We start from the raw sequence: 53,967 nt of genomic DNA, 5'->3' as shown, positions 1-53,967 counted from the left end.
CACGTCACCATCCTGTTCGCCTGCGAATCCGGCAGCCGCGGCTGGGGCTTTGCCTCGCCGGACAGCGACTACGACGTGCGCTTCCTCTACGTCCCGCGCCTGCCGTGGTACCTGACGGTGGAGCCGCAGCGCGACGTGATCGAGGTGCCGATCAGCGGGGATCTGGACATCAACGGCTGGGAATTGCGCAAGGCGCTGCAGTTGCTCAAGGCGTCGAACCCCACGCTGCTGGAGTGGCTGCGCTCGCCCATCGTCTACCGCGAAGAGACCGAGGTGATGGCAGGATTCCGGGCGCTGGCCGAACGCGGTTTCTCCACCGTGCGCGGCTACCACCACTACGTGTCGATGGCGAAGAAGAACCTGCGTGAGCACCTGCTCGGCGAGGTGGTCCGCTACAAGAAATACCTCTACGTGCTGCGCCCGCTGCTGGCCGCACGCTGGATCCGCGCCGGGCGCGGGGCGCCGCCGATGCGCTTCGCCGACCTGGCGCTGGCCACGCTGGACGACCCCGTGCTGATCGCCGAGATCAACCGGTTGCTGGCGGTGAAGATGCGCGCGGGCGAGGCCGCCACCTCGCCGCGCTGGCCGGCGATCCACGATTTCCTGGTGAGCGAGCTGGAGGAGGCCCACGCCCAAGGCCCGGCCGATGACGGCCGGCCCGATGTGAGCGGGCTCGACGAGTTCCTGCTGAGCACCGTGCGCCGGTTCGACCCCGGCCCCTGATCCACTGAACCCCACGACGACCACAAGAACACCCGCCATGATCCACATCGACGCTTCTCAGGGAGAAGGCGGCGGTCAGGTGCTGCGCACCTCGCTCGCGCTGTCCATGGTGACCGGCCAGCCGGTCCTGCTCGAAAAAATCCGCGCGCGCCGACCGCGCCCCGGTCTGATGCGCCAGCACCTGACCTGCGTGACCGCCGCACAGGCACTCAGCGGCGCACAGGTCGAAGGCGCCACGCCCGGCTCGCAGACGCTGCGCTTCACCCCCGGCCCGGTGCGCGGCGGCGAGCACCACTTCAGCGTCGGCACGGCCGGCAGCGTGATGCTGGTGCTGCAGTCGGTCTGGCCGGCGCTGATGCTGGCCGAGTCGCCGGTGCGCCTGACGCTGCAGGGCGGCACGCACAACCCAATGGCGCCGAGCTTCCATTTCGTCGAGCGCGCCTACGCGCCGCTGCTGCGACGCTTGGGTGCGCCAGCCGAACTGCGGCTGCGTCGCTGTGGCTTCTACCCCGGCGGAGGCGGCGAGATCGAGGTGGACCTGCACCCGGTCGGCCCCGAGGGACTGCAACCATTCGACCTGACCGAGCGCGGCGCGCTGCTCGATCAGCAGGCCGAGTGCCTGGTCCCCGGCCTCAAGCGCAGCATCGCCGAGCGCGAGCTGGAGGTGCTGCGCGGGCAGCTCGGCTGGACATTCGACCACTCCACCATCCCAGTCACGCGCCAGAACGAGGGCCCCGGCAACGCCCTGCTGGCCACGCTGCGCCACGAGCACGTCACCGAGGTGTTCTGTGCCATCGGCGAGAAGTCGCGCAGCGCCGAAAACGTGGCGGGCGACGTGGCCCGCCAGGTCAAACGCTATGCCAGCAGCGCGGGCGCGCTCGGACAGTACCTCGCCGACCAGTGGGTGTTGCCGCTGGCGTTGGCCGTGTGGCGCAGCGGGCGGGCCGCGCGGTACACCTGCACCGACGTGAGCCTGCACGCGGCAACCAACTTCAGCGTGATCGGGCAGTTTCTGCCTGTGCGGATCGACACGCGGCCTTTGCCCAAGGGACAAGGTGTGCAAGTGGAGGTCAAGCCACCGGGTGACAATGCGCCATGAGCACGTTCACCCAAATCATCCTGTTCACCGACACCGACGGCCGCGCCCGCTTCCGCGAGGCGTCGATTGCCCTGACCGAAGGCAAGCCCGCGGCGCGCCTGTCGCCGCTGATGCCCAGCGGCGGCTACCAGTTGCGGCACAGCCCCGTGGGGTTCCGCAGCGAATTCCATTGCACCGAGAACCCGCAGTGGGTGTTCATCCTGGGCGGCCAGATGGAGATCGGCCTGCAGGACGGCACGTCGCGCGTTTTCTCGCCCGGGGAGCACTTCTACTCGGCTGATATCCTGCCCGCCGGCAGCACCTTCGACGCCACAGTGCATGGTCACTGGAGTCGACAGGTAGGCCCGGAGCCGCTGGTCACGGTGTTCATCAGGGGCTGACAAAAGCAAAAAGCCAACTCGGTGAGTTGGCTTTTTGTTTGTTTGGTTGCGGGGACAGGATTTGAACCTGCGACCTTTGGGTTATGAGCCCAACGAGCTACCAGACTGCTCCACCCCGCGACTGAAACCTTGGCTGAACCGCTCTGGACAGCGGATCCACCCTGAAACAAAACAGCCAGCGAATTGCCGGCTGTCGGTGCACACAGCTGAAGCTGCCTGCGAAATCTGTGGTTGCGGGGACAGGATTTGAACCTGCGACCTTTGGGTTATGAGCCCAACGAGCTACCAGACTGCTCCACCCCGCGACTGAGGATTAGATTCTATGCTGAAAACTTGGTCATCAGCAAGCGATTCCGGTGAGATTTTCAACCGGAACCACAATCCGATCACTCGGCAGCGTCGACCGGGGCAACAGTGTCCGCATCAGGACGGTCCACCAGTTCGACGAAGGCCATCGGTGCATTGTCACCAACGCGGAAGCCCATCTTCAGGATGCGGCTGTAGCCACCCGGACGTGCGGCATAACGCGGGCCGAGCACAGCGAACAGCTTGACCACGTTGTCGCGGTCACGCAGGCGGTCGAATGCCAGACGCTTGTTGGCCAGGGTCGGGGTCTTGCCCAGGGTGATCAGGGGCTCGACCACACGGCGCAGTTCCTTGGCCTTCGGGACCGTGGTCTTGATGGCTTCGTGCTGGATCAGCGAGTTGGCCATGTTGCGCAGCATCGCCAGACGGTGCGACGAGGTGCGGTTCAGTTTGCGGAGGCCGTTACGGTGGCGCATGAGAATTCCTTCTGGTTCAATTGCCGGCGGCCGGATCAGGTACCGCCGGTTGCACGTTCAAAGCGTGCGGGATGTTGCGTTCAGTTCAACGCTTGTCGAGACCTTGCGGCGGCCAGTTCTCGAGACGAGCACCCAAGGTCAGGCCACGCGAAGCGAGGACTTCCTTGATCTCGTTGAGCGACTTGCGGCCCAGGTTCGGGGTCTTCAGCAGTTCGGTCTCGGTGCGCTGGATCAGGTCGCCGATGTAGTAGATGTTCTCGGCCTTCAGGCAGTTGGCCGAACGCACCGTCAGTTCCAGCTCATCGACCGGACGCAGCAGGATCGGATCAAAGTGCTGCGCACGCGGTGCGGGCTCGACGATGCCGGCCAGGTCGTTGCCTTCCAGCTGTGCGAACACGGCCAGCTGCTCCACCAGGATCTTGGCCGAGGCACGGATCGCTTCCTCCGGCGAGATCGCGCCGTTGGTCTCGATTTCCATGACCAGCTTGTCCAGGTCGGTGCGCTGCTCGACGCGGGCACTCTCGACCGTGTAGCTCACGCGGCGGACCGGCGAGAACGACGCATCCAGCACGATGCGGCCAATGCTCTTGGTCGGCTCGTCAGCGTAGCGGCGCATCGTGCCCGGCACGTAGCCGCGGCCCTTCTCGACCTTGATCTGCATGTCGAGCTTGCCACCCTGGGCCAGGTGCGCGATGACCAGATCTGGGTTGATGATCTCGACATCGTGCGGCGTCTGGATGTCACGCGCGGTGACCGGGCCTTCGCCCTCCTTGCGCAGCACCAGCGTCACTTCGTCGCGGTTGTGCAGACGGAACACCACGCCCTTGAGATTGAGCATGATGTGGACGACGTCTTCCTGAACGCCATCCACCGTCGAGTATTCGTGCAGCACGCCCGCGATCGTCACTTCGGTCGGCGCGTAGCCCACCATCGACGACAGCAGCACGCGGCGCAGCGCATTGCCCAGCGTGTGACCATAGCCACGCTCGAACGGCTCCAGCGTCACCTTGGCGCGGTGTCCGCCCAGCGGCTCGACGTTGATGGCTTTGGGCTTCAGCAGATTGGTTTGCATTCAAAGTTCCTGTCAATACCCTCGGCTCGTTACACCGATAAGGCTGATGGACCCACCGGGCGATGCGAGACCCCAGCGCACCCGGGATGCGATGGGGTCTGAGGCACACACGCTCCGGTGCGTGCCATCTCACGAATCAGCGCGAGTACAGTTCGACGATCAGCGATTCGTTGATCTCGGCACCAAATTCGTCGCGGTCAGGCGCCTTCTTGAAGGTGCCTTCCATCTTCGCCAGATCCACCGACACCCAGGCCGGCAGACCGATCGAATCGGCCAGCTTCAGCGCATCGATGATGCGCAGTTGCTTCTTGGCCTTTTCGCGCACCGCCACCACGTCGCCGGCCTTGACCGTGAACGACGGGATGTTGACGACCTGGCCGTTGACCGTGATCGACTTGTGCGACACCATCTGACGCGCTTCGGCACGGGTCGAACCGTAGCCCATGCGGTAGACGACGTTGTCCAGACGCGATTCCAGCAGCTGCAGCAGCGTGGCGCCGGTGTTGCCCTTGCGGCGCTCGGCTTCGGCGAAGTAGCGGCGGAATTGCTTTTCCAGCACGCCGTACATGCGCTTGACCTTCTGCTTTTCACGCAGCTGCAGACCGTAGTCCGAAGTGCGCGAGCCCGAGGTGCGGCCATGCTGGCCCGGCTTGGTTTCGAACTTCGACTTGTCGCTGATCGAACGGCGGGCGCTCTTCAGGAACAGGTCGGTGCCTTCACGGCGGGAAAGTTTGGCCTTGGGGCCGAGGTAACGTGCCACGGACGTAGTCCTTGTGTTTCAATCTGGCGTACGCATTCCGTACGCGAGTCCCGCGGGAATCCGCGAAACGGTGGTCTTAATATGGTGCGGCAGCTCTAGAGCCTAGAGACACACCTCACCCTGACATTCGCAACGACGACTAATCCGGCGAAAGCACGAAGCATTCGCCGGAAAGCCTGCGATTGTAGCGCAACTCTTGATGCATTTTCCTGTCTGCTCCGCAGACAGGATACTGGCATCAGATGCGACGGCGCTTTTGCGGACGGCAGCCGTTGTGCGGGACCGGCGTCACGTCAGAGATCGACGCGATGCGGATGCCCAGGGAAGCCAGCGCACGAACCGACGACTCGCGACCCGGGCCTGGGCCCTTGATGCGAACGTCCAGGTTCTTGATGCCTTGTTCCTGAGCGGCACGACCTGCGACTTCCGCCGCCACCTGGGCTGCGAAGGGCGTCGACTTGCGCGAACCCTTGAAACCCTGGCCACCGCTCGAAGCCCAGGACAGCGAATTGCCCTGACGGTCGGTGATCGTGATGATCGTGTTGTTGAACGAAGCGTGCACGTGAGCGATGCCGTCCGCAACGTTCTTGCGGACCTTCTTGCTCACGCGGCGTGCGGCGTTGTTGACAGGTGCTTTTGCCATGACTCGAATCTTTCCTGGGCGACGATGCGCTTACTTCTTCAGCGCAGCAGCGCCCTTCTTCGGACCCTTGCGGGTACGGGCATTGGTGCGGGTGCGCTGACCACGCATGGGCAGGCCACGGCGATGGCGGAAGCCACGGTAGCAGCCCAGGTCCATCAGACGCTTGATGTTGATCGAGATTTCGCGGCGCAGGTCACCTTCGATGGTGATCGTGCCCACGGCCTCACGGATCTTTTCCAGGTCGCCGTCAGTCAGGTCCTTGACCTTCTTGTTGTACGGAATGCCGCAGGTGTCGCAGATCTGCTGAGCGGTCGTGCGGCCGATGCCGTAGATCGCAGTCAGACCAATCTCGGCGTGCTTGTGCGGCGGAATGTTGATACCAGCAATACGTGCCATGGTGACTCTCTAAAGGGGTTCAGCGGCGGGGTCGATCAACCCTGACGCTGCTTGTGGCGCGGATCGGTGCAGATCACACGGACCACACCCTTGCGACGGATGATCTTGCAATTGCGGCAGATCTTCTTGACGGATGCCGAGACTTTCATGGTCTTCTCCTTGATCGGCTTGCGCTTCTCGAGCTTCTCTTCCGGACAATGTTGGGAGGTTCGCTCACTTCGCCCGGAACACGATGCGAGCACGACTCAGGTCGTAGGGGGTCAATTCAACGGTCACTTTGTCCCCCGGCAGGATGCGGATGTAATGCATCCTCATCTTGCCGGAGATATGCCCGAGCACTACATGGCCGTTTTCCAGTTTGACCCGGAAGGTGGCGTTGGGGAGGTTTTCGATGACCTCCCCCTGCATCTGAATAACGTCGTCTTTCGCCATACGAAATCGGCTCGATACGCTTACTCGGTCTTGCTTGTTCAGCGCGTCCTGACGCTCAGTTTCAGTTCGCCTTGAAGCTGGACTTCTTCAACAGCGTTTCGTATTGCTGCGACATCACGTACGACTGGACCTGCGCCCAGAAGTCCATCGTCACGACCACGATGATCAGCAGAGACGTTCCACCGAAATAGAACGGCACGTTGTACTTCAACACCAGGAATTCCGGCAGCAGACAGACCAGCGTGATGTACACCGCACCGCCCAGCGTCAACCGCCCGAGGATCTTGTCGATGTACTTCGCCGTCTGATCGCCTGGACGAATCCCGGGAATGAACGCTCCACTCTTCTTCAGGTTGTCTGCAGTCTCGCGGCTGTTGAACACCAGAGCCGTGTAGAAGAAGCAGAAGAACACGATCATCGCCGCGTAGAGCAGCACATAGATCGGCTGCCCCGGCGACAACGCTGCCGAAATGTCCTTCAACCAGCGCAGATTCTCCCCCGTCGCAAACCACCCCACCACCGTTGCCGGCAACAGGATGATCGACGACGCAAAGATCGGGGGAATCACGCCCGCCATGTTGACCTTCAGCGGCAGGTGCGACGACTGGCCACCGTAGACCTTGTTGCCCACTTGCCGCTTGGCATAGTTGACCAGGATCTTGCGTTGCGCACGCTCGACGAACACCACCACGAACGTCACCGCGATCACGATCAACACGATCAGCAGCGCCACGATCACGCTCATCGCACCGGTGTTGATGAGATTGGCCAGACCGCCGATGGCGCCAGGCAGTCCTGCAGCGATACCAGCAAAGATCAGGATCGAAATCCCGTTGCCCAGACCACGCTCCGTGATCTGCTCGCCCAGCCACATCAGGAACATCGTGCCCGCAGTCAGGCTGACCACAGCCGTGACCCGGAACAGCGGACCCGGATCAATCACCAGCCCCGGCGAACCTTCCAGCGCCACGGCAATGCCGATCGACTGGAACAACGCCAGACCCAGCGCACCGTAGCGGGTGTACTGCGTGATCTTGCGACGACCGGCTTCGCCTTCCTTCTTCAGCGCCTCCAGCGTCGGGACCACGTAGCCCATCAGCTGCACGATGATCGACGCCGAGATGTACGGCATGATCCCCAGCGCGAACACAGTGAACCGCGAGAGCGCACCACCCGAGAACATGTTGAACAAGCTCAGGATCCCGCCTTCCTGGCCCTTGAACAACTGGGCCAGTTGCTCAGGGTTGATGCCGGGAACAGGGATGTGCGCACCGATGCGGTAAACCACCAAGGCCAGCAGCAGAAACACGAGTCGGCGACGCAGATCGCCGAACTTGCCGTTCTTCGCCAGTTGTGTCGGGTTCGTTGCCACGGGTGACCTGTGACTCAGGCAGCGACCGAGCCGCCAGCGGCTTCGATGACAACCAGTGCGCCAGCGCTTGCGCCAACGCCCTTCAGGACGACCTTCTTGGTCAGTTCGCCGGACTTGATGACCTTGACGTTCTTCACGATGTCAGCCACCAGACCCGCCTGCTTCAGCACCAGCACATCGACTTCATCGACGGCCAGGTTCTGCAGTTGGGACAGCGTCACTTCGGCGTTGTACTTCAGCAGCGCGGACTTGAAGCCACGCTTGGGCAGGCGACGCTGCAGCGGCATCTGACCGCCTTCGAAGCCCACCTTGTGGTAGCCACCAGCGCGCGACTTCTGACCCTTGTGACCACGACCCGCAGTCTTGCCGAGGCCGGAACCGATGCCGCGACCGACACGGCGCTTGGAGTGCTTTGCACCCGATGCCGGCTTGATCGAATTGAGTTCCATGATTACAGCACCTTCACCAGGTACGAGACCTTGTTGATCATGCCGCGCACCGCAGGGGTGTCTTCCAGCACGGATTCGGTGTTCATGCCACGCAGGCCCAGGCCACGCACCGTGGCACGGTGCGATTCGCGGGTGCCGATCGGGCTCTTGACCAGCTTGACCTTGACGGTCTTCTTGTCGGTGTTCTCAGACATGTTGTCCTCCAGCCCGCTCAGTTGAAGATTTCTTCAAGCGTCTTGCCACGCTTGGCGGCCACCGCAGCGGGGGTCGTCATGCGGGACAGGGCGTCGAACGTGGCGCGAACCATGTTGTACGGGTTCGAGGATCCGAGGCTCTTCGCGACGATGTCGGTGATGCCCATGACTTCGAACACGGCACGCATCGGGCCGCCGGCGATGATGCCGGTACCAGCCGGCGCGGGCGCCAGCAGCACCTTGGCAGCACCGTGCTCACCCGTGGCGTTGTGCGGCACGGTGCCGTTGCGCAGCGGGATCTTGACCATGCCGCGACGAGCGGATTCCATTGCCTTCTGGACCGACACCGGCACTTCGCGGGACTTGCCCTTGCCCATGCCGATGCGACCGTCGCCATCACCGACCACGGTGAGAGCAGCAAACGCCATGATCCGGCCGCCCTTGACCACCTTGGTCACGCGGTTGACCTGGATCATCTTCTCGCGCATGCCGTCGTCGCGACCTTCGTCAGCAACCTTCGGTTGAAACTTAGCCATTTTGTATTCCTTCGTTTCGAGCGAGGCGGATCAGAACTGCAGACCGGCTTCGCGCGCTGCATCGGCCAGCGCCTTGATGCGGCCGTGGTACGCGAAACCAGAGCGATCGAACGCCACCTTCTCGACGCCGGCGGCCTTGGCCTTCTCGGCGATGCGCTTGCCGATCAGCGTCGCGGCATCGACGTTGCCGCCCTTGCCGGCAGCGCCAAGTTGCTCGCGAACTTCCTTTTCGGCGGTCGAAGCGCTGGCGAGCACCTTCGAGCCGTCGCCGGAAATCACGCTGGCGTAGATGTGCAGGTTCGAGCGGAAGACGCTCAGACGAACCGCGCCCTGCAATGCAATGCGGGCACGGGTCTGACGGGAGCGGCGCAGGCGCTGTTCTTTCTTGTTCAACATGGTGCGGCTCCTTACTTCTTCTTGGTCTCTTTGATCGTGACCTTCTCATCCGAATAACGGATGCCCTTGCCCTTGTAAGGCTCGGGGGGACGGAAGGCACGAACCTCTGCAGCCAGCTGGCCGACGACCTGGCGATCAGCGCCCTTGATCACGACTTCGGTCTGAGTGGGGCACTCGACCTTGATGCCTTCCGGCATGTCCTTGACCACGGGGTGCGAGAACCCGATCTGCAGATTGAGCTTCTGACCAGCAGCTTGGGCACGGAAGCCCACGCCAACCAGGTTCAGCTTGCGCTCGAAACCCTTGCTCACGCCATTGACCATGTTGTTGACCAGCGCACGCACGGTGCCGGACATGGCATTGGCTGCGGCCGAATCATCGGTCGGAGCAAAAGACAGCTTGCCAGATTCGTTGCTCACCTTGACCAGGCGAGACATCGGACGCACCAGCGTGCCCTTGGCACCCTTGACGCTGATCTGGTCTTCGGTGACCGACACGTCCACGCCTTGCGGGACGGTGATCGACATTTTTCCAACGCGGGACATTTGTCGTTCCTCCTGCTTAGGCGACGTAGCAGAGGACTTCGCCACCGATACCGGAAGCGCGCGCCTTGCGGTCGGTCATCACACCCTTGGGGGTGGTGACGATGGCGACACCCAGGCCGTTCTGGACCTGGGGAATGTCATGGCGGCCCTTGTAGATGCGCAGACCGGGGCGACTGACGCGCTCGATGCGCTCAATCACCGGGCGGCCGGCGTAATACTTCAGACCGATCTGGAGTTCGGACTTGCCGTCCGTCGTCTTGACTGCGAAACCGTCGATGTAACCCTCGTCCTTGAGGACTTGCGCAATGGCAGTCTTCAACTTGGACGCAGGCATCGCAACGCTGGCCTTCTCGACCATCTGCGCGTTGCGGATGCGGGTCAGCATGTCGGCGATAGGATCACTCATGCTCATGGAATAACTCCTGTTCGTGCCCTGGGGCCGGCTTACCAGCTCGCCTTGACGACACCGGGGATGTCGCCTCGGAAGGCCAGTTCACGAATCTTGTTGCGCGCCAGACCGAACTTGCGGAACGTGCCGCGCGGACGACCGGTGATCCCGCAGCGGCTACGCAGACGGGTCGGATTGGCATTGCGGGGCAGCTTCTGCAGAGCCAGACGCGCCATGTAGCGCTCTTCTTCCGACTTGCTGCTGTCGTCGATGATGGCTTTCAGTTCCGCAAACTTCTTGGCGTACTTGGCCACCAGCTTCTCGCGCTTTTCTTCGCGCTGGATGAGAGAGACTTTTGCCATGGTGGCCTCAGTTCTTGAACGGGAAACGGAAGGCCGTGAGCAGCGCCTTGCACTCGTCATCGGTACCGGCCGTCGTCGTGATGCTGATGTTCAGACCACGCAGAGCATCCACCTTGTCGTATTCGATTTCGGGGAAGATGATCTGTTCTTTGACGCCGATGTTGTAGTTGCCGCGACCGTCGAACGAACGACCCGAGATGCCGCGGAAGTCACGAACGCGCGGCAGCGCGATCGTCACGAAACGGTCCAGGAATTCGAACATGCGCACACCGCGCAGGGTCACCATGCAGCCGATGGGCACGTTCTCGCGGATCTTGAAACCGGCGATGGCCTTGCGGGACTTGGTGACGACCGGCTTCTGGCCAGCGATCTTGGTCAGGTCGCCGACGGCGTGGTCCATGACCTTCTTGTCGGACACCGCTTCGGAGACACCCATGTTCAGGGTGATCTTCTCGAAACGCGGCACTTCCATCACGGAGGTGTAGCCGAATTTCTGCATCAGGTCAGGAACGACCTTCTCGCGATAGAACGCTTGCAGACGAGCTTGTTGTTGAGCCATCTCGAATTCCCGCCTCAGGCCTTGATCTCTTCGCCACTGGACTTGAAGACGCGCACTTTCTTGCCGTCAGCCAGGAGCTTGATGCCCACGCGGTCGGCCTTGCCGGTCGCGGGGTTGAAGATCGCCACATTCGATTGGTGAATCGGCATGGTCTTGTCGACGATGCCACCGGTCGTGCCCTTCAGGGGATTCGGACGCACATGCTTCTTGACGACATTGATGCCATCCACCACCACATGGTCTTCATCGACGCGCAGCGAAATCGCACCACGCTTGCCCTTGTCGCGACCGGTCAGCACGATGACCTCGTCGCCTTTGCGAATCTTGTTCATGGCCTGTCCTTGCAGTCGGCTTAGAGCACTTCCGGAGCCAGGGACACGATCTTCATGAAGCGCTCGGTACGCAGTTCACGCGTCACCGGGCCGAAGATGCGGGTGCCGATCGGCTCCAACTTGGCATTGAGCAGCACGGCTGCATTGCCATCGAACTTGACGAGCGAGCCGTCCTGACGGCGAACGCCCTTGGCGGTACGCACCACCACGGCGTTATAGACCTCGCCCTTTTTCACGCGACCACGGGGCGCAGCTTCTTTGATGCTGACCTTGATCACGTCGCCAATAGCGGCGTAACGACGCTTAGAACCGCCAAGCACCTTGATGCACATGACGGACTTCGCACCGGTGTTGTCCGCGACGTCGAGTCGCGATTGCATTTGGATCATGTCGAATCCCCAACTTGTCCCGCACTGATAGCCCCACTCGGCCACCGCTTGCGGTCAGTCTTGGGCCCGTCACAACAACCTGACGATCACTCATCAAGCCATTGCGTTTGGGGCGGAGCCAGATTGCGCCACATGCGGCTAGGCACGTGCGCAAGCCAGAAAGAGCCTTCGACTATGTCAGCATTTTCAGACGCTGTCAATGACTACTTGCCGATGTTGCGCAAGGGCCGGCGCACTCCGTTGCGTCCACCGGTCAGTCGTACACCTCCGCATCCGGATCCGTGGCCTCCAGCTCGTAACTTGCCGCCAGCATCGCCAGCCGCGCCACCACCCCGTACATGTAGAACCGGTTCGGCGCGCTCGCCCCGGGCTTGGCACCCTGGCGCGGCAGGTGATTGCTCTCGGCAAAGGCCAGCGGCACGAAGCTCGCCCCTGGCGCGTTCAGGTTCTCGTCGATGCCACGGTCGGCATGCACCCGGTAGAAGCCCCCCACCACATAGCGGTCCAGCATGTAGACCACCGGCTCGGCCACCGCCTCGTTGATGCGCTCGTAGGTCGGCACACCCTCCTGGATGATCACCTCGGTGACCTCCTGGCCGTCCTTGATGACGCTCATCTTGTTGCGGGTGCGGCGATTGATCTCGTCGAGCTGCTTGGCATCGCGCACGGTCATGATGCCCATGCCGTAGGTGCCGTTGTCGGCCTTGACGATCACGAACGGCTTCTCGTTGATGCCGTATTCCTTGTACTTGCGGCGGATCTTGCCCAGCAGCGCATCGACATTCGTCTGCACGCACTCGATGCCCGCCCCTTCCGCAAAGTTCACCTCACCGCACTGGCTGAACATCGGATTGATGAGCCACGGGTCCATGCCCATCAGCTTGGAGAACTTCTTCGCGACCTCTTCATAGGCCTGGAAATGGTTCGTCTTGCGCCGCACCGCCCAGCCCGCGTGCAGCGGCGGCAGCAGGTACTGCTCGTGCAAACCTTCCAGCACCGGTGGAATGCCGGCCGAGAGGTCGTTGTTGAGCAGGATGGTGCAAGGATCGAAGTGCTTGAGCCCGAGCCGGCGCTGTGTGCGGATCAGCGGCTCGACGGTCAGCGTCTCGCCATCGGGCAGCGTCAGCTCGACCGGCGTCTTCACCTCCGGGTCCAGCGAACCCAGCCGCACGTTCAGCCCGGCCTGCGTGAACACCTGCACCAGCCGCGCCACATTCGTCAGGTAGAAGGAATTGCGGGTGTGCTTCTCGGGAATCAGCAGCAGGTTCTTGGCCTCGGGACAGATCTTCTCGATCGCCGCCATCGCCGCCTGCACCGCCAGCGGCAGCATCTCGGGCGTCAGGTTGTTCCAGCCGCCGGGGAAGAGGTTGGTGTCGACCGGGGCCAGCTTGAAGCCGGCGTTGCGCACATCGACCGAGGTGTAGAACGGCGGCGTGTGCTCCATCCACTCCAGGCGGAACCAGCGCTCGATGGCGGGCATGGAGTCGAGGATGCGGGCTTCGAGCTCGTTGATCGGGCCGGTCAGTGCGGTGACGAGATGGGGAACCATGGTGGGCGACCTGCGCGGTGAAGGGGAATGAGGGCCATTCTAGGAAGGTCTTCAGATGCGGGTGCAGCGACAAAACAAAAGGGGCCGCCCGAAGGCGGCCCCTTTCAGGGAGATCAGCGTCAAGCGATCACTTGGCGTAGGCGGTTTCACCGTGCGAGGTGATGTCCAGACCTTCGCGCTCGTCGTCTTCCGGCACACGCAGGCCGATGACCATGTCCACGATCTTGTAGGCGATCACCGAGACCACACCCGACCACACGATGGTGATCAGCACGCCCTTGGCTTGGATCCAGACCTGCGAGGCGATCGAGTAGGCATCCGGTGCAACCATGCCGACCGTGACCCAGTCGGCCACCAGGCTCGGGCCACCCAGGTTCGGCGAATTGAACACGCCCGTCAGCAGCGCACCCAGGATGCCACCGACACCGTGCACGCCGAACACGTCCAGCGAGTCATCGGCCTTGAGCAGGCGCTTGAGGCCATGCACGCCCCACAGGCAGACGAAGCCGGCGATGACCCCGATGATCAGCGCGCCGATGATGCCGACGTTGCCCGCGGCCGGCGTGACCGCCACCAGACCGGCCACGGCACCCGAAGCAGCACCCAGCATCGACGCCTTGCCCTTCATCAGCGCTTCACCCATGCACCAGGCCAGCACGGCACCGGCCGTGGCGATGAAGGTGTTGATGAACGCCAGCGCGGCGAAGCTGTTGGCTTCCAGGGCAGAGCCGGCGTTGAAGCCGAACCAGCCCACCCACAGCAGCGAGGCACCGACCATGGTCAGCGTCAGCGAGTGCGGGGTGAAGGCTTCGCGGCCGTAGCCGACACGCTTGCCCACCATGTAGGAGCCCACCAGACCGGCCACCGCAGCGTTGATGTGCACGACGGTGCCACCAGCGAAGTCCAGCGCACCGTGCTGCCAGATCAGACCCGCCTTGGCGGTCATCGCGTCGGCGACTTCCGGCGAGGCGTAGGCGTCCGGGCCCATCCAGAACCAGACCATGTGCGCGATCGGCGCATAGCTGAAGGTGAACCACAGCACCATGAACATCAGCACAGCCGAGAACTTGATGCGCTCGGCGAAGGCACCGACGATCAGGCAGCAGGTGATGCCGGCAAACGTCGCCTGGAAGGCCGCGAACACGATTTCCGGGATGTAGACACCCTTGCTGAACGTGGCGGCCGGCGCGAAGGTACCCGCGACGTTGTCCCAGACACCGTTCATGAACAGGCGATCGAAGCCGCCGATGAACGCATTGCCTTCGGTGAACGCCAGGCTGTAGCCGTAGACGAACCACAGCACGACGATCAGCGAGAACGTGACCATCACCTGCATCAGCACCGACAGCATGTTCTTCGAGCGGACCAGACCACCGTAGAACAGCGCCAGACCGGGCAGCGTCATCAGGATGACCAGCAGCGTCGACAGCATCATCCAGGCGGTGTCGCCCTTGTCGAACGTTGGGGCCGGTGCGGCAGCGGGCGCGGCCTCGGAGGCAGCCGCTTCCGGTGCGGCAGCCGCCGCCACGGCGACCGGCGCATCCGCCTTGGCCAGCGTGATCTCGACACGGCGGGCCGCATCGCCTTCACCCGCGGTGATGTCCTCCGGCTTCTGCATCACGATGCGGGCCTCGTCGACACCCGCAGCCTTCAGGGCCTCGCGCACCGCAAGGGCGCGCTGCTTGGCCAGTTCCTTGTTGACGTCCAGCGAGCCAGAGTTGTCGGCAAAACCGGACAACTGCACCTTGGCATCCGCATTGGCAGCCAGGAAGTCGGCGACGGCCTTCATGGACGCGGCCGCATCGGCCGCGACATCCGCCTTGCCGGACTCGAACATCACCTTCGCGTCCGGGAAATCAGCGGCCAGTGCTGCCGGCGCGAAGCCCAGCATCCCGACCACCGTCATCAGCGCGGCGAACCACGCGATCAGCTTCTTCATGGGGAGTTCTCCTCGTTACTGTGCGTTCTGTGGCACACGCTCAAAGAGCGTCCTTGCCGGTTTCACCGGTGCGGATGCGCAGCACCTGCTCCAGCGAGGTCACGAAGATCTTGCCATCACCGATCTTGCCGGTGCGGGCGGCGCCTTCGATGGCCTCGATCACGCGGTCCACGACCGCGTCGTCCACAGCGGCCTCGACCTTGACCTTGGGCAGGAAGTCGACAACGTACTCGGCACCGCGGTACAGCTCGGTATGGCCCTTCTGGCGGCCGAAGCCCTTGACCTCGGTGACGGTGATGCCCTGCACGCCGATGTTGCTGAGGGCTTCGCGGACCTCATCAAGCTTGAAAGGCTTGATGATGGCAGTGACCATCTTCATGGCAGCTCCTGGTTGCTCTGACTGGTTGGCAGAGTGATTGGCAGATTGACTGGTGTCGAAACAACTACCTCCACCCCTCTGCATCTTTCATGCCACACCCGGAATCCCGCGGCGGGGATGCCCCGGATGGTTACTTGTCGTTGCTACACCACCCGCAGGATTGGCGACACACCGGATTGGTGCCTCTCAAATGCACTCACATGGTGCATCACCCCCATCAGGGTGAGATCCGAACTGTGCGGACCTGCGCACAATGGACAGGGCCACCTCACTGCCGCACCGTTCCGACACGGGCCACGCACCACCATGTCACTCGCGATCGTCCACAGCCGCGCCCTGCTCGGCCTGCAAGCCCCGGCGGTGACCGTCGAGGTCCACCTGGCCAACGGCCTGCCCAGCTTCACCCTGGTCGGTCTGGCCGACACCGAAGTCAAGGAGTCGCGCGAACGGGTGCGCGCCGCGCTGCACAACAGCGGGCTGGAATTCCCGCACAACAAGCGCATCACCGTGAACCTCGCTCCGGCGGATCTGCCCAAGGAAGGCGGTCGCTTCGACCTGCCGATCGCACTGGGCATCCTCGCTGCGGCAGGCCACATCGACCCGGCGGCACTGGAAACGCTGGAGCTGGCGGGCGAGCTGTCGCTGGCCGGGGATCTGCGCCCCGTGCGCGGCGCGCTGGCGATGGCGCTCGCGCTGCAGCGCGGCGGAGCGCGTCGCACGCTGGTGCTGCCACGCGCCAGCGCCGAGGAGGCCGCACGCGTACCGGGTCTCCCGCTGCGCTGCGCCGACCACCTGATGGATGTCGTCCACGCGCTGCAGCCCGGTGACGACTGCGTGCCGCTGCGCGCACCACAGCCACCGCCAGGCCGGCCACAGGCACCGCTGCCGGACCTGCGCGACGTGCGCGGCCAGGCCGTCGCCAAGCGGGCGCTGGAAATCGCCGCTGCCGGCCAGCACAGCCTGCTGCTGGTCGGCCCGCCCGGCACCGGCAAGTCGATGCTGGCCCAGCGCCTCATCGGCCTGTTGCCGCCGCTGGAGGAAACACAGGCGCTGGAGTCGGCCGCGGTCCTCAGCCTGGCCGGGCGATTCGATCCCGGCACCTGGTCACAGCGGGTGCTGCGATCGCCACACCATTCCGCTTCCTCGGTGGCCCTCGTGGGTGGCGGATCACCTCCGCGACCGGGCGAGATCTCGCTGGCGCACCACGGCGTGCTCTTCCTCGACGAGTTGCCGGAGTTCCCGCGCGCCGCGCTCGAAGCGCTGCGCGAGCCGCTGGAGAACGGCCGCATCACCATCTCGCGGGCCGCCCAGCAGGCCGAATTCCCGGCGCGCTGCCAGCTTGTCGCAGCCATGAACCCGTGTCCGTGCGGCATGCTCGGCTCGACCATGCGCGCCTGCCGCTGCACACCCGAGGCCGTCGCGCGCTACCAGGGCCGGCTGTCGGGGCCGCTGCTGGACCGGATCGACCTGCGGGTCGAGGTGCTGGCGATCGCGCCGGAAGAGCTGTCCTCGGCGCCCGATGGCGAGCCGAGCGCCGCCATCGCCGCGCGGGTCGTGGCCGCTCGGCAACGCCAGCATGCGCGCCAGGGCGTGTGCAATGCGGAACTGGAGGCCGGCGTGCTGGCGGAACACTGCCGCGCGCAGCCGGCGGCAACCCATTTCCTCAACACTGCTGCCGCCCGGCTGGGCTGGTCCGGCCGCAGCCTGCACCGCGTGATGCGCGTCGCGCGCACCGTGGCCGATCTGGCTGGCGCCGCCGACACCGAGATCGGCCACATCGCCGAAGCCATCCAGCTGCGGCGCGCGCTGCCCGGGCGGTGAGCGCCGCGTCAGGCCGGTGCGTTGCCCAGCGCGGCCAGCTGCGCGGCGCGCTGCTGGTCGGCCTTGCGGTCGGCGGCCACCTTCTGTGCGGTCGGGCGTTGTTCGATCAGCTTGACATAGCCCTTCCAGTCCACGCCCTGTGCCGCCAGCAGATCTTCGCCACAGACCAGCTTGGTCGACATCGCCACCAGCGGCAGATGCGCCACGGCCGTGCAGTCGGCCAGCGTGAAGGTGTCGCCGGCCACATACGGCGCAAAGCGCGCCAGGCGCTTGAACGCCGCGATGTTCTTCTCCAGCTGCCCGCGTGCCTTGGCGATCACGCCGTCCGACACCTTGCCGCCAAAGAACGCCTGCGCATAGAGCATGCGCGCCACCAGCTCCAGGTGGATGTCCATGAACAGCGACAGCTCGCGCACCTTGGCCGCGGCGAAGGGATCCGCCGGCAGCAGCGGCACTGCGGGATAGGCCGCCTCCAGATAGTCGACGATCACGGCGCTCTCGCACAACGGGCCATGCTCGGTCACCAGATAGGGCAGCTTGCCGAGCGGAGAGTTCACCAGCACGTCCTCGCCGCCACGCGGCAGCACCACCACTTCCTCGAAGGGCAACCCCTTCTCCAGCAGGACCAGCTTGACCTTGTTGTAGTAGTTGGACAGGGCGAAGCCGTGCAGGCGCAGGACAGGGGCGGTGGTGGCGGTGGTCATGGTGGTCTCCGTGGCGGTGTGGGGCGGTCTCCGGACACTCTAGCCGCCACCCGCGCCCTCGACAGTAACTGCGGCGACAATCCCGCCCCATGAACACTGCCGCCCCTGCCCTGCCCGCCGTGCCCACCTTCCTTGACAAGCTGTGCCGGCGCGAGGATCTGCCCGCACGGCTGGCGGCACTGCCCCGGCCCGTGGTGTTCACCAATGGCGTGTTCGACATCCTGCACCGCGGCCATGTCACCTATCTCGCACAGGCACGTGCGCTGGGTGGCTGCCTGGTGCTCGGGCTCAACAGCGACGCCTCGGCACGCCAGCTCGGCAAAGGCCCGGACCGCCCGCTCAACACCGAGGCCGACCGCGCCTGCGTGCTGGCCGCGCTGGAGAGCATCCACCTGGTCGTGCTGTTCGACGAGCCGACCCCCTGCGCGCTGCTGCAGGAGATCCGGCCAGACGTCTACGTCAAGGGTGGCGACTACGACATCGAGGCGCTCGAAGAAACCCGCCTCATGCGCAGCTGGGGCGGTCGGGCACAGGCGCTGTCCTTCGTCGACGGCTACTCGACCACCCAGCTCGTCCGCCGCATCCGCGCCTGAACGCTCCCACCCGCACCCGCACCCGCACCTGCAACCCGCACACCCCCCACATGCCCGCCCGTCTCTACCTGGAGGCGCCCCTGAGCGCCGACGCCGAACTCGCCCTCCCCGCTGGCGCGGCCCGCCATGTGCAGGTGCTGCGCCTGCAGCCGGGCGAGTTCGTCACGCTGTTCAATGGCCAGGGCGGTGAATGGCAGGCCGAGATTCTGCGCATGGGTCGCCAGTCGGTCGAGGTGCGGGTGGTGGCCCACGACCCGGTCGAGCGCGAACTGCCGATCGCCGTGACGCTGGTGGCCGGCATGCCGGCCAATGACCGCTTCGACTGGCTGATCGAGAAGGCGACCGAGCTGGGTGCCATGGCCATCGAGCCGGTGGTGTGCGAACGCTCGGTGCTGCGGCTGTCGGGCGAACGCGCCGAACGCAAGCGGGAGCACTGGCAGGCGGTGGCGGTGGCCGCCGCGGAGCAGAGTGGCCGCACGCGGGTGCCGACCATCGCGCCCGTGCGGACCTTGCCGCAGGCCGCAGCGCTGGCCGCCCAGCAGGCCGAGGGGCCGCAATGGCTGCTGAGTCTGGCCGAGGCTGTGCCGATGGCCGAACGGCTGGCGCAGGACCTTCGGGCGAGCGGGGGCGCAGGGCCAGACAGGCTGAGGGTCTACAGCGGCCCGGAAGGCGGATTCAGCGCGGCGGAAGAAGCGCTGGTGCGCGGCCTGGGCGCACGCGCTGTCGGTCTGGGCGCGCGGGTGCTGCGCTCGGAGACGGCGCCGCTGGCAGTCCTGGCGGCGCTGGGGCTCGTGGTCAGACCACCCAGCGGCCAGGTGAGCTGAAGCGCGAACGCTCCAGCGGCGACTCGGGCAGCCCCAGAGGGGCAGCGCCGCTGTCACGCGCCTCGGCCAGTTCGGCCCGCTCGACCAGTTCGCGCACGAAGGTCCAGATCACCGGGTCCAGCTCGACCGAGCCTGGCTCTCCCGTGCGCTTGAGCCAGTCGTCCAGGCGGCGGCGCGAAGCCCCCAGCCGGCGGGCGAACTGGTCAGGGTCCATGTCCATGCGCTGCATGGCTTCCAGCAGAAACGCTTGTTGGCTTTTGGGTTTTCTGTGTAGTGACATGGGAAGTATCCAGAACTGCAAATTCAGTCTAACGTCCGCGACCACTGACACGTGCGATTTGACCGGAGTTGTTGCAACGCAAAGCAACAGCCTTGCTGCCTACATTACAACTTGGTGCTCGCCACCCAAAGCCTCGATCAGCGCCGTCAAGCCGTGCGTCAACTCCGTGGTGATGATGGCCACGTCGGCGTCGAAGCGCTCTTCGGCGCTGCCTTGCGCGTCCAGCACGCCGTCCAGGAACTCGATCTTGCGCAGTTGCATCCCTTCGGTCAGCACGAAGGAGACACGGCCATTCCAGGTCATGGCCAGCCGGGTCGGCATCTTGCCCTGCGTGATGTGCAGGCGCACCTCGTCGATGTCGAGCGGATGGCGGGCATAGCGCACCACGGACTTCATCTCGTCACTCGACTTGAGTTCACATTCGCGGTCCACCGTGAAGTCGGCGGCCGGCTCGCCGGTCAGCAGCCAGTCGGCCATCACGGCCGCGGGGGATTCCTCGGTGTGCAGTGCCTGCACGGACAGGCCTTCGAGCGCCTTCACCAGCAGCGTCACCACCTCGTCGGCCCGGCCCGGGCTGCTGGTGTCGAGCACCAGGAAGCCGCTGTCCGGCGACAGCCAGACATTGACCGCCGAACGCTTGGTGAACGCCATCGGCAGCAGTTCCAGCGTGGCCTGCTCCTTCAGCTCCTTGGCCTGCTTGCGCCCCGGCTTGCGACCGGTCTCGTGCTCGATCCGGGCCGCCAGTTCGTCGATGCGGCGCTTGACCACGGACCCGGGCAACACCCGCTGCTCGACCATCAGCCGCATCAGCCACTGCCCGCGCACGGTCTCGGCCAGCGGCCCGTCGGCCGGTCCGCGCGGAGGCACCCAGCCCGCCGACTGCTCCTGCGTGGAGCCGCACTCGACGAAGCGGCCCTTGTCCAGACCCGCCTCGATCTGGTCGAACGCAGCCGACCAGCCTGGCGCGAGGCGAAACACCGTCAGATTCTTGAACGTGAACACGCAGATTCCTTCTCCAAAAGCCCCGATTGTCCGCGCCCCCGCAGCCGCAGGTCCACCGAACCGCCAGCCGATGCATGTGTCACGGATGTGCGGGATTCGGCTACCGCTAGGTCGAACACAGCGTCAGGTCATGCAAAAAACGCATGTAACCACTGTGTAATGCCAAGATACCCCCACCTACACTGGACGCGGGGGCATCCCGAAAGCCGTGCAGGGCGCGGTTTTCGAGATGCCTTTTTTAACCTAGGAGTCTCTCGATGAACCAACCCATGATGGCCGGCGTGCACGTCAATGCCCCCACCTTCGTCAAGAACGCCCGGCTGATTGCCTGGGTGGCCGAGATCGCCGCGCTGACGCAACCCGCTGCCATCTACTGGTGCGACGGCAGCGTCGAAGAGTACGACCGCCTGTGCCAGCAGCTGGTCGATGCGGGCACCTTCAAGAAGCTCGACGCCGCCAAACGCCCGAACAGCTACCTCGCCTGGTCCGATCCGAGCGATGTCGCCCGCGTCGAAGACCGCACCTACATCTGCTCGGCCACCCGTGAAGACGCCGGCCCGACCAACAACTGGATGGCCCCGGCCGAGATGCGCACCCTGCTGCAGACCGGCGACACCCCGCTGTTCAAGGGCAGCATGAAGGGCCGCACGATGTATGTCGTGCCCTTCTCGATGGGCCCGCTGGGCTCGCCGATCGCCCACATCGGCATCGAGCTGTCGGACAGCCCGTATGTGGCCGTCAACATGCGCATCATGACCCGCATGGGCAAGGCCGTGTACGACGTGCTCGGCACCGACGGCGACTTCGTGCCCTGCGTCCACACCGTCGGCGCGCCGCTGGAAGCCGGTCAGGCCGACGTGAGCTGGCCCTGCAACAAGACCAAGTACATCGTCCACTATCCCGAGACGCGCGAGATCTGGTCCTACGGCTCGGGCTACGGCGGCAACGCGCTGCTGGGCAAGAAGTGCTTCGCGCTGCGCATCGCCTCGACGATGGGCCGCGACCAGGGCTGGCTGGCCGAGCACATGCTGATCCTGGGCGTGACCTCGCCGGAAGGCAAGAAGAGCCACGTCGCCGCCGCGTTCCCCTCGGCCTGCGGCAAGACCAACTTCGCGATGCTGATCCCGCCGGCGGCGCTGGGCGACTGGAAGGTCACCACCATCGGCGACGACATCGCCTGGATCAAGCCGGTCGACGGCCAGCTGCGCGCGATCAACCCGGAAGCCGGCTACTTCGGCGTCGCCCCGGGCACGAACTTCAAGACCAACCCGAACTGCATGGCGTCGCTGGACAAGGACGTCATCTTCACCAACGTCGCGCTGACCGACGACGGTGACGTGTGGTGGGAAGGCATGACGGACGAGCTGCCGAGCCACCTGATCGACTGGCAGGGCAAGGACTGGACGCCGGAAACCGCCCGTGGCGCCGACGGCAAGCTGCGCCCCGCCGCGCACCCGAACGCCCGCTTCACCGTGGCCGCCGGCAACAACCCGGCGCTCGACCCCGAGTGGGACAACCCGGCCGGCGTGGCGATCGACGCCTTCATCTTCGGCGGCCGCCGCTCGACCACCGTGCCGCTGGCCACCGAAGCCCGCAACTGGGTCGAAGGCGTCTACATGGCCGCGACGATGGGCTCGGAGACGACCGCCGCCGCCGCCGGCCAGATGGGCGTCGTGCGCCGCGACCCGTTCGCGATGCTGCCGTTCATGGGCTACAACATGAGCGACTACTTCCAGCACTGGCTGAACGTGGGCGCCAAGCTCGAAGCCTCCGGGGGCAAGCTACCGGCGATCTACTGCGTCAACTGGTTCCGCAAGGGCGCCGACGGCAAGTTCGTCTGGCCGGGCTACGGCGACAACGCCCGCGTCATGCAGTGGATGCTGGGCCGCATCGAAGGCACCGCTGGCGGCTCGGAGAACATCTTCGGCGTCAGCCCGAACTACGGCGACCTGAACTGGTCCGGCCTGGACTTCAGCGAAGCGCAGTTCCAGAGCGTCATCGGCATCGACCGCGACGCCTGGGTGCAGGAAATGAAGCTGCACGGCGAGCTGTTCGAGCAGCTGGCGTACCACCTGCCGGCCGAGCTGATCGCCACCAAGGCAGCGATCGAAGCCAAGCTGAACGCCTGAGCTGGCTGAGCGGATCCGCATGTCGGATCTGCACAAGAAACCCGCCGATCACTCGGCGGGTTTTTTCATGGGCGTTGCGCCACCTTGGCCGACCGCGCCGCGATGTACGTCAGGATCTCCGCCACCTCGTCCGGCTTGAGCCCGAGGTTGGGCATGCGCACTCCCTTGTAGCGCTGCAACAGCGCCTGGGCGAGCGGGTCACCCCCGTCGATCAGCACATCCGGCTCGCGCACGAACCGCTCCAGCCACACCGGATCACGCCGCTGGGCAACATCCTTCAGATCGGGGCCGATGCGGTCCCCTTCGCCGATCGAGTGGCAGGCTGCGCAGCCGTTGCGGAACAGGAACTCGCCGCTGGTGATCTGCAGCGCGGCCGCCTGGCGGTAGTCGGGCGCGTCGGCCTCGGCCTTCCAGCCGAAGAAGGTGCCCATCATCGCGGCGACGAACTGCGGGTTGTCGGTCGAGGAGTGTTTCATCCACTGGCCGGACGGCTCGTGGCCGACCATCAGCGTCGTGCTGTGGGCATCGCGTGGCGACTCGGCCTGCAGCATGCCCAGGCCCATGCGGCGGCTGATCAGTTGGATGTCCTCCGGCTTGCCGGTCAGGAACAGCCAGCCCGGGCCGACACCGTAGCGCTGGGCGTAGTCCTTCATTGAGGCGGGCGTGTCGTGCTCGGGATCGACGCTCAGCGAGTAGAAGAAGACGTCGCGCCCGACCCGGTCACCGAGCCGGCGCTGCAGTTCCAGCATCTTGGCGGTGCTGAGCGGGCAGACGTCGGTGCAGACCGAGAAGAAGGTGTTGATCGCGACCGTCTTGCCCTTGATGAGGTCGTCGTAGAAGCGCACACGGGTGCCGTCCTGGGTGGTCAGCACCGGGTTGGGGAAATACGCCGCGTCCCACGGATGCTGCGGGTTGATCGCCGCATCCGGTGCAGCGACCACACCCGCGCCTGCGCCACCCCCAGATCCAGCCAACCACGCCGACCAGAGCCGGGCCGGCGTCATCCCCTCGGCAGCCAGCAGCGCCGCCGCCACCCCCAGCATGCCCAGCGCGCTCAGCCCGGCGCGGCGCAGCGTCGCCGCCTGCACCCCGGCCCTCACAGCAGACTCACCGTGCCGCTGCCGATCTGGAGCACCAGCCCGGTGACCATCTCGACGAAGAAGGTCAGGTTGACGGTGCCCGACCGCAGCTCCGTGCGCTTCGACCCGGCCATCGGCTCCATCGGAAAACTGAGCTGCACGGTCTGGATGAAGGCATGGGGGAGCACCATCTGTTCGCTGCTGTTCAGCACGTACTTGGTCTGGCTCGGAAAGCCGGTGCCGACGATGCCGGTGGTGTCGAACGTGGCGATCAGCGAGGTCGTGCCGGTTTCTGTGTCACGGCTCACACGGCTGGTGATCTTGCCGGTGCCGGTGAACCTCACGGCCTCGCCAGTGGCGGTGGCCGGTGCGTAGTAGGACAGGAAGACGGGGGTGGTGTAGACACGCGGCGCCGTCTGGGCGGACACCGGCGTCGAGGTCAGCCCGAGCGCGGCGCCCATCATCCACAGGGCACACAGCGCAGAAAGGGCACGCCGGCGCGCAAGCCGGGCCAGCAGGGCAGGCAGGTTCAGCATGGTCAGGGTCTCCGGAAGCAGTGAGAAAGTCAGCGCAGGGTTTCGGCGATCGGCGCGAAGCTCACGCCCTGGGGCCGCGGCAGCGGTGTCGGCAGCGGCTGCAGGGACGGCGCCCCCGTGCCGCTGATGTCCCAGCGCATCAGCATCGCGTGGTCCTCGTGTGTCGTGGTGTGGCAGTGCGAGACGAACATGCCACCCCAGTCGCGGAACTGCATCGAGATCTGCATCTCGCCACCCGGGTGCAGCCGGTAGACGTCCTTGCGCCCTTTCTCCCAAGGTGGCACCTGCCCCGCACTGCCGTTGCGCGACAGGATCTGGCCTTCCTCGAAATGCACATGCACCGGGTGGTCCCAGCCGCCGCCGGTGCGCAGCGTCCAGACCTCGCGGGTGCCGAAGGCTGGCAATGCGCTGACGCGGCTGAAGGCGGCGGCCAGCATCGAGCCACCGTCCGTCTTGATGCCCCATGGCCCCTGGGATGCGGTCACCGGCTCGCCCGTGGTCGGCAGGTTCTGCGACGCACCGCGGCCGAACTCGAACACCCGCGTGCGCGCCACCGGCAAGGTCAGCGCCGGGTTCTCGATGAGGTTGAGCGGCACCTGGCTGGTGTCCGGCCGGGCCGGATTGCGCACCACCCGAAACTCCAGAAATCTCCCCACGCCCGGATCCTTTTTCGACCCCTTGAGCGACTCGGCCCGCGACAGCGTCTTGCTGACCTGCCGACCGTCGTTGTGCTCGGCCATGTTGACCAGATGCACCTTGCTGCCCACCGACCACTGCGTGAAGTCGATGACGATGTCCACGCGCTCGGCCACGCTGATCAGATCGGTGGCGGCCATCGTCAGCCGCCGGGGCAGCAGGTTGCCATCGTTGCCGATCAGGTAGAACGGCTTGCCGTCGCTCAGGCAGAGCTTGTACATGCGCGCCACCCCGCCGTTGAGGATGCGGAAGCGGTACTTGCGGCGCTCGACCTCGAAGTACGGCTTGTAGGCCAGGTTCACCGTGATCACGTCGCCGAGAAAACCGTCGGTGTCGAAGATGTCGAAGGCGAGCTGGCCCTGGCTGTTGAACGCCTTGTCGGCGATCAGCAGGTTCACGTCGTAGTCGAGGTTGCCCCAATCCTTGGCCGTGCCGCTGGGCAGGCGCAGGTTCACGCCGTCGTTGATCGTCTCGTTGCCGCGGTCGATCGCGCTGTAGAGGTTGAACAGCGCCGCGTTGCCCTTGTAGACGTTCTGCGCGGTGAACTCGAACATGTGGTCGTGGAACCAGTGCGAACTCATCGTCTCGCGCCAGTCACCGGGCAGCTTGGTGATGCCGCCGCTGCCATTGGGCGTGCCGCAGCGCGGGTCGGTCGCGGCGGTGTTGATCGTGGTGAAGCCGGCGTGGACGATCGGCCAGTGGTAGTCGTAGTACTGGCCTGGAAAGAAGAAAGCGCCAGGGAAGCCGTCGTTCTCGGCGCCGTGGTGGCCGTTGTGTTCGTGCGTGGAAATGGTGTGGCGCCCGAAGCCGTTGTTCTGGCGCGGGTCGGCGGGCAGCCGGTTGTGGTGGCGCAACAGGATCGGCTCACCGTAGCGGCCCAGCAGCAGCTTCGGGGGCACGCTGCCATTGAAGGTCCACACCGCGTTCGGCTGCTGGATGGGCATCAGCGGGTGAAAGCGCAGCGGGATCGACGCCGCCGGGTTGATGCCCGAGTTCAGGCTCGACGGCACGCCGGGGTTGTAGGTGGTGTTGGCCTTGGCACCTTCCTGGGTGACCTGCACGCCCACCTGGGGCAGAAACTGGTTCCAGCGCTGGTGCGCCCAGATCGGGCCGGGCGGGCGGCCTTCGATCGGGCCCTGGTTGCCGCCGGGGTAGGCGGCCACGAGCGCGGGGTCGAGCGTGCGCAGCGTCTGGTTGGATTCAGGCATCGGCGCCGGCACCATCGAGGTCAGCGGATTGGCCTGGCGTGTCAGCAGGTCGGCACGCGGCATCGGCTGCGTGAACGGCAACGCGCCGAACAGCGGGCTGGACGGAATGCCGGTGGGCACGGCCGCATAGGCGCTGCTGACAAACGGGTTCAGCCCGTGCTTCAGGGCCAGACCGCCCACCGTGGTGAACAGGCCCCACTTGAACAGCTCGCGGCGGTCGACCTGACCATGCGACAGGGCCTTGACGATCTCGAACCGGTTGTGGCGCGCGCGCTCCGCTTCATCTCGCCGCTGCTTGGGGGCGTTTTCAGGAAGATACATGGCAGGTTGTCCGTGTTGTAGACGGACCCTCCGCCATGGAGTGGTCACGCCTTTGCTTGCTGGGAACTCAACATTGATTTTGTATCTAGATGTTAAATGTTATCGATATCGTGAGAAGTTAGTCACGGATTAACTTGATCGCCAGCTCGCGCCACCCGCGCGGATGCGGCACCGCCTCGTACGGCGGCGCCGGCCAATGCCAGCGATCGGCCGGCAGCAGCGCCCGCAGCAGGTGGATGTCGAGGTGGTACGGCGGCCCCTCGATGCGCCCCACCGCTGCCCCAGGTCGCAACACCTGCATGCCCATCAGGCACAGCCGCCCGCCCGGCCGCAGCCAGCGGTGCAACTGCGCGGCGTAGTCCGCCCAGTGGTCGGGGTGGATCGCGCACCAGCAGGTCTGCTCGAACACCACGTCCAGCGGCTCGGCGGGCTGCCACTGCAGGACATCCGCCTGCACCAGCGTGCAGGCGTCCTCGCCCAGACCTGCGTCACGCAGGCGCTGCGCGGTCCTCGCCACAGCGGCCGGGGCGTAGTCGATCGCGGTGACCTGGCAGCCGGCCTGCACCAGCGCCAGCACCTCGTGCCCGCTGCCACAGCCGGGCACGGCCACGCGCTGACCGGCCGCGAGCGTGCCGTCCGCCAGCCACGGCGCCAGTTGCGGGCTGACGGCGCCGCGGTCCCAGGGGATGTCGTTCGCCTCGAAACGCTGCTGCCAGAAATCGACACTCGGGCCGGCCATGGCGGGCTCCTCAGCGCGGCTCGGCCGACTTGGCCAGCAGCGTGAAGTGTTCGACCTGCGGCGGCTGGGCGAAGAACGGGCCGACGATGGCGCGCCACTCGGCAAACGCAGGCGATTCGCGGAAATCGACGGTGTGGTTCTCCAGCGTCTCCCACCAGATCATCAGCAGGTAACGCTCGGGCGACTCGACCCCCTTGTTGACCTTGTAGCCAAAGAAGCCCTTGGCCTGGCTGATGACGGTTTCCACGCCGCGCTGGATGGCGGCATCGAAGTCGGCCTGGCGGCCAGGCTGGATGCGGATGTCGGCAAGTTCGAGGATCATCGATCGGTCTCCGGAAAAGGAGACAGGATGCTATCCGCAGCGCACCGCACCTGAGTGGCACGCGGCCTGCACCCGCGGGATGGGCACATGGCGTGCAGGATTTCACACTGGCCAGCATGCGCCAGACCCTGCTCTCCTCCGTGCTTCCTGTGGTGGCCGTGCTACTGGCCGTCGCGCTGGCGGGCACCGCACAGGCGCAAACGCCCCAGCAGCCGACGCAGGACGCGCCTGGCTGGGAGCAGGTCGCTGCCGAGATGGTCCAGCGCCCCGAGTTCCAGGGCCTGCCGCTGCAGATCCGCTCGCCGCGCGGCCAGTCGCCCGGCGGCTCGCCGGTCGAGATGCAGATCCAGGCCGGGCAGTGCCAGCTGCTGCTGCGCACGCGGGGCAATCCGGTCGCCGAGCTGCTGCTGGCGCACGCCGCGCCGCAGGACCGCACGCTGTGGATGCAGACCGTGATCGTCCACGAGATCGCCCACTGCTGGCGCTGGCAGGACAACGCCCCCGCCCTGCACCAGCTCGCCGCGCTCACCAGCAGCGCCAGCACCGATGCCCGCGCCGCCAGCCAGGTGACGCGCCAGATGCAGACGGAGGAATCGTTCGCCGATGTCGCGGCGCTGGCCTGGGTGGCGCGCGTGGCGCCGGAGCGGCTCGACCGGATGCTGCAGGCCTTCCAGCGCCTGCGCGGCAACCTGCGCCTGTCCAACGGGCCGCACGACACCCGCGCGGCGCTGGCCCGTGTGCAGCGCGAAGGCTTCGTGCCGGGGCTGACGCCGTTCCAGGCGGCCACGGCGCTGCTGGAGAAAACCGCCCCGTGAGCCGCAGAGGGGTCACCTAGAATCCCCCGATGGCCATCCGTTCCACCGTCCACAAAGCCGAGCTGTCGATCGCCGACATCGACCGCTACTACTACGCCGACCACGCCCTCACGCTGGCCCGGCACCCTTCCGAAACCGAAGAACGCCTGATGGTGCGCATCGTCGCCTTCGCGATGCACGCGCACGAGCGGCTGCTGCCCGCCGGCGGGCTCTCCACCGAGGACGAACCCGACTTCTGGCGCACGGACGACACCGGCGTCATCCAGCAATGGATCGAGGTCGGCCTGCCCGACGAGCGGATGCTGCGCAAGGCCAGCGGGCGCTCGGACGAGGTGGTCCTGATCGCCTACGGTGGCCGCAAGGCCGAGGTCTGGCGCACCGAAAACGCCGCCGCGCTGGCCAAGCTGCGCAAGCTGACGCTGTGGTTCATCACCGAGGCCGATTGCGAGGCGCTGCAGACGCTGGTCGAGCGGACGATGCGCATCGGCGTGACGATCCAGGAAGGGCACCTGCTGTTCGCGGGGGACAAGGGCAGCGTCGAGATCGCGCCGGTGCTGTGGCAGGGCGACCAGCCCACGTGATCCGGCCGGACGGGTCTACCATGTCGGTCCATGGGCCTGCCACGCTTCATCCTCGACCGCCAAGGTGACATCGCCGCGCTGTGCCAGCGGCACCATGCGCGCAGGCTCGATCTGTTCGGGTCGGCGGTGCGGGCGGATTTTTCGCCGGAGCGCAGTGACCTGGATTTTGTCGTGGACCTGTCCGAAGACCAGCCGCCGGGAAAATACGCCGAGGACTTCTTCGCCTTGAAAGACGGCCTGGAGACAATGTTCAGCCGTCCGGTTGACCTGCTGACCGATGCCTCGGTGGTCAATCCCTATCTGCGTCAGCGGATCAACGCCGAGCGGATGACGGTGTATGGCACCTGAAGCGGTCACCCTGCTGTGGGATGCGCTCAAGGCGGCGCGGCTCGCCATGGAGTTTGTTCGAGCACGGCTGGGGCCATTCCTGAACTGGCCCAAGCGGTCGGGATGCGCAACATCCTGATTCATGGCTATGCCGCTGTGAACAACCGGCTGGTGTGGGATGTGAGCACGGCACACCTGCCGGTGCTGGCCCGCAGGCTGGAGCAGATGCTGAACGTCGGCACGCCCTGACGCCGGCTTGCGGTGCGGCCGATGACACGCCACAGGCGACAATGCCGGCTTCGCGCGTCGCCTCCCGACGCCGCCGCTCTTGCCCACTGCCCACCATGTCCGACCTCACCCCCGAGATCCGCCGCCGCCGCACCTTCGCGATCATTTCCCACCCTGACGCCGGCAAGACCACGCTGACGGAAAAGCTGCTGCTGTTCTCCGGCGCGATCCAGATCGCCGGCTCGGTCAAGGCGCGCAAAGCCAGCCGCCACGCCACCTCCGACTGGATGGAAATCGAGAAGCAGCGTGGCATCTCGGTGGCGTCCTCCGTCATGCAGATGGAGTACGGCGACTGCGTCATCAACCTGCTCGACACCCCCGGTCACCAGGACTTCTCGGAAGACACCTACCGCGTGCTGACCGCCGTGGACGCGGCGCTGATGGTGATCGACGCGGCCAACGGCGTGGAGCCGCAGACCCGCCGCCTGCTGCAGGTCTGCCGCGCCCGCAACACGCCGATCCTCACGTTCATCAACAAGATGGACCGCGAGGTCAAAGACCCGCTGGCGCTGATGGACGAGATCGAGCAGGAGCTGGGCATGACCGTCGTGCCCTTCACCTGGCCGGTCGGCATGGCCAAGTTCTTCCACGGCGTGATGGACCTGCGCGAAGACCAGATGCGCCTGTTCGCGCCGGGCGAGGACCGCGCCGGTGGTGACGAGGAAGTCCTGCACGGGCTGGAGAACCCCGCCTACACCGAGCGCTTCGGCGCGCCCTACGAGCAGGCGCTGGGCGAGGTCGAGCTGGTGCGCGAGGCCGCGCCCGCCTTCGACCACGCCGAGTTCCTGGCCGGCCGGCAGACACCGATGTTCTTCGGCTCGGCGATCAACAACTTCGGCGTGCGCGAGGTGCTGGACGCGCTGGTGGCGCTGGCCCCGCCGCCGGGCAACCGGCAGGCCATCGAGCGCACCGTCGAGCCGGACGAGCCCAAGTTCACCGGCGTCGTCTTCAAGGTGCAGGCCAACATGGACCCCGCCCACCGCGACCGCATCGCCTTCGTGCGCGTCTCGTCCGGCAAGTTCACGCGCGGCATGCGCCTGAAGGTCGTGCGCAACGGCAAGGAAATGCGCCCGCAGACGGTGGTGAGCTTTCTCTCGCAACGGCGCGAGCTGGTGGACGAGGCGGTGGCCGGCGACATCATCGGCATCCCCAACCATGGCGTGCTGCAGCTCGGCGACACGCTGACCGAGGGCGAGATGCTGCACTACACGGGGCTGCCCTTCTTCGCGCCGGAAAGTTTCCGCACGGTGGAAATCAAGGATCCGCTGCGTGGCAAGCAGTTGCGCCAGGGGCTGCAGCAGCTCGGCGAGGAAGGCGCGATCCAGGTCTTCAACCCGGTGGCCGGCGGCTCGCTGATGCTCGGCGCGATCGGGCAGCTCCAGTTCGAGGTCGTACTGCACCGGCTGAAGGGCGAATACGGCGTGGACGCGCGGCTGGACCCGTGCCGCTTCTCGATCGCCCGCTGGATCACCAGTGCGGACGAGAACAAGCTCAAGCGCTTCATCGACTCGGAGCCGCTGCGCATCGCCTACGACGTGGTCGGGGCGCCGGCGTTCCTGGTGCAGTACAGCTCGGACCTGCGGGTGGCGCAGGAGCGGGCGCCGGACATCCAGTTCCACGCGATGCGGGAGCACTCGGGGCGGGTGTTCGGCGAGGCGCCGACGCTCTGAACGGCGCCGCCGCTGCTCAGGTCCCCGACCAAGGGCTGAGCAACGCCACCCCGGTCGGCGCGAAGTCGGCGGTGTTGCGGGTGACCACCGTCATGCCATGCACCAGCGCCGTCGCGGCGATCAGGGCATCTGCTTCCGATCTCGGATCCGGCACATGCAGCCGTGCGCAACGCAGCGCCACGGCGGCGTCAATGACCAGCACCCGGTCAGCGAACGCAGGAATCACCTGATCGTCCAGCCAGGTCCGCAGCACACGCCCTTGGGCCGCGTCCCGGCGTTCGACCTGCAGCACGCCCAGTTCCAGCTCCTGCAGGGTGATGACCGACAGGAACAGGCTGGCAGGCGCGACCGACTGCGCCCAGGCCACCACGTTCGAGTCCGCACGTCCGGTGCGCGCCTTGCGCAACTCGGACACGACATTGGTGTCGAGCAGCCACATCAGCCGAGGTCCGTCGGGCGAAGCTGGAGGTTCAGGCGCGGCGAATCGAAGTCGATGTCGGCCGCCTCGTCTGTCACCGGCATGGCCAGCAGGTCCACGATGCTGCGCGCGCCGGGCTCACCACCGGTCAGCCGGCGGTACGCCTCAATGCTCAGCAGCACGTGCGCGGGCCGGCCGCGGTCGGTGATGAAGACCGGTCCCTTCAGCGCGGCTTTCTTGGCACTGCTGGTGTCCTGATTGAACTGGCGGCTGGAGAAGGTGTTAATCATGGCGGCCTCCGGTCGAACGGATTGAAGTATAAACGTTACTACATTTATTCCGATGCGGCAATCTACCCCCATAGCCAACCAATAGCCACCCCATTGCTGGACCACCAATCCGGCCAGTTGCCGTACAGTCGCACGAGGAGAACCGCCCATGTCCGCCTCTTCATCCCCCGCAACCGCACGCCTCGAAGCCCGCATCAGCACCGACCTGCACGCGATGCTCAAACGCGCCGCCGAACTCCAGGGCCGCACCATGACGGATTTCGTGATCGCTGCGGTGCAGGACGCCGCCCAGCAGGCGATCGCGCAAGCCGAGGTGGTGCGGCTGTCGCTGGAGGACCAGCGGTGTTTTGCACAGGCGCTGCTGTCGCCCCCCGAACCCGCGCCGGCCCTGGTGCGCGCCTTCGCCCGCCGTCGACAGTTGCTGGGCACGGATTGACCGGCCGCGATGACCGCCCCGCCCTCGTTCCGGGTCCACCCCCTCACCGCAAACCTGGACCGCACCACGTTCTGCAGCGGCTCCGCCCCGCTGGACCGCTACCTGCGCGAGCAGATCACCCAGGATGTCCGGCGCCGGGTCGCGGCCTGCTTCGTGGCGATGACCACCGAGGCGACGCCCCGGCTGGCCGGTTACTACACCCTCGCCTCCGCCAGCCTGCTGCTCGCGGATCTGCCCGCCTCCACGGCCCGCAAGCTGCCGCGTTATCCGAGCGTGCCCGCCGTGCGCATGGGGCGGCTGGCGGTCGATCAGGCGTTCAAGGGGCAAGGGCTGGGCAGCACCCTGGTCGCCGATGCGCTGGACCGGGCGATCCGCTCGGAGATTGCCGCCCATGCGCTGATGGTCGATGCCAAGGACGAAGTCGCCGCCGCCTTCTATCGGCACCAGGGCTTCATCGCGCTGCCCGCGTCACCCTTGGTGCTGTTCCTGCCGCTGGGAACGGCCACAGCGGCGCAGGGGCGCTCACCGGGTTGATGCGGCCGGCGGGTGGAGCAGCGCCTTCGCCGCCTCGATCCGCAGCGCCATCTCGACCTGCGCATCGTTCATCACCTGCAGCAGGAACGCCCGCGGATCGGTGAACCCGCCCACCGTGGACCCATCCACGGGCGACACCGCCACCGCTACAGGCAACGCCGCCCGGTACTCCTCCGCACGGATCGACACCAGCCGCGACAGCAGCTCCGCCTGCCCTTCCGAGCCCGGCCGGATGTCGAGCCACGGCGTCTCGGCGAACACCGGCGCGAGGTCGGGGGCGATGTAGGCCGACCAGACCTCGCCGTCCGCCTGCAGCGTCGGGATCACGGGCGCCAGATGCGCGCCGTCGCGCGACGGCAGCAGCGCGACCCGGTGCGGCGGGATGTCGGCGAGGTAGCGTGTGCGCAGGTGCTCCAGCAGCGCGTGGGCCTCGGCCGCCGGCACCGGCTCGGCCAGCGAGAACCAGAGCTGGCAGGCGTCCGTGCCCGACACCGAGATGCCGGGCGCCGGCCAGCCAAGATCGGTCTGCACGCCCTGCCACACCCGCCCGAGCGCCGTCCAGTCTGCCGGCCGCGCCAGCGCCAGCACCAGCGCGCGCACACGCCCGTCGGCCTCGGCGCGGTAGAGGCGGTCGCGTTCGGCCTGCAGGCGCGGGCTGGTAACGGTTTCGCCCATCACGGCACCTCGGCGCCTTCGCCCGCGCTCCACACCTCGTGCCACGTCTGGGCATCCAGCGTCAGCGACACCGCGGCCAGCGCCTCGTCGAGCGCCTCGATGCGCCGGCTGCCGACGATCGGCACCGGCCGGCTCGGGTGGCGCATCAGCCAGGCGTAGGCGATGGTGGCGGGCGCCACACCGTGGCGGGCCGCGATGTCCTGCAGCGTGGCGCGCACGCGCTGCGCGTCCGGCGCCTCGCCCGTGAACAGCCGCCCGCCCGCCAGCGGCGACCAGACCATCGGGCGCAGGTCGAGCGCCAGCATCTGGTCGAGCGTGCCGTCGTGCAGCGGGGTGCGGTGCAGCGGGTGCAGCTCGATCTGGTTCGTCGCCAGCGGCACCCACTGGTTGAGCATCGCGAACTGCGACATCGTGAAGTTCGAGACGCCGAAATCCAGGATCTTGCCGGCCGCCTTCAGCTTCGCCACCGCGCCCGCGACCTCGGCCGGGTTCATCAGCGGGTCCGGCCGGTGGATCAGCAGCAGGTCGAGCCGGTCGGTCTTCAGCGCACGCAGGCTGTTGTCCACGCTGGCGATCAGGTGCGCGGCCGAGGTGTCGTAGGACTTCAGCCGATGCTCGGGGCGGTTCGGGTGCAGCAGCTTGATACCGCACTTGCTGACGAGCTGCATCCGCTCGCGCAGGTGCGGCGCCAGCGTCAGCGCCTCGCCGAACAGCGCCTCGACCGTGTAGCCGCCGTAGATGTCGGCGTGGTCGAAGGTGGTGACGCCGCGGTCGAGGCATTGCTCGATCCAGCGCAGGCGCTCGGCCGGTGTCCAGGCCCATTCGGCCATGCGCCAGCAGCCGGCGACGACAGGGGAGAACACGGGGGGAGGAAGGGTGTCGGTCATGGTGGTCAACTGGTCAGTTTCACGGCGCGGCCGATGAACAGCACCGGCCCGGTCGGCCGGTCGAGCGGCGAGCCGCCTTCGGGCTCCAAGGTGATCTCGAAGAGCTGCTCCGGGCGCAGATCCGGCAGCCGCGTGGTCGGCAGCTCCACGGTCGAACCGGCCTGCACCAGCCCGAGCGAACTCGGCCCGGCCGCGCCCGGCGCCTTGGTCCAGAACTGCAGCGTCCGCCCCGTCGGCACCGGCCCGCCCGGCGCGACCGGCACGAGCTTGAGCCGCCCCTGCCCCGTCGCCGCCTCCACGCGCACCTCGACCACCCAGCCGTTGCCGCCGCCCTGCGGCCCTTGCAGCACGGCGACGTAACGCTGGTCCTGCTCGGCCATCGGCGCGCTGCGCAGCACCAGCGCACTGCCCATGGCCACACACGCCGCCACCGCCAGCCCGCTGACCCCTTGCCACAGCCCCAGCCGCTGCCACCACGGCGCCCGCGGCGGCACCACGGCCGGGGCACGGCGACCCGCCGCAGCCCAGTCGAGCCGAGCGTCGATGCGCGGCCACAGGGACGCGCTGGGTTCGGCCGGCGCGGCCTGGCGGGTCAGGCTGAGCAGGCGGTCCTGCCACATCGCCACCTCGGCGCGCAGCGCGGCGTCGTGGACGAGGGCGGCTTCGAGGGTCTGGCGGTCGGTGTCGCTCAGCGTGCCGAGCACGAACTCGCCCGCCGCAACGCTGCGCTCTTCGGCGGTGTCGAGCTTCACGACAGGCACTCCTTCAAGGCCAGCAGGCTGCGGCGGATCCAGGATTTCACGGTGCCCAGCGGCGTGTTCAGCCGCTCGGCGATCTGTTCGTGGGTGTAGCCATCGACAAAGGCGTGGACCACGCAGGCGCGGCGCTCCGCGTCGAGCCGCTGCAGGCAGCGCTCCAGGCTGTCGGGGTCGAGACCACGGTCGTCGTCCTCGTCGGACTGCGCCTGCTGCAGGTCGGACACGCCGGTGAGCGTTTCCGGGTCGAGCAGCACCGGATCCGAGGCGCTGCCGCGCACGGCGCGCAGCGCCTGGTGCCGCACGACGGTGTAGATCCAGCCACGACCGGAGCCGAGCGCGGGGTCGAACGTTTCAGCGCGCTGCCAGATCTGCAGGAAGGCGTCCTGCAGCACATCCTCCGCCAGCGCCACATCGCGCACGATGCGCCGCACCACGCCGAGCAGCCAGCGCCCTTCGTGTTCGTAGAGCACCCGCAGGGCAAAGCGCTCGCCCCGCGCACAGGCGAGCAGGGCGGCGTCGTGGTCGAAGAGGGGCAGGGACTTGGGCATCGGGCAACGGGAAGTCGCCCGATTCTAGGGGCCGCGCCCGCCGCGCCGGCCGCGTCAGACCGGCTTCCAGAAGATGTAGTCGGCCTGGTACTGGACGATCTCGCGCTGGCCCACACGGCCCGCCGCGCAGGGCATGGCCGGCGCGACACCGCCACGGGTCGCCACGCGCTGGATGTAGCTCGTGCCGTTCAGCGCGCCGCTGCCTGTGGCCGGGTTGGCCTTGACGAGCTGCAGCGGGATGCTGCCCGCCATCGCCGGGGCGACCGCGACCTGCGTGCCCGTGAGCGCGGAGCCGTCATGGGCGGCCCAGGTGGCCGGCGGGCCGAAGTAGCGGCCGAGCTTCTCGCCGCCGCGGCCCTTCAGCTCGGCCATCGGACCCACGAACACCCACTCGAAGGCGTCCGCACTGCCCGCCTTGGCGCGGCATTCGTAGGTGATCTCGCCGACGCCGACGGTTTCCCAGGCGACACGGTGACCAGTCGGCACCTTGACCGGGTCGGGCAACATGTCCTGGCTGTAGGGCGCAGCCTTGGCCATCATCGGCATGGCCGGCATCGACGGCATGCCCGAGCAGGCGGCCAGCACGGCGGTCAGGGTGAGGGAGGAAGCGACGAGAGCGAAGCGGCTGCGGGTCATGGCGGACTCCTGGAACAGGGGGGTGAGGAAGGTGGCGGGTGAAGGCTTTCGGGCCTTGCACCTCTCACTAGTCCGCCGGGCATCCTTCAGATGCAGCGCCCGCAAAATAATTTTCAGTCCGCGTTTTGCCTCGCGTTTTGCCTCGCGTCTTGTCTCAGCTTGAGAACAGGAAGTTCAGCACATCCCCATCCTTCACCACGTATTCCTTGCCTTCCGCGCGCATCTTCCCGGCGTCCTTGGCGCCCTGCTCGCCCTTGAAGGTGATGAAGTCGTCGAAGGCGATGGTCTGGGCGCGGATGAAGCCCTTCTCGAAGTCGGTGTGGATCACGCCGGCGGCCTGCGGCGCGGTGTCGCCGACGTGGATGGTCCAGGCGCGCACTTCCTTCACCCCGGCGGTGAAGTAGGTCTGCAGGCCGAGCAGCTTGAACGCGGCGCGGATCAGGCGGTTCAGGCCCGGCTCGTCCTGGCCCATCTCGGCGAGGAACATCGCGCGGTCCTCGTCCTCCATCTCGGACAGCTCGGCCTCGGTCTTGGCGCAGATGGCCACGACGGGGGCGTTCTGCTTGTGGGCGAACTCGCGCAGGCGGTCGAGGAAGGGGTTGTTCTCGAAGCCGCTCTCATCCACGTTGCCAACGAACATCGCCGGCTTGGCGGTGATCAGGCACAGCGGCTTGAGGATGGCGAGTTCTTCCTTGCTGAAGTCGATGCCGCGCACCGGCAGCGCCTGGTCCAGCGCCGCCTGGCACTTCTCCAGCACCTTGACCAGCGCCTGCGCGTCCTTGTCGCCGGAGCGGGCGACCTTGGAATAGCGGTGCAGGCTCTTCTCGACCGTGCCCATGTCGGCCAGGCAGAGTTCGGTCTGGATCACCTCGATGTCGGCGATCGGATCGACCTTGCCGGCGACGTGGATGACGTTGTCGTCCTCGAAGCAGCGCACGACATTGACGATGGCGTCGGTCTCGCGGATGTGCGAGAGGAACTTGTTGCCCAGGCCTTCACCGGTGGACGCACCCGCCACCAGCCCGGCGATGTCCACGAACTCGACGATCGCCGGCACGATGCGCTCGGGCTGGACGATCTCGGACAGCTTGTCCAGCCGCGGGTCCGGCAGCTCCACCACGCCGACATTGGGCTCGATGGTGCAGAACGGGTAGTTCTCGGCGGCGATGCCGGCCTTGGTCAGGGCGTTGAAGAGGGTGGACTTGCCGACGTTGGGCAGACCGACGATGCCGCACTTGAGACTCATGGGAGATCCTTGTAAATCCTGTCGATTGTATTGATCGGCGCGCGGCGGCACTAACCGACAACGGAGCAGGCGTCGAGTCGGACGGTGTGCCGGCCGCTGCCGAGGCCGATGGTCAGCTCTGATGCCGACACGACCTCGATGGAACCGGTGACCTTGTCGGGCAAGGCACACCGCCCCACGTCCACCAGACGCTCCCCCTGCAGACGCAGGATGCGCAGGTGGCGTCGCCCGACATCGGGCACGAACAGCCCCATCCCGCCACGGAAGACACCGGGCACGGACAGGCCCAGTTCGGTGGAGCCGTAGACGTGGTTCGAGAAGCCCGACTGCCGGGCCACCTCCACCAGCTGCGGCCCTTCCCGGCGGAACACGCGCAGCACGCCGCCAATGTGCGGCGTGGTGACCATCGCCACCTCGGCGCGGCCGTCCCCGTCGAGATCGGCCACGCCCACCGGATTGAGCCAGCGCATGGGCGTGCCCACCGGCGGGGTCTCCGCGCTGATGACGAGCCGGTCTCCCCGCTGCTGCAGCAAGACCAGCCGCGCGCCGTCGTGGCGCCGGCTCACGATGGCCAGGATCTCGACGGGCTCGCCGGGCGCCATCCGGACCAGGCGCGGCGCCAGGTCTTCGAACACCTCGTCGTCGGGCAACTGCAGGTCCAGCTGACGCCCAGCGTCGGTGGTGGCAGCAATGCGGGCGTATTCGTGCGGGCGACCGAGCGCGAAGTGTCCGTACCGGCTGGTGGGTTCCAGGTACCGGGCCGCCTGCAGGCTCTCGGCCTGGGCCGCCACCGACAGCCACGCCAGCACAGCCGCACACCCGATGCGCAACAGGTTCACCGCGTGCGGAGCCATCGTCAGACCGCGCCCGTGAACTCGCCACGCGCCGGGTAGTCCTTGGCCAAGGCGAAGTCGATGGCGCCGAGCAGATCCTGAAACTGCGGTCGGGCAAACGGCATCGTCTGCACCTCACCGTAGTAGTAGAGGGTGCCGTCGGGCCGCACGAGAAAGACACCTGGCTCGCTGAACAGCGCGGGCTCCTCGATGCCGATGGACGTCTTGCCCCTGGACGGATGGCGGGGAATCAAGGCCTGGGGCATGGTGGGCTCTTTCGGGGTGAGGGGTGAGGGGGAGACAGTGGACCGGCAGCACCGAACACCGGGGCACGGCCGGTCAACGTCAGTCGAGCCGGGCGGCAAAACCTTACACCGGCGCCGCGCAGACGTGCAGGGGCCGCATGCCGGTGCGAGCCAGCGGCAGACATGCCAGCCGCGTGACGCCGCGTGACTTCAAAACGACATGGCACGAATCCAGATCAATGTGGGTTCAGGGTGAGTCGACAGAATTTCCACATTGGGAATCATCAACCGAAAGACACCACCATGAGCACCATCTATTCGACGGTGAGCAGCCGCACCGACGGCACGACCGGCACCGGCCTCGACCAACTCGTGAACGCGGTCTACGCCGACAACAGCCTCGCGGGCAACAACAGCGCGGCCGAGATCACCGGCGGTGCTTCAGCGGCCGACCAGCTCAACCGGATCATCGTCGAGGCCGCGCTCGCCACCGGCGCCGCAGCGGACCGCGTCTTCACTGCGACCGAAGTCGTGGCGATGAACACCTGGATCCGCGCCAACCGCCTGGTGCAGTGGACAGCGCTGCACGGCGATGACGAGACGGGCGAGGAAACCGGCTACCACCAGGTGCAGAACGACGGCGCCGACACCGCCTACCGCGGGCAGAACCTGCTCAACACGGTGATGGACGGCGTCTACCACATGGGTTTCGAGATCCAGAACGGCACCTTCCTCAACGAAGACGGCACCGCCAACGCCACGGTCGGGCAGGTGGCAGGCTGGCTGACGCAGTTCTGGCAGGACCGCGCCACCACCGGCACCGGGCTGGACCGCGCCGTGGCGCTGATCCAGGCCGATGCGGGGCTGGCGGCCGGCACGACACAGGCCGACATCGCTGGCGGGCAGGACGCCGCCAACGGCCTGAACCAGTTGATCGCACAAGGCCTCGCCGCGACGAACGCCGCCACCGACGGCTCGATCGACACCGCCGATGTGACGGCCCTCAACGCCTGGATCCGCGCGGACACGACCCGGCTGGCGCAGTTCAACGCCCTGCATGGCGATGACGAGAACGGTGAGGAAACCGGCTACCACCTGGTCCAGAACGACGGCGCCAACACCCAGTATTTCGGCAAGAACCTGGTCAACACGGTGCTGGACGGCATCTACCACATCGGCTTCCAGATCCAGGGCGGCAACCTGCTCAACGAAGACGGCAACGCCAACGCGGCGCTGAGCGACGTGGCGTCGTGGCTGAACTACTTCTACATCGACCAGTCGAGCACCGGCACCGGGCTCGACCGCATCGTCGACACGATCAAGACCGACGCGGGGCTGGCGCGCAACACGTCGGCCGCTGACATCAACGCCGGGGCGGGCCACGCCAATGCGCTCAACCAGCTGCTGGTCCAGGGCATCACGGCCACCCACGCGATGGGCGACGGCTGGATCACGCCGGAGGATCTGCGTGCGATGAGTGCCTGGGTGCGCGCGGACGCGACGCGCCTGGCGCAGTTCACCGCACTGCACGGTGACGACGAGAACGGCGAGGAGACCGGCTACCACCTGGTCCAGAACGACGGCGCCAACACCAACTATTTCGGCAAGAACCTGGTCAACACGGTCGCCGACGGCCTGTACCACTTCGGTTTCCAGATCCAGGGCAACAACTTCCTCAACGAGGACGGCAACACCAACGTCGCGCTCACCGATGTCGGCAACTGGCTGAACCACTTCTACAAGGGCGCCACCTGGATCAACGGCAATGACACCGCCGAAGCCCTCACCGGCGGCGCCGCAGCCGAGGAAATCGTCGCCCGTGGCGGCAACGACGTGGTGGACGGCGGCGCCGGCAACGACCTGATCTGGGGCGGGGGTGGCAACGACACGATCTTGGGCGGCGCAGGCGACGACCTGATCTACGCGGGCGCCAACGAGGACCGCCTCGACGGCGGCCTGGGCAACGACCTCTACCGCGTCACCGGCACGCAGGCCGAGGGCTGGGCCAGCTTCGAGGGCTACGACACCTACGTGGACAGCGCGGGAACCGACACCATCCAGGCCTACGGCCACAACGTGGACATCGGTGTGGCCGGCTGGACCGGCACCGGCGTGGAAACCATCGACGGCACCCGCGCCACGGGTACCGTCACGGTGCTGGACAACAGCAGCGCCAACATGCTCGATTTCCGCGCCACCACGCTGGTGGGCGGCAATGTCCGCATCGACGGCAATGCGGGCAACGACACGGTCTACGGTTCAGCAGGCAACGACACGATCATCGGCGGCATCGGCGACGACAAGGTCGACGGTGGCAACGGCTCCGACACCTACCGCGTCACCGGCAACCAGGCCGGCGGCTGGGCCAGCTTCCACAGCTACGACACCTACGCCGACACCGGCACCTCCGGCATCGACACGCTGCAGGCCGTCGGCGCCGGCGATGTGGACATCGGCCTGGCCAGCTGGAGCGCGGCCAACGGCATCGAGGTCATCGACGGCAGCGGTGCCGCGGGCGTGACCCGCCTGATCGGCAACAGCAGCGCCAATGTCCTCAACTTCAGCGCCACCACCTTCATCGGCAGCAACTTCCTCTTCAACGGCGGCGCCGGCAACGACACCATCACCGGCACCGCCGGCAACGACATCCTCATGGGTGACATCGGCGACGACAAGGTCGACGGTGGCAACGGCTCCGACACCTACCGCGTCACCGGCAACCAGGCCGGCGGCTGGGCCAGCTTCCACAGCTACGACACCTACGCCGACACCGGCACCTCCGGCATCGACACGCTGCAGGCCGTCGGCGCCGGCGATGTGGACATCGGCCTGGCCAGCTGGAGTGCGGCCAACGGCATCGAGGTCATCGACGGCAGCGGTGCCGCGGGCGTGACCCGCCTGATCGGCAACAGCAGCGCCAATGTCCTCAACTTCAGCGCCACCACCTTCATCGGCAGCAACTTCCTCTTCAACGGCGGCGCTGGCAACGACACCATCACCGGCACCGCCGGCAACGACATCCTCATGGGCGACATCGGCGACGACAAGGTCGACGGTGGCAACGGCTCCGACACCTACCGCGTCACCGGCAACCAGCCCGGCGGCTGGGCCAGCTTCCACAGCTACGACACCTACACCGACACCGGCACCTCCGGCATCGACACGCTGCAGGCCGTCGGCGCTGGCGACGTGGACATCGGCCTGGCCAACTGGAGCGCGGCCAACGGCATCGAGGTCATCGACCTGCTCGGCGTGGCGGGCACCGCGCGCATCCTCGGCAGCGGCAACGCCAACCTGCTCGACTTCCGCTCCACCACACTGCGCCAGAACACCAGTGGCCTGCTGGTCGATGGCAGCTACGGCAACGACACGGTCTACGGCAGCGCGGGCGCCGACACCCTGATCGGCAGCTACGGCAACGACATGGTCGAGGGAGGTCTGGGCAACGACAGCTATGTGGTCGGCCGCGGCATGGGCTCTGACCGCATCCATGACACCGATGCGACCGCCAACAACACCGATACGCTGACCTTCACCGGTGGCGTGACCGCGGACCAGCTCTGGTTCCGCCACGTCGGCAACGACCTGGAAGTGCGCATCGTCGGCACCTACGAGGTCACGACCATCGCCAACTGGTACAGCGGCAGCGCCCAGCACATCGAGCAGATCAAGACCAGCGACGGCAAGACGCTGAGGGACACCCAGGTGGACGGCCTGGTCAGTGCGATGGCCAGCTTCGCCGTGCCGGCCGCCGGGCAATCGACGCTGAGTCCGGCGTACCAGGCGGCGCTGCTGCCGGTGATCAGCAGCAGCTGGACCTGACCGGCCGAGGCGGCGGCGGCATCAGAACCGCACCGTCCCCCACCCGCCCTGCCCCGTCACCAGTCGCCGCCCCACCCCTTCGACGATCACCGCATTCATCCCGAAGGTGATCGCCCCACCCACCCGCGCATCGGCGCGGTAGCGGGCCAGCGTGTCGCCTGGCTCGAAGCCCGCTTCAGCGGTGTCGGGGTCGATGTTCGGGATCGGGCAGCGCGCGCAGGGCTTGACCAGCCGCAGCATGACCGGCCCGTCTGGGGTGTCAAAGCGCAGCTCGTCCAGCCCGTCCTCGCCGTGCGGCCCCAGACCGTCGAGCACGAGGTTGGGCCGAAAGCGCGCCATCGTCACCGGCGCATGGCGGCCGAGGGCCAGGCGGCGGTTCAGCTCGTCCAGCGCCGCCACGGTGGTGACGAGGATCGGGTAGCCGTCGGAGAAGGCGTTCTCGGCCTCGACAGCCCCGGTCCAGCGTGCGCTGGAGAGCCGCCGCTGGCCCGGCGCGAACCGCACCAGCCGCACGGGGACGCCGAGGGCATCGCTGAACCAGTGGTCGGCGGTCGGGCCAGCGGTGCGGGCCTCGACGGCGTCGTCCCACACGCGCACGCGCAGCCGCTCGCCTAGCGGCTCGATCGGCAGCCGCAGCGGGGCTTGTCCCGGCGCGGTCACCGTCAGCGCGCCGTCCGGCCCGAGGTCCGGCCGGATCAGCGCCATGCGGGGGAACTCGCGCTGGCTGAGGAACTCGTGCTGGTCCTCGTCGACCAGCATCCACTGGCGGTCGTGCGCGAAGCCGGTGGCGACCAGCGTAGTCTGCGCCAGCGACAGACCGGCGCAAGACTTGATGGGGTAGACGTGCAGGCTGGCGACGGTGACGGGGCTGCTGCCGTCGTCCTGTTCAGGGTCAAAGGGTTGCATCAAGGGCCTCGTAGCGGTCAGTTCCTACAATCTTGCCCCATGACAGCGTCCTCCCCACTTGCCTTGTCCCCGGCGTCGCCCGGGTCGTCCGCACACGATGTGCTGATCCGCGGGGGTGGCCCGGTCGGCATGGCGCTGGCGCTGGCCCTGGCGCACGGCGGATTCCGTGTCGGCCTGCTCGGCGCCGCACCGAAGCAGAACGCCGCACCCGACGTGCGCGCCTATGCGCTGAACGCCGGTTCGGTCGGACTGCTGCAGGCGCTGCGGGTCTGGGACGCCCTGCCCGAGGACGCCCGCACCGCCGTGCACGACATGCGCATCCACGGCGACGACGGCGGGGCGATCGAGTTCAGTGCCTGGCAGCAAGGCGTGGGCGAGCTGGCCTGGATCGTCGATGCAGCCGCGCTGGAGCAGGCACTCGGCGAAGCCGTGCGCTATGCCCCGCATGTGCAGCGGCTGACGCAGCCCGCCGCCGCGCAGCTCACCGCCATCTGCGAGGGCAAGGACTCCGCCACGCGCGAACGGCTGGGTGCCGGCTTCGAATCGTTTCCCTATGGCCACCACGGCGTGGCGGCCCGGCTGCTCAGCGACCAGCCGCACCAGGGCACCGCCTGGCAGTGGTTCCGCCACCCGGATGTGCTGGCGCTGCTGCCCTTCGACCGGCCGCAGGTCGACCACGGCTTCGGTCTGGTCTGGTCGCAGCCGCAGGCCGAGGCCGAGCGGCTGCTGGCGCTGTCCGACACCGAGTTCGAAGCCGAGCTGAACGCGGCCACCGGCGGCGCAGCCGGCACGCTGCGGCTCGGCTCGCCGCGTGCCGCGTGGCCGCTGCGGCTGGGGCAGGCGCAGCGCTGGTGCGGGCCGGGCTGGGTGCTGCTGGGTGACGCGGCGCATGCGGTGCATCCGCTGGCGGGACAGGGGCTGAACCTGGGGCTGGCCGATGTGCGGGCGCTGGCGCAGGTGCTGACCGATGCACGGCGCACGATGCCCTGGAAATCCCTCGGCGACGAACGCACGCTGCGCCGCTATGCCCGCGAGCGCAGCACGCCAACCCGCGCCATGAGCGGCCTGACCGACGGCCTGCTGCACCTTTTTGCACAGCCTTCAGCGCCGCTGAAGGAACTGCGCAACCATGGCATGACTCTGGTTCATCATCTCGGCCCGCTCAAGCGCTGGCTGACCGCCCGGGCGCTGGATGCCTGAAACCGACCCAAGGACACTTTCACGATGACTACGCGTCTCGCACTGAACGCTGCCGCCACGGCGCTGGCCGCCCTGACCCTGCTGGCCGGCCCGGCCCGCGCCGACGAATCCGTCATCCGCAAGACGCTCGCCGAGCGCTTCGCGAATCTCCCCAAGATCGACGAGGTGCGCCAGACGCCGATGGCCGGGGTCTGGGAGATCCGCATCGGCACCGACATCATGTATTCGGACGCCAAGGGCACTTACCTGCTGCAGGGCGTGATGATCGACACCGCCACACGCAAGGATCTGACGCAGGAGCGCGTCGACAAGCTCACCGCGATCGACTTCGCCAGCCTGCCGCTGAAAGACGCGATCGTCTGGAAAAACGGCAACGGCAAACGCAAGATCGCCATCTTCGCGGACCCGAACTGCGGGTATTGCAAGCGGCTGGAGAAGGATCTTGTGAATGTGAAGGACGTCACTGTCTATAACTTTCTGATCCCGATTCTGGGTGGAGATTCCCCGGACAAAGCGCGCGCGATCTGGTGTGCAAAAGACAACACGACAGCGTGGCGGAACTGGATGGTCGAGGGCACCGCACCAGCCCGAGTCATGGGACAGTGCGATGCATCGGCGATCGAGCGGAATTCGGCGCTTGCCAGGAAGCACAAAGTCACCGGCACGCCTGCGATCGTGTTTGAAGATGGCACGCGGGCACCTGGGGCGATCCCGGCTGCAGAAATCGAGAAGAGGCTGGCGGCGAAGTCCTGAGCGGAATTTTCTAAACTGCCTACCCGGCAGTGAATAAAGACAACACCGCCGCTTGGAGATCCTGGATTTTCTAAGCTGCCTACCCGGCAGTGAATTCGCCTACGGCTCCCGATGGTGTTGACGCTCATTTCTAAGCTGCCTACCCGGCAGTGAATCCGGATCTTCTGCTTCCGCACGAGGTGGTGACTTTCTAAGCTGCCTACCCGGCAGTGAATGGATAACCTTCCATGATTAGAATCCTTGTCCTTTTCTAAGCTGCCTACCCGGCAGTGAATAGGGGACGGATCTACGCCCGGATCTGCTTCGATTTCTAAGCTGCCTACCCGGCAGTGAATCACTTTTCGGCCGCTCGCCATAGGACGGAAAATTTCTAAGCTGCCTACCCGGCAGTGAATCGGCCTCGACTCTCCGCGCCGCGCTGCCGCCTTTTCTAAGCTGCCTACCCGGCAGTGAATGGCCACTGCGCCGCCGACGTTGACCGACGGCATTTCTAAGCTGCCTACCCGGCAGTGAATCATCGCGTCCTGGGAGATTTCACGCGGGACCGTTTCTAAGCTGCCTACCCGGCAGTGAATCATCGAACGTCATCGTCATGGTGTGGCGGCGTTTTCTAAGCTGCCTACCCGGCAGTGAATCCCATGCGCTCCACGGGGTCCATTTCCTCGTCTTTCTAAGCTGCCTACCCGGCCGTGAATTGCTGCTGGTGATGTTCACCCGCATGGCCTGGTTTCTAAGCTGCCTACCCGGCAGTGAATGTTTCCGTCGTGGTTGTCGTGGTGCCGCCAGTTTTCTAAGCTGCCTACCCGGCAGTGAATGTCGGCGATCTGCTTGACGGTCTGGCCGTGCTTTTCTAAGCTGCCTACCCGGCAGTGAATTCTTCGTCGCATCGAGCCTTGATCTGCTCGATTTTCTAAGCTGCCTACCCAGCAGTGAATCCCATGCCGTGTCGGGGCGCGCGGCGCTGCTCTTTCTAAGCTGCCTACCCGGCAGTGAATCTGCGGCATCGCGATCGTCTCGACATCGCGCATTTCTAAGCTGCCTAAGCAGCCTCAATCAAATTTGATTGTTTTTAAATTTTCATCGCTGCGTGTATAGTTGCGACACCACATCAATGATTTTGAATCATGCTCAAGAGCCGTGAATTCTCTCTCGCCCCAGAAGATCTGGAAAAACTTCGCAAAATCGAAGCCAGGGATGAGAACTGGCGAAAAAGAGAACGGGCGAGGACACTTTTGACACTGCATCAGACCAAGTCAACTGCTGAAACAGCCTTGCTGGTCGGAATCCATGACCGAACTGTTGGACTGACGAAACGAGATTGGGTTGCTCGCGGCTACGAAAGCTTGGTGGACCGCCCAAGAAGTGGTGCGCCATCGAAGATCACAGAAGCACAGTTGCAGAATATTGTGAACAAAGCTCGCGCGGAGCCAAGTTCAGCCAAACAATTATTGGCTTTTCATATTGAATGCGGTGGAGATGCGGTGCATCCGGCGACACTGAGTAATGCACTAAAATCAGTTGATTTTGTGTGGAAGAGAACAAGGGCGTCATTAAAAAAAACGGGATGAAGTCAAATTTATCAAGGCAAAACAAGAACTTACAGAGTTGAGGAAGAAGGCAGAAGACGAAGAGCTGGTTCTGGCATATGTAGACGAGACTGGGTTCGATGCGGTACATCCAAACCAATATGCATGGAGTCCCAAAGGAGAGAGGCACCTGATACAGGCAGATCGTGGAAGCAGACTCAATGTGATTGGGGCAATGCTATCGACCGGCCAGCTTTACGCGCACAAACTATGGAAGACTACTGACTCAGCCGCTTTTTCTGCATTTATTGAAAATCTTGTTCATCATGTTGGAAAACCACTGACTATTGTTATGGATAATGCATCGATTCATACGAGCAAGCTAATGATAAATGTCATGGCCGCTCTCGCGGAGAAAGGTGTGAGTTTTTATCGCCTTCCGGCCTATAGTCCTGAACTTAATCGAATCGAGCGGCTTTGGCACAAAATGAAGTACGCATGGATGAAGGCTAAACGTCGGGACAAGATAATTTTAGAGCAGGATGTGACTGAAATAATTGATGGATTTGGAAAAGGAAAGAAGTTTGAGCTTAAATTTTAAGTATTAAATTTATTTGAAACTGCTTATAGTCCTGAACTTAATCGAATCGAGCGGCTTTGGCACAAAATGAAGTACGCATGGATGAAGGCTAAACGTCGGGACAAGATAATTTTAGAGCAGGATGTGACTGAAATAATTGATGGATTTGGAAAAGGAAAGAAGTTTGAGCTTAAATTTTAAGTATTAAATTTATTTGAAACTGCTTACCCGGCAGTGAATCGGCCAATCTCAAAGATGACGATCTGCTTCCCTTTCTAAGCTGCCTACCCGGCAGTGAATGAAATGAACACCTTCGACGCCTGTGCATCGGCTTTCTAAGCTGCCTACCCGGCAGTGAATGCCGGTGAGTTTCCAGCATCGCAATGAACATTTTTCTAAGCTGCCTACCCGGCAGTGAATGACTGCGAGCATGATGCTGATCGCCCCTTCGATTTCTAAGCTGCCTACCCGGCAGTGAATACCGGACAGCGCGGTCAGAGCGTGGCGCACGATTTCTAAGCTGCCTACCCGGCAGTGAATTCTGGGGCTCCAGCCCCAGCCCCCGGCCGTCTTTTCTAAGCTGCCTACCCGGCAGTGAATCTGCGCAACCCGCGCGATATGGGGATGCCCGATTTCTAAGCTGCCTACCCGGCAGTGAATGGTGGTGGTCAGGGCTGGCATGGCGTTGTCCTGTTTCTAAGCTGCCTACCCGGCAGTGAATCGGGTGGTCCACATCGAGCGCCTGACCGTGCATTTCTAAGCTGCCTACCCGGCAGTGAATGCGCAGCTCATGCGCATCGAGGACTTCTTGATTTTCTAAGCTGCCTACCCGGCAGTGAATAGAACCGAAAACATGCGGCGTGATACTTGGCATTTCTAAGCTGCCTACCCGGCAGTGAATCGGTTGTCAGGCGATGCATCCCAGCTCTTCACTTTCTAAGCTGCCTACCCGGCAGTGAATTGGGTGTGCAATCAGCAAATCCCACTCTTCCATTTCTAAGCTGCCTACCCGGCAGTGAATAACGGAATGAATCCATCACTTGAGCCCCGCCATTTCTAAGCTGCCTACCCGGCAGTGAATATCGCAGGCCTTGACCCGGTAGCGGAGGCACTTTTCTAAGCTGCCTACCCGGCAGTGAATCCGGTCCACAGCGTCAGCCGCTTCAGCCATCATTTCTAAGCTGCCTACCCGGCAGTGAATGATTGTCTCGATGGGGTGGGTTTCTGGGCACATTTCTAAGCTGCCTACCCGGCAGTGAATCGTGGGGCGGCGTTAGGCACGGGGCACCTCGCTTTCTAAGCTGCCTACCCGGCAGTGAATCTCACCGTCAAGCCCCGCCCGGTCACCACCGTTTTCTAAGCTGCCTACCCGGCAGTGAATCTGATCTGGTTGAGGCCACGGCGCACGACGGGTTTCTAAGCTGCCTACCCGGCAGTGAATTTTCGGCGGTGTGACCTTTGCGGTGTCGTACTTTTCTAAGCTGCCTACCCGGCAGTGAATCCGATGCCACGCTGAAGAAGGTCGTCTTCAAGTTTCTAAGCTGCCTACCCGGCAGTGAATGCGGCGTCGGCCACCGGTGTGCGCGTCGGGCTTTTCTAAGCTGCCTACCCGGCAGTGAATTCTGGTGTCGCGCAGTGGCCGGGCCACGGTCTTTTCTAAGCTGCCTACCCGGCAGTGAATGACGCCTCATCGCGGCCATCGCCGACCGCATGTTTCTAAGCTGCCTACCCGGCAGTGAATCGGCGAGCCGCTCTTGTCGGTCAGGCCGCGCATTTCTAAGCTGCCTACCCGGCAGTGAATCAAGCTCAGGGGACCACTCGCGCAGCGTCACATTTCTAAGCTGCCTACCCGGCAGTGAATATCAACGAGATCTCTGCCCGTCTGGCCCGCAATTTCTAAGCTGCCTACCCGGCAGTGAATTCCGAGTCGGCTGTCTACCTGACCGCCGCCCATTTCTAAGCTGCCTACCCGGCAGTGAATTCACCCAGGGCCGCAACACCGAGACCGCCATCTTTCTAAGCTGCCTACCCGGCAGTGAATACGATCAGCAGCACCGGCGAGCCGCTCTTGTCTTTCTAAGCTGCCTACCCGGCAGTGAATCGCGTCTGCAGATCCTTGATGACGCGCTCGACTTTCTAAGCTGCCTACCCGGCAGTGAATGTGGGGCGGCGTTAGGCACGGGGCACCCCGCATTTCTAAGCTGCCTACCCGGCAGTGAATCTGCAGCGGGAGCTTCAGCGTGCCGGCGCTCTTTTCTAAGCTGCCTACCCGGCAGTGAATGGTTCGCCAGTGCTGCTGATCGTCATGGAACATTTCTAAGCTGCCTACCCGGCAGTGAATAGCACGCGGCCCTGTTCAACCAGGCTCAGATCTTTCTAAGCTGCCTACCCGGCAGTGAATTCTCGGCCATCAGCGCAGCCTTGTCCTTCGATTTTCTAAGCTGCCTACCCGGCAGTGAATTTCGCGCTGGGTGTCGTCGCGGCCGACTTTGCTTTCTAAGCTGCCTACCCGGCAGTGAATGCTGCGGAGATGCCCGACACGATGGCGTCGAATTTCTAAGCTGCCTACCCGGCAGTGAATTGGTGGGCGAGGCGAACCGCTACGGCCTTGCATTTCTAAGCTGCCTACCCGGCAGTGAATCATGTCGCGCTCAGCGACGGGCTGTGCTTGACTTTCTAAGCTGCCTACCCGGCAGTGAATAACGCCCGGGTCTCCGGCGACGCCTTGGTCTCCTTTCTAAGCTGCCTACCCGGCAGTGAATGCAGCCGACGCACATCACTCCAAATTTTGGCTTTTCTAAGCTGCCTACCCGGCAGTGAATTTGCCGGAGACCCGGGCGTCGCCGTAGACCCATTTCTAAGCTGCCTACCCGGCAGTGAATTCGCCAGGCGATCTGGGCGGGTATATCGAGAATTTCTAAGCTGCCTACCCGGCAGTGAATCAGTCGTTGCCGACCACAGCGCGAAGCCGGCCTTTCTAAGCTGCCTACCCGGCAGTGAATTTCTGGAAGCCCCGTCACCACGGGGCTTTCCTTTTCTAAGCTGCCTACCCGGCAGTGAATAAGACCAAAACGCTCGCAAGTGCTTGATCGGCAACGGATTTTGCCACACCCGCACACGGCGACCCAAAAGTTCAGGGCGCTCGTAAGTTGTTGATTTTTAAAGAACAACGCCCGGCCCCGGAAAAAGGGTCGGGCGGTGGGTTCAGCCTCAGCGGGTCAGAACCAGGGCACCGAGCCCGTCGCACTCAGTCCGTAGGCACTGAACTCGCCCGCCACCGGCTCATCCAGCAGCGGACCATGCGAGATGAAGAGGCAGAAGCTCTGCCCCGTGCTCGTGCTGCGCAGTTGCACGTATGGCAGGCGCAGGCGCTCGGCCACACTGTCGGGAATGCGCTCACGCGCCTCGGCTTCCGTGAGCGTGTGTCGGCGCATCAGTCGGCGACGCAGCCGCTCCGGGCTGCTCTGCGCCTGCATGCGCGACACCACGCGGTGCCGAACCTGCGCCGGTACCTCGGCCACCCCCGTCACCGCCACATGGTCACGCAGGCCCCGCAGCCAGTCAGCCGCCATCAGCGCCTCCAACACCTGCGCTCGCGCTGCATGCAACCTCAACCGCGTCCCCAGCGTCGGCACCCGTTCATCGACCGCGGGGAAGCTCACCCCCACCGGCCCTGCCCCTTGCTGGACCACCAACCCCCGGTGCAGCTTGGCAAACAAGGCGTTCATCAGGTGCGGCGCCGGGAACTCCGGATCCGGCTGCACCTGGATTTCGAGGTAGTGCTTCATGACCGGTCAGTCCTTGCCCGCATCACCGAACACGCCGCCACGGATCAGCGTCGCCATGACGAAGTGCTGTTGCTCGACGGCGGGAACCTGATCCTTCAGCAACCAGGAATCGAGCAAGGTGTAGAAATCGACCTTCTCTTTCGGCTGGCGATAGGCCCGACCCTGCGTCGTCACGGAACCGTAGGGCTCAACGGCGATCGGCCCCTGCTCCGCCTCGCCCGCGCCCGGGTACCAGGTATCCACCGTGCGCAGGGCATTGCCGAGCTTCTGCGAGTGGATGCCAGCAATGCCGCTGACCGTGTACAGCGTCTTGCTCTTGCCCGCCTTTTCCTTGTCGAGGATGAGTTCCTGCGACGGAAACACCTCCTGCCCAGCCCCGACCCGCACAAAGGCCGTCACCTGCAGCAGCACATGCCGGCTGCCCGCCAGCCCATCGGCGATCAGCGTGCCCACCGCTGCCAGCGCGTCGGCAGAACCCGCCGGCGCGTGGAACCCGCGCAGCGACAGCGCCAGCGCGTCGAAGGTCCAGGCCTGCGCCGCCTGCCCGTCCACGAGGTGGGCGATCTGCACTTCGACATGCTCGGCGCCGATCCGGTTGCGCCACAGAAAGCGGCCGTTGGCGAGGTTGAAGGCATAACGCCGCGCCAGTTCGCCGAAGCCCTGCGACGTGACATAGCCTTGCACCGTGGCGAGCAGCTTGCGCTGGTAGTCGGCGCTGTTGCAGGCCGACGGTGTACCCGCACCTCCGAGCACGCGCAGCGTGAACGTGACCTTGAGCGTGTCAGCGTCTGCCGGCAGCGTGGCGACATCGACCGTCTGCAGGTTCGGGTTCTCGATCGCCGCGTCCAGCTTGGCGGGATCCTGGTCCTTGGTCTTGAGGCGGTTGGAGATCGTGCCGCGCACCGATTTCTCGCGCACCGTCACAGCCGACCAGTCGTCGCTGGTCGTGCGTGCGGCCCAGTTGCCAGCGAAAAACAGGGCATCCGACGGATCAAGCTTGCGCTCGAAGGCCAGGACAGAGGCGGTCTTGAGGGAAGTTGCAGCAGTAGCCATGGTGATCAAACTCCTTGAATCTTGAACATAGGGTCACACCGTCGGCACAGGTGCCGCACGGAATTCATTGACACAGCGGTAAAGGCCAGTGTCCGGGTCATGCATCGGTGACCAGATCAGGTCCGTCACGTCGTTCAGACGGTGCGGGCTGATCCACTGCCCGAGCGAATACACGCTTTCGACAAAGCGGAACGGCACGGTGGCATCGCGAGCCCCCGCCACGCTGCCGGCTGCATGCAACTCGGACAGCGCGGCGTAGCCCACAGGGATCGGCACGATCCAGCCAGGGCGGCGATCGGTCTGCCAGACGATGGATTCGGTGGCTTCACCCGTGCGTGCATCGGTCGTGGTGCGGCGCTCGGCCCGGTGGTTTAGACGGGACAAGTCGAGCCACGCGTCCAGCACACTCGCCTGCGGATCCCGCTCGCGCAGGACCGCCAAGCGGGTTTGCAGCAAGTCGTCCCGCGACACCAGCACAAAGCCAGGCAACCAGCGGCGGCTGAGCCGGCGAAATTCCTTGACCCGCGCTTCCTCGTCATCGGGCAGCAGTCGCAGTTGCGCACGCGCCGGACGCTGCAGTACACCCGACAGTGGCGGCATGACACTGCCACCCGCAATCCGCATCCCGGCCACCAGCTCACCGACACGAGCCGCCAGTCGGGACCGCTCGCTGTCGCTCAGCAATCCACCCGCCAGCTCGACATCGAACACCAGCGTGATGTCCAGGTGCGCCCGTCCCTCCTCGACGATCGCCGCCGTGCTGCCATTAGCCAGCACCGGGTTGCGCGTCAGGTGAAAGCTGCGGGTGTAGCCCCCGTGGGTGACCTGCGGCTCGAAGCGGTGACAGACCACCCCCACGCCGTAGAACTGAAGGCCAGCGTCGCGTCCAAGCCGGCGCTCCAGCGCGGTCATCAGGCCAGTGAACGCCGTGATGGACGGAAAGCCCCAGGTCATCGGGCTGGAAATGCAGTTCGCGTTCTGCACCCGCAGACGGGGCAGGATCAGCAGCGCCTTGCCGGGCGGTGCATCCGCCTGAATCTCGGTCTCAGTCGTCATCGCGCGCCCCCCGTTCGTCGGCCTTGATCTGCTCATGCACCCGGTCGCGCCACGCCAGAAACTCCGGGTCGCCCACCGGCAGCGCGTCTTGCAGTCGCGCATTGAGCCAGCGGGCAAACGCGGCGCTGACGCGCTCGGCGGTGTCGGTCGGCAGCGGCTGGCCCGA

Annotated in this window: 63 protein-coding genes, 2 tRNA genes and 2 CRISPR repeat arrays (2 of these 67 only partly in view); of the genes, 19 read left to right on the top strand and 46 right to left on the bottom strand. The window is 65.5% G+C overall.

The window, feature by feature from the left end; translation table 11 throughout:
- The 3 genes in view from U5O44_RS13220 to U5O44_RS13210 are tightly spaced (at most 37 nt apart) and all read left to right on the top strand, a layout consistent with a single transcriptional unit that may run on beyond the window.
- Positions 1-723, top strand: the 3' portion of a protein-coding gene (locus U5O44_RS13220; protein ID WP_322588926.1) for a nucleotidyltransferase domain-containing protein. 93 nt of this gene lie to the left of the window's left edge; only the last 723 of its 816 coding nucleotides appear in the window; its start codon lies off the left edge, out of view; the stop codon is at positions 721-723.
- A gap of 37 nt (positions 724-760) precedes the next feature.
- Entirely contained in the window at positions 761-1,822 is a 1,062-nt protein-coding gene (gene rtcA, locus U5O44_RS13215) for an RNA 3'-terminal phosphate cyclase (protein ID WP_322588925.1), read from the top strand.
- Positions 1,819-2,202, top strand: coding sequence for a cupin domain-containing protein (locus U5O44_RS13210; protein WP_322588924.1), 384 nt, complete (start codon positions 1,819-1,821; stop codon positions 2,200-2,202). Before rtcA ends, U5O44_RS13210 begins: the two co-directional genes overlap by 4 nt.
- Before the next feature lie 43 nt (positions 2,203-2,245).
- On the opposite strand, the gene U5O44_RS13205 is transcribed toward U5O44_RS13210, so the two are convergent.
- The 23 genes from U5O44_RS13205 to U5O44_RS13095 form a co-directional block, all read right to left on the bottom strand.
- Positions 2,246-2,322 (bottom strand) — tRNA-Met (locus tag U5O44_RS13205).
- A gap of 108 nt (positions 2,323-2,430) precedes the next feature.
- Positions 2,431-2,507: transfer RNA gene (locus tag U5O44_RS13200), tRNA-Met, on the bottom strand.
- Positions 2,508-2,588: 81 nt separating this feature from the next.
- On the bottom strand, positions 2,589-2,984 hold the full coding sequence (gene rplQ / locus U5O44_RS13195; protein ID WP_322588923.1) for a 50S ribosomal protein L17: 396 nt from the start codon (positions 2,982-2,984) through the stop codon (positions 2,589-2,591).
- 85 nt (positions 2,985-3,069) lie between these two features.
- Entirely contained in the window at positions 3,070-4,056 is a 987-nt protein-coding gene (locus tag U5O44_RS13190; protein ID WP_293999505.1) for a DNA-directed RNA polymerase subunit alpha, read from the bottom strand.
- 136 nt (positions 4,057-4,192) lie between these two features.
- A complete protein-coding gene (gene rpsD / locus U5O44_RS13185) occupies positions 4,193-4,816 on the bottom strand; it encodes a 30S ribosomal protein S4 (RefSeq protein WP_322588922.1) in 624 nt (207 codons plus the stop codon).
- Between the two features lie 238 nt (positions 4,817-5,054).
- The gene (gene rpsK, locus U5O44_RS13180) at positions 5,055-5,459 is read right to left on the bottom strand and encodes a 30S ribosomal protein S11 (RefSeq protein WP_179633180.1); all 405 of its coding nucleotides are present in this window, start codon (positions 5,457-5,459) and stop codon (positions 5,055-5,057) included.
- A gap of 30 nt (positions 5,460-5,489) precedes the next feature.
- A complete protein-coding gene (gene rpsM, locus U5O44_RS13175) occupies positions 5,490-5,855 on the bottom strand; it encodes a 30S ribosomal protein S13 (protein WP_322588921.1) in 366 nt (121 codons plus the stop codon).
- 35 nt (positions 5,856-5,890) lie between these two features.
- Positions 5,891-6,004 carry a 50S ribosomal protein L36 gene (rpmJ, locus tag U5O44_RS13170; RefSeq protein WP_012348927.1) on the bottom strand — a complete coding sequence of 38 codons (114 nt, stop codon included), beginning with the start codon at positions 6,002-6,004 and terminating at the stop codon, positions 5,891-5,893.
- Positions 6,005-6,068: 64 nt separating this feature from the next.
- A complete protein-coding gene (infA, locus tag U5O44_RS13165; protein ID WP_004521905.1) occupies positions 6,069-6,287 on the bottom strand; it encodes a translation initiation factor IF-1 in 219 nt (72 codons plus the stop codon).
- A gap of 61 nt (positions 6,288-6,348) precedes the next feature.
- On the bottom strand, positions 6,349-7,659 hold the full coding sequence (gene secY, locus U5O44_RS13160; protein WP_322588913.1) for a preprotein translocase subunit SecY: 1,311 nt from the start codon (positions 7,657-7,659) through the stop codon (positions 6,349-6,351).
- Positions 7,660-7,673: 14 nt separating this feature from the next.
- Positions 7,674-8,108, bottom strand: a complete 435-nt coding sequence (gene rplO / locus U5O44_RS13155; protein WP_322588912.1) for a 50S ribosomal protein L15 — start codon at positions 8,106-8,108, stop codon at positions 7,674-7,676.
- A 2-nt stretch (positions 8,109-8,110) separates the two neighbouring features.
- Positions 8,111-8,302, bottom strand: coding sequence for a 50S ribosomal protein L30 (gene rpmD / locus U5O44_RS13150; RefSeq protein WP_179633184.1), 192 nt, complete (start codon positions 8,300-8,302; stop codon positions 8,111-8,113).
- Between the two features lie 17 nt (positions 8,303-8,319).
- Positions 8,320-8,838, bottom strand: a complete 519-nt coding sequence (gene rpsE / locus U5O44_RS13145) for a 30S ribosomal protein S5 (RefSeq protein WP_322588911.1) — start codon at positions 8,836-8,838, stop codon at positions 8,320-8,322.
- Between the two features lie 30 nt (positions 8,839-8,868).
- Complete coding sequence (gene rplR, locus U5O44_RS13140; protein ID WP_179633186.1) at positions 8,869-9,234, bottom strand: 50S ribosomal protein L18; 366 nt, start codon at positions 9,232-9,234, stop codon at positions 8,869-8,871.
- A gap of 11 nt (positions 9,235-9,245) precedes the next feature.
- Positions 9,246-9,779: a 50S ribosomal protein L6 gene (rplF, locus tag U5O44_RS13135; RefSeq protein ID WP_322588910.1), complete on the bottom strand. Its 534-nt coding sequence runs from the start codon at positions 9,777-9,779 to the stop codon at positions 9,246-9,248.
- A gap of 16 nt (positions 9,780-9,795) precedes the next feature.
- Positions 9,796-10,191 (bottom strand): 30S ribosomal protein S8, encoded by a 396-nt coding sequence (gene rpsH / locus U5O44_RS13130; protein ID WP_322588909.1) that lies wholly within the window; start codon positions 10,189-10,191, stop codon positions 9,796-9,798.
- A 32-nt stretch (positions 10,192-10,223) separates the two neighbouring features.
- Positions 10,224-10,529 carry a 30S ribosomal protein S14 gene (gene rpsN / locus U5O44_RS13125; RefSeq protein ID WP_322588908.1) on the bottom strand — a complete coding sequence of 102 codons (306 nt, stop codon included), beginning with the start codon at positions 10,527-10,529 and terminating at the stop codon, positions 10,224-10,226.
- A gap of 7 nt (positions 10,530-10,536) precedes the next feature.
- Positions 10,537-11,088 carry a 50S ribosomal protein L5 gene (gene rplE, locus U5O44_RS13120; protein WP_322588907.1) on the bottom strand — a complete coding sequence of 184 codons (552 nt, stop codon included), beginning with the start codon at positions 11,086-11,088 and terminating at the stop codon, positions 10,537-10,539.
- 14 nt (positions 11,089-11,102) lie between these two features.
- Positions 11,103-11,420 carry a 50S ribosomal protein L24 gene (gene rplX, locus U5O44_RS13115; RefSeq protein ID WP_179633191.1) on the bottom strand — a complete coding sequence of 106 codons (318 nt, stop codon included), beginning with the start codon at positions 11,418-11,420 and terminating at the stop codon, positions 11,103-11,105.
- Positions 11,421-11,440: 20 nt separating this feature from the next.
- Positions 11,441-11,809: a 50S ribosomal protein L14 gene (gene rplN / locus U5O44_RS13110; protein ID WP_322588906.1), complete on the bottom strand. Its 369-nt coding sequence runs from the start codon at positions 11,807-11,809 to the stop codon at positions 11,441-11,443.
- A 253-nt stretch (positions 11,810-12,062) separates the two neighbouring features.
- Positions 12,063-13,358: a glutamate--cysteine ligase gene (gene gshA, locus U5O44_RS13105; RefSeq protein WP_322588905.1), complete on the bottom strand. Its 1,296-nt coding sequence runs from the start codon at positions 13,356-13,358 to the stop codon at positions 12,063-12,065.
- Positions 13,359-13,485: 127 nt separating this feature from the next.
- Positions 13,486-15,297, bottom strand: a complete 1,812-nt coding sequence (gene amt, locus U5O44_RS13100; protein WP_322588904.1) for an ammonium transporter — start codon at positions 15,295-15,297, stop codon at positions 13,486-13,488.
- Positions 15,298-15,337: 40 nt separating this feature from the next.
- Positions 15,338-15,676, bottom strand: a complete 339-nt coding sequence (locus tag U5O44_RS13095) for a P-II family nitrogen regulator (protein WP_179633193.1) — start codon at positions 15,674-15,676, stop codon at positions 15,338-15,340.
- Between the two features lie 306 nt (positions 15,677-15,982).
- On the opposite strand from U5O44_RS13095, the gene U5O44_RS13090 reads away from it, so the two are divergent.
- Positions 15,983-17,497, top strand: a complete 1,515-nt coding sequence (locus tag U5O44_RS13090; RefSeq protein WP_322588903.1) for a YifB family Mg chelatase-like AAA ATPase — start codon at positions 15,983-15,985, stop codon at positions 17,495-17,497.
- Positions 17,498-17,505: 8 nt separating this feature from the next.
- Here U5O44_RS13090 and U5O44_RS13085 read toward each other — a convergent pair whose 3' ends face one another.
- Positions 17,506-18,201 (bottom strand): glutathione S-transferase family protein, encoded by a 696-nt coding sequence (locus U5O44_RS13085; protein ID WP_322588902.1) that lies wholly within the window; start codon positions 18,199-18,201, stop codon positions 17,506-17,508.
- 89 nt (positions 18,202-18,290) lie between these two features.
- Between U5O44_RS13085 and rfaE2 the strand changes: the two genes are divergently transcribed.
- Together rfaE2 and U5O44_RS13075 are read left to right on the top strand one after the other, a co-directional pair.
- Entirely contained in the window at positions 18,291-18,794 is a 504-nt protein-coding gene (gene rfaE2, locus U5O44_RS13080; RefSeq protein WP_322588901.1) for a D-glycero-beta-D-manno-heptose 1-phosphate adenylyltransferase, read from the top strand.
- Positions 18,795-18,844: 50 nt separating this feature from the next.
- Positions 18,845-19,618 carry a 16S rRNA (uracil(1498)-N(3))-methyltransferase gene (locus U5O44_RS13075; protein WP_322588900.1) on the top strand — a complete coding sequence of 258 codons (774 nt, stop codon included), beginning with the start codon at positions 18,845-18,847 and terminating at the stop codon, positions 19,616-19,618.
- Here U5O44_RS13075 and U5O44_RS13070 read toward each other — a convergent pair.
- Both U5O44_RS13070 and U5O44_RS13065 read right to left on the bottom strand, forming a co-directional pair.
- A complete protein-coding gene (locus U5O44_RS13070; protein WP_322588899.1) occupies positions 19,590-19,838 on the bottom strand; it encodes a hypothetical protein in 249 nt (82 codons plus the stop codon). The two genes, U5O44_RS13075 and U5O44_RS13070, sit on opposite strands and share 29 nt — an antisense overlap.
- A gap of 159 nt (positions 19,839-19,997) precedes the next feature.
- Positions 19,998-20,900 (bottom strand): recombination-associated protein RdgC, encoded by a 903-nt coding sequence (locus U5O44_RS13065; RefSeq protein WP_322588898.1) that lies wholly within the window; start codon positions 20,898-20,900, stop codon positions 19,998-20,000.
- A gap of 257 nt (positions 20,901-21,157) precedes the next feature.
- On the opposite strand from U5O44_RS13065, the gene U5O44_RS13060 reads away from it, so the two are divergent.
- Positions 21,158-23,029, top strand: a complete 1,872-nt coding sequence (locus U5O44_RS13060; protein ID WP_322588897.1) for a phosphoenolpyruvate carboxykinase (GTP) — start codon at positions 21,158-21,160, stop codon at positions 23,027-23,029.
- A 65-nt stretch (positions 23,030-23,094) separates the two neighbouring features.
- Here U5O44_RS13060 and U5O44_RS13055 read toward each other — a convergent pair whose 3' ends face one another.
- The 5 genes from U5O44_RS13055 to U5O44_RS13035 form a co-directional block, all read right to left on the bottom strand.
- Positions 23,095-24,129: an SCO family protein gene (locus U5O44_RS13055; RefSeq protein ID WP_322588896.1), complete on the bottom strand. Its 1,035-nt coding sequence runs from the start codon at positions 24,127-24,129 to the stop codon at positions 23,095-23,097.
- On the bottom strand, positions 24,126-24,644 hold the full coding sequence (locus tag U5O44_RS13050; protein ID WP_322588895.1) for a hypothetical protein: 519 nt from the start codon (positions 24,642-24,644) through the stop codon (positions 24,126-24,128). Before U5O44_RS13050 ends, U5O44_RS13055 begins: the two co-directional genes overlap by 4 nt.
- A gap of 29 nt (positions 24,645-24,673) precedes the next feature.
- Complete coding sequence (locus U5O44_RS13045) at positions 24,674-26,869, bottom strand: multicopper oxidase family protein (RefSeq protein WP_322588894.1); 2,196 nt, start codon at positions 26,867-26,869, stop codon at positions 24,674-24,676.
- A 118-nt stretch (positions 26,870-26,987) separates the two neighbouring features.
- Entirely contained in the window at positions 26,988-27,608 is a 621-nt protein-coding gene (locus tag U5O44_RS13040) for a methyltransferase domain-containing protein (protein ID WP_322588893.1), read from the bottom strand.
- 10 nt (positions 27,609-27,618) lie between these two features.
- Positions 27,619-27,930, bottom strand: coding sequence for an antibiotic biosynthesis monooxygenase family protein (locus U5O44_RS13035; protein WP_179633202.1), 312 nt, complete (start codon positions 27,928-27,930; stop codon positions 27,619-27,621).
- A gap of 116 nt (positions 27,931-28,046) precedes the next feature.
- Between U5O44_RS13035 and U5O44_RS13030 the strand changes: the two genes are divergently transcribed.
- The 5 genes from U5O44_RS13030 to U5O44_RS13010 all read left to right on the top strand — a co-directional run bounded on the left by U5O44_RS13030 (position 28,047) and on the right by U5O44_RS13010 (position 31,611).
- Positions 28,047-28,745: a hypothetical protein gene (locus U5O44_RS13030; RefSeq protein WP_322588892.1), complete on the top strand. Its 699-nt coding sequence runs from the start codon at positions 28,047-28,049 to the stop codon at positions 28,743-28,745.
- A gap of 29 nt (positions 28,746-28,774) precedes the next feature.
- Positions 28,775-29,326, top strand: coding sequence for a YaeQ family protein (locus U5O44_RS13025; RefSeq protein WP_322588891.1), 552 nt, complete (start codon positions 28,775-28,777; stop codon positions 29,324-29,326).
- A 30-nt stretch (positions 29,327-29,356) separates the two neighbouring features.
- A complete protein-coding gene (locus U5O44_RS13020) occupies positions 29,357-29,674 on the top strand; it encodes a nucleotidyltransferase family protein (RefSeq protein ID WP_322588890.1) in 318 nt (105 codons plus the stop codon).
- Positions 29,675-29,689: 15 nt separating this feature from the next.
- Positions 29,690-29,902 (top strand): HepT-like ribonuclease domain-containing protein, encoded by a 213-nt coding sequence (locus U5O44_RS13015; RefSeq protein WP_322588889.1) that lies wholly within the window; start codon positions 29,690-29,692, stop codon positions 29,900-29,902.
- A 95-nt stretch (positions 29,903-29,997) separates the two neighbouring features.
- Positions 29,998-31,611 (top strand): peptide chain release factor 3, encoded by a 1,614-nt coding sequence (locus tag U5O44_RS13010; RefSeq protein ID WP_322588888.1) that lies wholly within the window; start codon positions 29,998-30,000, stop codon positions 31,609-31,611.
- Positions 31,612-31,627: 16 nt separating this feature from the next.
- Here the strand turns inward: U5O44_RS13010 and U5O44_RS13005 are convergent, their stop codons facing one another.
- Both U5O44_RS13005 and U5O44_RS13000 read right to left on the bottom strand, forming a co-directional pair.
- Positions 31,628-32,053: a type II toxin-antitoxin system VapC family toxin gene (locus U5O44_RS13005; protein ID WP_322590488.1), complete on the bottom strand. Its 426-nt coding sequence runs from the start codon at positions 32,051-32,053 to the stop codon at positions 31,628-31,630.
- Positions 32,050-32,319 (bottom strand): type II toxin-antitoxin system prevent-host-death family antitoxin, encoded by a 270-nt coding sequence (locus U5O44_RS13000; RefSeq protein ID WP_322588887.1) that lies wholly within the window; start codon positions 32,317-32,319, stop codon positions 32,050-32,052. Before U5O44_RS13000 ends, U5O44_RS13005 begins: the two co-directional genes overlap by 4 nt.
- A gap of 148 nt (positions 32,320-32,467) precedes the next feature.
- Here U5O44_RS13000 and U5O44_RS12995 point away from each other — a divergent pair, with 148 nt between their 5' ends.
- Together U5O44_RS12995 and U5O44_RS12990 are read left to right on the top strand one after the other, a co-directional pair.
- Positions 32,468-32,755 carry a type II toxin-antitoxin system TacA family antitoxin gene (locus U5O44_RS12995; protein ID WP_322588886.1) on the top strand — a complete coding sequence of 96 codons (288 nt, stop codon included), beginning with the start codon at positions 32,468-32,470 and terminating at the stop codon, positions 32,753-32,755.
- Positions 32,756-32,764: 9 nt separating this feature from the next.
- Positions 32,765-33,289, top strand: coding sequence for a GNAT family N-acetyltransferase (locus U5O44_RS12990; RefSeq protein ID WP_322588885.1), 525 nt, complete (start codon positions 32,765-32,767; stop codon positions 33,287-33,289).
- Here the strand turns inward: U5O44_RS12990 and U5O44_RS12985 are convergent.
- The 8 genes from U5O44_RS12985 to U5O44_RS12950 form a co-directional block, all read right to left on the bottom strand.
- Entirely contained in the window at positions 33,278-33,964 is a 687-nt protein-coding gene (locus U5O44_RS12985; protein ID WP_322588884.1) for a hypothetical protein, read from the bottom strand. The two genes, U5O44_RS12990 and U5O44_RS12985, sit on opposite strands and share 12 nt — an antisense overlap.
- Entirely contained in the window at positions 33,964-34,851 is an 888-nt protein-coding gene (locus U5O44_RS12980; protein ID WP_322588883.1) for an aldo/keto reductase, read from the bottom strand. The genes U5O44_RS12985 and U5O44_RS12980 overlap by 1 nt, the downstream gene beginning before the upstream one ends.
- 5 nt (positions 34,852-34,856) lie before the next feature.
- Positions 34,857-35,603, bottom strand: coding sequence for an anti-sigma factor (locus U5O44_RS12975; RefSeq protein ID WP_322588882.1), 747 nt, complete (start codon positions 35,601-35,603; stop codon positions 34,857-34,859).
- Complete coding sequence (locus tag U5O44_RS12970) at positions 35,600-36,157, bottom strand: sigma-70 family RNA polymerase sigma factor (protein WP_322588881.1); 558 nt, start codon at positions 36,155-36,157, stop codon at positions 35,600-35,602. The genes U5O44_RS12975 and U5O44_RS12970 overlap by 4 nt, the downstream gene beginning before the upstream one ends.
- A gap of 54 nt (positions 36,158-36,211) precedes the next feature.
- Positions 36,212-36,793, bottom strand: a complete 582-nt coding sequence (locus tag U5O44_RS12965) for a DUF3455 domain-containing protein (RefSeq protein WP_416222173.1) — start codon at positions 36,791-36,793, stop codon at positions 36,212-36,214.
- Between the two features lie 154 nt (positions 36,794-36,947).
- Positions 36,948-38,039: a redox-regulated ATPase YchF gene (gene ychF / locus U5O44_RS12960; protein ID WP_322588880.1), complete on the bottom strand. Its 1,092-nt coding sequence runs from the start codon at positions 38,037-38,039 to the stop codon at positions 36,948-36,950.
- 50 nt (positions 38,040-38,089) lie between these two features.
- The gene (locus U5O44_RS12955; RefSeq protein ID WP_322588879.1) at positions 38,090-38,893 is read right to left on the bottom strand and encodes a hypothetical protein; all 804 of its coding nucleotides are present in this window, start codon (positions 38,891-38,893) and stop codon (positions 38,090-38,092) included.
- A 2-nt stretch (positions 38,894-38,895) separates the two neighbouring features.
- Positions 38,896-39,138, bottom strand: coding sequence for a hypothetical protein (locus U5O44_RS12950; protein ID WP_322588878.1), 243 nt, complete (start codon positions 39,136-39,138; stop codon positions 38,896-38,898).
- A gap of 282 nt (positions 39,139-39,420) precedes the next feature.
- Between U5O44_RS12950 and U5O44_RS12945 the strand changes: the two genes are divergently transcribed.
- Positions 39,421-42,939 (top strand): calcium-binding protein, encoded by a 3,519-nt coding sequence (locus U5O44_RS12945; RefSeq protein WP_322588877.1) that lies wholly within the window; start codon positions 39,421-39,423, stop codon positions 42,937-42,939.
- 21 nt (positions 42,940-42,960) lie between these two features.
- Here U5O44_RS12945 and U5O44_RS12940 read toward each other — a convergent pair whose 3' ends face one another.
- Complete coding sequence (locus tag U5O44_RS12940) at positions 42,961-43,845, bottom strand: MOSC domain-containing protein (RefSeq protein ID WP_322588876.1); 885 nt, start codon at positions 43,843-43,845, stop codon at positions 42,961-42,963.
- A 39-nt stretch (positions 43,846-43,884) separates the two neighbouring features.
- On the opposite strand from U5O44_RS12940, the gene U5O44_RS12935 reads away from it, so the two are divergent.
- The 4 genes from U5O44_RS12935 (at position 43,885) to U5O44_RS12920 (ending at position 47,925) form a co-directional block, all read left to right on the top strand.
- A complete protein-coding gene (locus tag U5O44_RS12935) occupies positions 43,885-45,045 on the top strand; it encodes an FAD-dependent monooxygenase (protein WP_322588875.1) in 1,161 nt (386 codons plus the stop codon).
- 24 nt (positions 45,046-45,069) lie between these two features.
- Positions 45,070-45,798 (top strand): DsbC family protein, encoded by a 729-nt coding sequence (locus tag U5O44_RS12930; protein WP_322588874.1) that lies wholly within the window; start codon positions 45,070-45,072, stop codon positions 45,796-45,798.
- Positions 45,799-45,805: 7 nt separating this feature from the next.
- Positions 45,806-46,793: direct repeats of the CRISPR family, unit length 28 nt; unit sequence TTTCTAAGCTGCCTACCCGGCAGTGAAT.
- A gap of 129 nt (positions 46,794-46,922) precedes the next feature.
- Positions 46,923-47,366: a helix-turn-helix domain-containing protein gene (locus U5O44_RS12925; RefSeq protein WP_322588663.1), complete on the top strand. Its 444-nt coding sequence runs from the start codon at positions 46,923-46,925 to the stop codon at positions 47,364-47,366.
- Positions 47,367-47,403: 37 nt separating this feature from the next.
- Positions 47,404-47,925, top strand: a complete 522-nt coding sequence (locus tag U5O44_RS12920) for an IS630 family transposase (protein ID WP_322587417.1) — start codon at positions 47,404-47,406, stop codon at positions 47,923-47,925.
- A gap of 191 nt (positions 47,926-48,116) precedes the next feature.
- Positions 48,117-50,966: direct repeats of the CRISPR family, unit length 28 nt; unit sequence TTTCTAAGCTGCCTACCCGGCAGTGAAT.
- A 156-nt stretch (positions 50,967-51,122) separates the two neighbouring features.
- Here the strand turns inward: U5O44_RS12920 and cas6f are convergent.
- The 4 genes in view from cas6f to csy1 are tightly spaced (at most 33 nt apart) and all read right to left on the bottom strand, a layout consistent with a single transcriptional unit that may run on beyond the window.
- Positions 51,123-51,692, bottom strand: coding sequence for a type I-F CRISPR-associated endoribonuclease Cas6/Csy4 (cas6f, locus tag U5O44_RS12915; RefSeq protein ID WP_322588873.1), 570 nt, complete (start codon positions 51,690-51,692; stop codon positions 51,123-51,125).
- A gap of 6 nt (positions 51,693-51,698) precedes the next feature.
- Complete coding sequence (csy3, locus tag U5O44_RS12910; RefSeq protein WP_322588872.1) at positions 51,699-52,745, bottom strand: type I-F CRISPR-associated protein Csy3; 1,047 nt, start codon at positions 52,743-52,745, stop codon at positions 51,699-51,701.
- A 33-nt stretch (positions 52,746-52,778) separates the two neighbouring features.
- The gene (csy2, locus tag U5O44_RS12905) at positions 52,779-53,801 is read right to left on the bottom strand and encodes a type I-F CRISPR-associated protein Csy2 (RefSeq protein WP_322588871.1); all 1,023 of its coding nucleotides are present in this window, start codon (positions 53,799-53,801) and stop codon (positions 52,779-52,781) included.
- Positions 53,791-53,967, bottom strand: the 3' end of a protein-coding gene (csy1, locus tag U5O44_RS12900; RefSeq protein ID WP_322588870.1) for a type I-F CRISPR-associated protein Csy1. It continues 1,164 nt past the right edge of the window; 177 of the gene's 1,341 nt are visible here — the last part of the coding sequence; the start codon falls outside the window, past its right edge; the stop codon is at positions 53,791-53,793. Before csy1 ends, csy2 begins: the two co-directional genes overlap by 11 nt.

Source organism: Sphaerotilus sp., assembly GCF_034519685.1.
Lineage (GTDB): Bacteria > Pseudomonadota > Gammaproteobacteria > Burkholderiales > Burkholderiaceae_C > Sphaerotilus.
Note: the sequence above shows the minus strand (reverse complement) of the source record. Positions and strands in the feature narration are given on the sequence as shown.

Bases quoted from the DNA above. Each gene is read 5' to 3' on its own strand.
- rtcA (WP_322588925.1), top strand. From the start codon at position 761: ATGATCCACATCGACGCTTCTCAGGGAGAAGGCGGCGGTCAGGTGCTG.
- U5O44_RS13210 (WP_322588924.1), top strand. From the start codon at position 1,819: ATGAGCACGTTCACCCAAATCATCCTGTTCACCGACACCGACGGCCGC.
- rplQ (WP_322588923.1), bottom strand. From the start codon at position 2,984: ATGCGCCACCGTAACGGCCTCCGCAAACTGAACCGCACCTCGTCGCAC.
- U5O44_RS13190 (WP_293999505.1), bottom strand. From the start codon at position 4,056: ATGCAAACCAATCTGCTGAAGCCCAAAGCCATCAACGTCGAGCCGCTG.
- rpsK (WP_179633180.1), bottom strand. From the start codon at position 5,459: ATGGCAAAAGCACCTGTCAACAACGCCGCACGCCGCGTGAGCAAGAAG.
- rpsM (WP_322588921.1), bottom strand. From the start codon at position 5,855: ATGGCACGTATTGCTGGTATCAACATTCCGCCGCACAAGCACGCCGAG.
- rpmJ (WP_012348927.1), bottom strand. From the start codon at position 6,004: ATGAAAGTCTCGGCATCCGTCAAGAAGATCTGCCGCAATTGCAAGATC.
- infA (WP_004521905.1), bottom strand. From the start codon at position 6,287: ATGGCGAAAGACGACGTTATTCAGATGCAGGGGGAGGTCATCGAAAAC.
- rplO (WP_322588912.1), bottom strand. From the start codon at position 8,108: ATGGAACTCAATTCGATCAAGCCGGCATCGGGTGCAAAGCACTCCAAG.
- rpmD (WP_179633184.1), bottom strand. From the start codon at position 8,302: ATGTCTGAGAACACCGACAAGAAGACCGTCAAGGTCAAGCTGGTCAAG.
- rpsE (WP_322588911.1), bottom strand. From the start codon at position 8,838: ATGGCTAAGTTTCAACCGAAGGTTGCTGACGAAGGTCGCGACGACGGC.
- rplR (WP_179633186.1), bottom strand. From the start codon at position 9,234: ATGTTGAACAAGAAAGAACAGCGCCTGCGCCGCTCCCGTCAGACCCGT.
- rplF (WP_322588910.1), bottom strand. From the start codon at position 9,779: ATGTCCCGCGTTGGAAAAATGTCGATCACCGTCCCGCAAGGCGTGGAC.
- rpsH (WP_322588909.1), bottom strand. From the start codon at position 10,191: ATGAGCATGAGTGATCCTATCGCCGACATGCTGACCCGCATCCGCAAC.
- rpsN (WP_322588908.1), bottom strand. From the start codon at position 10,529: ATGGCAAAAGTCTCTCTCATCCAGCGCGAAGAAAAGCGCGAGAAGCTG.
- rplE (WP_322588907.1), bottom strand. From the start codon at position 11,088: ATGGCTCAACAACAAGCTCGTCTGCAAGCGTTCTATCGCGAGAAGGTC.
- rplX (WP_179633191.1), bottom strand. From the start codon at position 11,420: ATGAACAAGATTCGCAAAGGCGACGAGGTCATCGTGCTGACCGGTCGC.
- rplN (WP_322588906.1), bottom strand. From the start codon at position 11,809: ATGATCCAAATGCAATCGCGACTCGACGTCGCGGACAACACCGGTGCG.
- gshA (WP_322588905.1), bottom strand. From the start codon at position 13,358: ATGGTTCCCCATCTCGTCACCGCACTGACCGGCCCGATCAACGAGCTC.
- amt (WP_322588904.1), bottom strand. From the start codon at position 15,297: ATGAAGAAGCTGATCGCGTGGTTCGCCGCGCTGATGACGGTGGTCGGG.
- U5O44_RS13095 (WP_179633193.1), bottom strand. From the start codon at position 15,676: ATGAAGATGGTCACTGCCATCATCAAGCCTTTCAAGCTTGATGAGGTC.
- U5O44_RS13090 (WP_322588903.1), top strand. From the start codon at position 15,983: ATGTCACTCGCGATCGTCCACAGCCGCGCCCTGCTCGGCCTGCAAGCC.
- U5O44_RS13085 (WP_322588902.1), bottom strand. From the start codon at position 18,201: ATGACCACCGCCACCACCGCCCCTGTCCTGCGCCTGCACGGCTTCGCC.
- rfaE2 (WP_322588901.1), top strand. From the start codon at position 18,291: ATGAACACTGCCGCCCCTGCCCTGCCCGCCGTGCCCACCTTCCTTGAC.
- U5O44_RS13075 (WP_322588900.1), top strand. From the start codon at position 18,845: ATGCCCGCCCGTCTCTACCTGGAGGCGCCCCTGAGCGCCGACGCCGAA.
- U5O44_RS13070 (WP_322588899.1), bottom strand. From the start codon at position 19,838: ATGGACATGGACCCTGACCAGTTCGCCCGCCGGCTGGGGGCTTCGCGC.
- U5O44_RS13060 (WP_322588897.1), top strand. From the start codon at position 21,158: ATGAACCAACCCATGATGGCCGGCGTGCACGTCAATGCCCCCACCTTC.
- U5O44_RS13050 (WP_322588895.1), bottom strand. From the start codon at position 24,644: ATGCTGAACCTGCCTGCCCTGCTGGCCCGGCTTGCGCGCCGGCGTGCC.
- U5O44_RS13045 (WP_322588894.1), bottom strand. From the start codon at position 26,869: ATGTATCTTCCTGAAAACGCCCCCAAGCAGCGGCGAGATGAAGCGGAG.
- U5O44_RS13040 (WP_322588893.1), bottom strand. From the start codon at position 27,608: ATGGCCGGCCCGAGTGTCGATTTCTGGCAGCAGCGTTTCGAGGCGAAC.
- U5O44_RS13035 (WP_179633202.1), bottom strand. From the start codon at position 27,930: ATGATCCTCGAACTTGCCGACATCCGCATCCAGCCTGGCCGCCAGGCC.
- U5O44_RS13030 (WP_322588892.1), top strand. From the start codon at position 28,047: ATGCGCCAGACCCTGCTCTCCTCCGTGCTTCCTGTGGTGGCCGTGCTA.
- U5O44_RS13025 (WP_322588891.1), top strand. From the start codon at position 28,775: ATGGCCATCCGTTCCACCGTCCACAAAGCCGAGCTGTCGATCGCCGAC.
- U5O44_RS13020 (WP_322588890.1), top strand. From the start codon at position 29,357: ATGGGCCTGCCACGCTTCATCCTCGACCGCCAAGGTGACATCGCCGCG.
- U5O44_RS13010 (WP_322588888.1), top strand. From the start codon at position 29,998: ATGTCCGACCTCACCCCCGAGATCCGCCGCCGCCGCACCTTCGCGATC.
- U5O44_RS13000 (WP_322588887.1), bottom strand. From the start codon at position 32,319: ATGATTAACACCTTCTCCAGCCGCCAGTTCAATCAGGACACCAGCAGT.
- U5O44_RS12995 (WP_322588886.1), top strand. From the start codon at position 32,468: ATGTCCGCCTCTTCATCCCCCGCAACCGCACGCCTCGAAGCCCGCATC.
- U5O44_RS12990 (WP_322588885.1), top strand. From the start codon at position 32,765: ATGACCGCCCCGCCCTCGTTCCGGGTCCACCCCCTCACCGCAAACCTG.
- U5O44_RS12985 (WP_322588884.1), bottom strand. From the start codon at position 33,964: ATGGGCGAAACCGTTACCAGCCCGCGCCTGCAGGCCGAACGCGACCGC.
- U5O44_RS12980 (WP_322588883.1), bottom strand. From the start codon at position 34,851: ATGACCGACACCCTTCCTCCCCCCGTGTTCTCCCCTGTCGTCGCCGGC.
- U5O44_RS12970 (WP_322588881.1), bottom strand. From the start codon at position 36,157: ATGCCCAAGTCCCTGCCCCTCTTCGACCACGACGCCGCCCTGCTCGCC.
- U5O44_RS12965 (WP_416222173.1), bottom strand. From the start codon at position 36,793: ATGACCCGCAGCCGCTTCGCTCTCGTCGCTTCCTCCCTCACCCTGACC.
- ychF (WP_322588880.1), bottom strand. From the start codon at position 38,039: ATGAGTCTCAAGTGCGGCATCGTCGGTCTGCCCAACGTCGGCAAGTCC.
- U5O44_RS12955 (WP_322588879.1), bottom strand. From the start codon at position 38,893: ATGGCTCCGCACGCGGTGAACCTGTTGCGCATCGGGTGTGCGGCTGTG.
- U5O44_RS12950 (WP_322588878.1), bottom strand. From the start codon at position 39,138: ATGCCCCAGGCCTTGATTCCCCGCCATCCGTCCAGGGGCAAGACGTCC.
- U5O44_RS12945 (WP_322588877.1), top strand. From the start codon at position 39,421: ATGAGCACCATCTATTCGACGGTGAGCAGCCGCACCGACGGCACGACC.
- U5O44_RS12940 (WP_322588876.1), bottom strand. From the start codon at position 43,845: ATGCAACCCTTTGACCCTGAACAGGACGACGGCAGCAGCCCCGTCACC.
- U5O44_RS12935 (WP_322588875.1), top strand. From the start codon at position 43,885: ATGACAGCGTCCTCCCCACTTGCCTTGTCCCCGGCGTCGCCCGGGTCG.
- U5O44_RS12930 (WP_322588874.1), top strand. From the start codon at position 45,070: ATGACTACGCGTCTCGCACTGAACGCTGCCGCCACGGCGCTGGCCGCC.
- U5O44_RS12925 (WP_322588663.1), top strand. From the start codon at position 46,923: ATGCTCAAGAGCCGTGAATTCTCTCTCGCCCCAGAAGATCTGGAAAAA.
- cas6f (WP_322588873.1), bottom strand. From the start codon at position 51,692: ATGAAGCACTACCTCGAAATCCAGGTGCAGCCGGATCCGGAGTTCCCG.
- csy3 (WP_322588872.1), bottom strand. From the start codon at position 52,745: ATGGCTACTGCTGCAACTTCCCTCAAGACCGCCTCTGTCCTGGCCTTC.
- csy2 (WP_322588871.1), bottom strand. From the start codon at position 53,801: ATGACGACTGAGACCGAGATTCAGGCGGATGCACCGCCCGGCAAGGCG.